At 71.0% G+C, this 55,663-nt stretch carries 54 protein-coding genes and 2 pseudogenes (2 of these 56 only partly in view); 39 read left to right on the top strand and 17 right to left on the bottom strand.

The genetic code is table 11. From position 1 onward, the window contains the following. The 7 genes from BST11_RS27590 to BST11_RS11075 all read left to right on the top strand — a co-directional run. Positions 1–556, top strand: partial view of a PGRS repeat-containing protein gene (locus BST11_RS27590; protein WP_483406803.1) — the 3' portion only. Its footprint begins 230 nt before the window's first position; 556 of the gene's 786 nt are visible here — the last part of the coding sequence; the start codon falls outside the window, past its left edge; the stop codon is at positions 554–556. 108 nt (positions 557–664) lie between these two features. After that, entirely contained in the window at positions 665–3,211 is a 2,547-nt protein-coding gene (clpB, locus tag BST11_RS11100; protein ID WP_083138034.1) for an ATP-dependent chaperone ClpB, read from the top strand. 163 nt (positions 3,212–3,374) lie between these two features. Continuing rightward, positions 3,375–4,262, top strand: a complete 888-nt coding sequence (gene ttfA, locus BST11_RS11095; RefSeq protein ID WP_083138033.1) for a trehalose monomycolate transport factor TtfA — start codon at positions 3,375–3,377, stop codon at positions 4,260–4,262. A 55-nt stretch (positions 4,263–4,317) separates the two neighbouring features. After that, positions 4,318–5,091, top strand: coding sequence for an SDR family NAD(P)-dependent oxidoreductase (locus BST11_RS11090; protein ID WP_083138032.1), 774 nt, complete (start codon positions 4,318–4,320; stop codon positions 5,089–5,091). Further along, complete coding sequence (gene pyrE / locus BST11_RS11085) at positions 5,078–5,620, top strand: orotate phosphoribosyltransferase (protein ID WP_083138031.1); 543 nt, start codon at positions 5,078–5,080, stop codon at positions 5,618–5,620. The genes BST11_RS11090 and pyrE overlap by 14 nt, the downstream gene beginning before the upstream one ends. A 146-nt stretch (positions 5,621–5,766) precedes the next feature. Beyond that, positions 5,767–6,696 carry a hypothetical protein gene (locus BST11_RS11080; RefSeq protein WP_083138030.1) on the top strand — a complete coding sequence of 310 codons (930 nt, stop codon included), beginning with the start codon at positions 5,767–5,769 and terminating at the stop codon, positions 6,694–6,696. Next, on the top strand, positions 6,693–7,337 hold the full coding sequence (locus tag BST11_RS11075) for a TrmH family RNA methyltransferase (protein WP_083138038.1): 645 nt from the start codon (positions 6,693–6,695) through the stop codon (positions 7,335–7,337). Before BST11_RS11080 ends, BST11_RS11075 begins: the two co-directional genes overlap by 4 nt. Before the next feature lie 92 nt (positions 7,338–7,429). Here BST11_RS11075 and BST11_RS11070 read toward each other — a convergent pair whose 3' ends face one another. Then, positions 7,430–8,395 carry a LysR family transcriptional regulator gene (locus tag BST11_RS11070; RefSeq protein ID WP_083138029.1) on the bottom strand — a complete coding sequence of 322 codons (966 nt, stop codon included), beginning with the start codon at positions 8,393–8,395 and terminating at the stop codon, positions 7,430–7,432. Between the two features lie 33 nt (positions 8,396–8,428). On the opposite strand from BST11_RS11070, the gene BST11_RS11065 reads away from it, so the two are divergent. From BST11_RS11065 to BST11_RS11030, 8 genes and pseudogenes are all read left to right on the top strand, one after another. Then, positions 8,429–9,604 (top strand): XdhC family protein, encoded by a 1,176-nt coding sequence (locus BST11_RS11065; RefSeq protein ID WP_083138028.1) that lies wholly within the window; start codon positions 8,429–8,431, stop codon positions 9,602–9,604. A gap of 31 nt (positions 9,605–9,635) precedes the next feature. Then, positions 9,636–10,517 (top strand): FAD binding domain-containing protein, encoded by an 882-nt coding sequence (locus BST11_RS11060; RefSeq protein ID WP_083138027.1) that lies wholly within the window; start codon positions 9,636–9,638, stop codon positions 10,515–10,517. Between the two features lie 2 nt (positions 10,518–10,519). Beyond that, positions 10,520–10,996, top strand: a complete 477-nt coding sequence (locus BST11_RS11055; RefSeq protein ID WP_083138026.1) for a (2Fe-2S)-binding protein — start codon at positions 10,520–10,522, stop codon at positions 10,994–10,996. Then, positions 10,993–13,392, top strand: coding sequence for an aerobic carbon-monoxide dehydrogenase large subunit (locus BST11_RS11050; RefSeq protein ID WP_083138025.1), 2,400 nt, complete (start codon positions 10,993–10,995; stop codon positions 13,390–13,392). The genes BST11_RS11055 and BST11_RS11050 overlap by 4 nt, the downstream gene beginning before the upstream one ends. A gap of 47 nt (positions 13,393–13,439) precedes the next feature. After that, positions 13,440–14,141, top strand: a pseudogene (locus BST11_RS11045) (XdhC family protein); the annotation flags it as partial. A gap of 179 nt (positions 14,142–14,320) precedes the next feature. Next, positions 14,321–15,199, top strand: coding sequence for an AAA family ATPase (locus tag BST11_RS11040; protein WP_083138023.1), 879 nt, complete (start codon positions 14,321–14,323; stop codon positions 15,197–15,199). Positions 15,200–15,211: 12 nt separating this feature from the next. Then, positions 15,212–15,853, top strand: a complete 642-nt coding sequence (locus BST11_RS11035; RefSeq protein WP_083138022.1) for an SRPBCC family protein — start codon at positions 15,212–15,214, stop codon at positions 15,851–15,853. Positions 15,854–15,859: 6 nt separating this feature from the next. Further along, positions 15,860–17,053, top strand: a complete 1,194-nt coding sequence (locus BST11_RS11030; RefSeq protein ID WP_083138021.1) for a vWA domain-containing protein — start codon at positions 15,860–15,862, stop codon at positions 17,051–17,053. On the opposite strand, the pseudogene eutC reads toward BST11_RS11030, so the two are convergent. Both eutC and BST11_RS11020 read right to left on the bottom strand, forming a co-directional pair. After that, positions 17,022–17,780 (bottom strand): annotated as a pseudogene (eutC, locus tag BST11_RS11025) (ethanolamine ammonia-lyase subunit EutC); the annotation flags it as partial. The gene BST11_RS11030 and the pseudogene eutC overlap by 32 nt on opposite strands. Continuing rightward, positions 17,780–19,186, bottom strand: coding sequence for an ethanolamine ammonia-lyase subunit EutB (locus tag BST11_RS11020; RefSeq protein ID WP_083138019.1), 1,407 nt, complete (start codon positions 19,184–19,186; stop codon positions 17,780–17,782). The gene BST11_RS11020 and the pseudogene eutC, both read right to left, overlap by 1 nt. Positions 19,187–19,214: 28 nt before the next feature. Here BST11_RS11020 and BST11_RS11015 point away from each other — a divergent pair, with 28 nt between their 5' ends. Continuing rightward, positions 19,215–20,363 carry a glycoside hydrolase family 76 protein gene (locus BST11_RS11015; RefSeq protein WP_083138018.1) on the top strand — a complete coding sequence of 383 codons (1,149 nt, stop codon included), beginning with the start codon at positions 19,215–19,217 and terminating at the stop codon, positions 20,361–20,363. Further along, positions 20,360–21,721 (top strand): 3-oxoacid CoA-transferase, encoded by a 1,362-nt coding sequence (locus BST11_RS28940; protein WP_083138017.1) that lies wholly within the window; start codon positions 20,360–20,362, stop codon positions 21,719–21,721. The genes BST11_RS11015 and BST11_RS28940 overlap by 4 nt, the downstream gene beginning before the upstream one ends. 34 nt (positions 21,722–21,755) lie before the next feature. On the opposite strand, the gene BST11_RS11005 is transcribed toward BST11_RS28940, so the two are convergent. Next, positions 21,756–22,439 carry a DedA family protein gene (locus tag BST11_RS11005; RefSeq protein WP_083138037.1) on the bottom strand — a complete coding sequence of 228 codons (684 nt, stop codon included), beginning with the start codon at positions 22,437–22,439 and terminating at the stop codon, positions 21,756–21,758. Between the two features lie 69 nt (positions 22,440–22,508). Between BST11_RS11005 and fbaA the strand changes: the two genes are divergently transcribed. Beyond that, positions 22,509–23,558 carry a class II fructose-bisphosphate aldolase gene (gene fbaA, locus BST11_RS11000; RefSeq protein ID WP_083138016.1) on the top strand — a complete coding sequence of 350 codons (1,050 nt, stop codon included), beginning with the start codon at positions 22,509–22,511 and terminating at the stop codon, positions 23,556–23,558. An 82-nt stretch (positions 23,559–23,640) separates the two neighbouring features. On the opposite strand, the gene BST11_RS10995 is transcribed toward fbaA, so the two are convergent. Continuing rightward, complete coding sequence (locus BST11_RS10995; protein WP_083138015.1) at positions 23,641–24,495, bottom strand: Rv0361 family membrane protein; 855 nt, start codon at positions 24,493–24,495, stop codon at positions 23,641–23,643. Positions 24,496–24,542: 47 nt separating this feature from the next. Between BST11_RS10995 and BST11_RS10990 the strand changes: the two genes are divergently transcribed. After that, positions 24,543–24,965 carry a DUF3151 domain-containing protein gene (locus BST11_RS10990; protein ID WP_083138014.1) on the top strand — a complete coding sequence of 141 codons (423 nt, stop codon included), beginning with the start codon at positions 24,543–24,545 and terminating at the stop codon, positions 24,963–24,965. Here BST11_RS10990 and BST11_RS10985 read toward each other — a convergent pair. The 3 genes from BST11_RS10985 to BST11_RS10975 are packed head-to-tail and all read right to left on the bottom strand — an operon-like array spanning position 24,962 to position 27,308. Continuing rightward, entirely contained in the window at positions 24,962–25,855 is an 894-nt protein-coding gene (locus BST11_RS10985) for a cation diffusion facilitator family transporter (RefSeq protein ID WP_083138013.1), read from the bottom strand. The two genes, BST11_RS10990 and BST11_RS10985, sit on opposite strands and share 4 nt — an antisense overlap. Before the next feature lie 40 nt (positions 25,856–25,895). After that, entirely contained in the window at positions 25,896–26,678 is a 783-nt protein-coding gene (locus BST11_RS10980; protein ID WP_083138012.1) for a site-2 protease family protein, read from the bottom strand. Between the two features lie 9 nt (positions 26,679–26,687). After that, positions 26,688–27,308 carry a peptidase M50 gene (locus tag BST11_RS10975; protein ID WP_083138011.1) on the bottom strand — a complete coding sequence of 207 codons (621 nt, stop codon included), beginning with the start codon at positions 27,306–27,308 and terminating at the stop codon, positions 26,688–26,690. Between the two features lie 90 nt (positions 27,309–27,398). Here BST11_RS10975 and BST11_RS10970 point away from each other — a divergent pair, with 90 nt between their 5' ends. Genes BST11_RS10970 through BST11_RS10950 form a run of 5 tightly spaced genes read left to right on the top strand, consistent with a single transcriptional unit; the run spans position 27,399 to position 32,186 of the window. Next, a complete protein-coding gene (locus BST11_RS10970; RefSeq protein WP_083138010.1) occupies positions 27,399–28,697 on the top strand; it encodes an adenylosuccinate synthase in 1,299 nt (432 codons plus the stop codon). Then, positions 28,694–29,332, top strand: coding sequence for a PaaI family thioesterase (locus BST11_RS10965; RefSeq protein ID WP_083138009.1), 639 nt, complete (start codon positions 28,694–28,696; stop codon positions 29,330–29,332). Before BST11_RS10970 ends, BST11_RS10965 begins: the two co-directional genes overlap by 4 nt. Before the next feature lie 39 nt (positions 29,333–29,371). After that, positions 29,372–30,556 carry a formate-dependent phosphoribosylglycinamide formyltransferase gene (gene purT / locus BST11_RS10960; protein ID WP_083138008.1) on the top strand — a complete coding sequence of 395 codons (1,185 nt, stop codon included), beginning with the start codon at positions 29,372–29,374 and terminating at the stop codon, positions 30,554–30,556. Continuing rightward, a complete protein-coding gene (locus BST11_RS10955) occupies positions 30,553–30,975 on the top strand; it encodes a rhodanese-like domain-containing protein (RefSeq protein WP_083138007.1) in 423 nt (140 codons plus the stop codon). The genes purT and BST11_RS10955 overlap by 4 nt, the downstream gene beginning before the upstream one ends. Continuing rightward, entirely contained in the window at positions 30,972–32,186 is a 1,215-nt protein-coding gene (locus tag BST11_RS10950) for an O-succinylhomoserine sulfhydrylase (protein ID WP_083138006.1), read from the top strand. Before BST11_RS10955 ends, BST11_RS10950 begins: the two co-directional genes overlap by 4 nt. On the opposite strand, the gene BST11_RS10945 is transcribed toward BST11_RS10950, so the two are convergent. Beyond that, on the bottom strand, positions 32,183–33,562 hold the full coding sequence (locus tag BST11_RS10945; protein WP_083138036.1) for an NAD(P)/FAD-dependent oxidoreductase: 1,380 nt from the start codon (positions 33,560–33,562) through the stop codon (positions 32,183–32,185). The two genes, BST11_RS10950 and BST11_RS10945, sit on opposite strands and share 4 nt — an antisense overlap. 111 nt (positions 33,563–33,673) lie before the next feature. Then, on the bottom strand, positions 33,674–33,922 hold the full coding sequence (locus BST11_RS10940) for a hypothetical protein (RefSeq protein ID WP_083138005.1): 249 nt from the start codon (positions 33,920–33,922) through the stop codon (positions 33,674–33,676). A 209-nt stretch (positions 33,923–34,131) separates the two neighbouring features. Between BST11_RS10940 and BST11_RS10935 the strand changes: the two genes are divergently transcribed. The 5 genes from BST11_RS10935 to BST11_RS10915 all read left to right on the top strand — a co-directional run bounded on the left by BST11_RS10935 (position 34,132) and on the right by BST11_RS10915 (position 38,707). Next, positions 34,132–35,655, top strand: coding sequence for a PucR family transcriptional regulator (locus tag BST11_RS10935; protein ID WP_083138004.1), 1,524 nt, complete (start codon positions 34,132–34,134; stop codon positions 35,653–35,655). A gap of 119 nt (positions 35,656–35,774) precedes the next feature. Then, a complete protein-coding gene (locus BST11_RS10930; protein WP_083138003.1) occupies positions 35,775–36,368 on the top strand; it encodes an Rv1733c family protein in 594 nt (197 codons plus the stop codon). Positions 36,369–36,498: 130 nt separating this feature from the next. Next, positions 36,499–37,740 (top strand): NAD(P)/FAD-dependent oxidoreductase, encoded by a 1,242-nt coding sequence (locus tag BST11_RS10925; RefSeq protein WP_083138002.1) that lies wholly within the window; start codon positions 36,499–36,501, stop codon positions 37,738–37,740. Beyond that, positions 37,737–38,207: a GreA/GreB family elongation factor gene (locus BST11_RS10920; protein WP_083138001.1), complete on the top strand. Its 471-nt coding sequence runs from the start codon at positions 37,737–37,739 to the stop codon at positions 38,205–38,207. Before BST11_RS10925 ends, BST11_RS10920 begins: the two co-directional genes overlap by 4 nt. A 35-nt stretch (positions 38,208–38,242) precedes the next feature. Continuing rightward, complete coding sequence (locus BST11_RS10915) at positions 38,243–38,707, top strand: GreA/GreB family elongation factor (protein ID WP_083138000.1); 465 nt, start codon at positions 38,243–38,245, stop codon at positions 38,705–38,707. Positions 38,708–38,794: 87 nt separating this feature from the next. Here BST11_RS10915 and BST11_RS10910 read toward each other — a convergent pair whose 3' ends face one another. Genes BST11_RS10910 through BST11_RS10890 form a run of 5 tightly spaced genes read right to left on the bottom strand, consistent with a single transcriptional unit; the run spans position 38,795 to position 43,191 of the window. Further along, positions 38,795–39,418 (bottom strand): hypothetical protein, encoded by a 624-nt coding sequence (locus BST11_RS10910; RefSeq protein ID WP_083137999.1) that lies wholly within the window; start codon positions 39,416–39,418, stop codon positions 38,795–38,797. Beyond that, entirely contained in the window at positions 39,415–40,086 is a 672-nt protein-coding gene (locus tag BST11_RS10905) for a TetR/AcrR family transcriptional regulator (protein WP_083137998.1), read from the bottom strand. Before BST11_RS10905 ends, BST11_RS10910 begins: the two co-directional genes overlap by 4 nt. Then, positions 40,087–41,232: an acyl-CoA dehydrogenase family protein gene (locus tag BST11_RS10900; protein WP_083137997.1), complete on the bottom strand. Its 1,146-nt coding sequence runs from the start codon at positions 41,230–41,232 to the stop codon at positions 40,087–40,089. Next, a complete protein-coding gene (locus tag BST11_RS10895) occupies positions 41,232–42,428 on the bottom strand; it encodes an acyl-CoA dehydrogenase (protein WP_083137996.1) in 1,197 nt (398 codons plus the stop codon). Before BST11_RS10895 ends, BST11_RS10900 begins: the two co-directional genes overlap by 1 nt. A 16-nt stretch (positions 42,429–42,444) precedes the next feature. Then, positions 42,445–43,191 carry an SDR family NAD(P)-dependent oxidoreductase gene (locus tag BST11_RS10890; RefSeq protein ID WP_083137995.1) on the bottom strand — a complete coding sequence of 249 codons (747 nt, stop codon included), beginning with the start codon at positions 43,189–43,191 and terminating at the stop codon, positions 42,445–42,447. Positions 43,192–43,261: 70 nt separating this feature from the next. Between BST11_RS10890 and BST11_RS10885 the strand changes: the two genes are divergently transcribed. From BST11_RS10885 to BST11_RS10860, 6 genes are read left to right on the top strand one after another with little or no spacing between them, the layout of a single operon-like run. Then, positions 43,262–43,642: a DUF3054 domain-containing protein gene (locus tag BST11_RS10885; protein WP_083137994.1), complete on the top strand. Its 381-nt coding sequence runs from the start codon at positions 43,262–43,264 to the stop codon at positions 43,640–43,642. A gap of 6 nt (positions 43,643–43,648) precedes the next feature. Then, entirely contained in the window at positions 43,649–44,554 is a 906-nt protein-coding gene (locus BST11_RS10880; protein WP_083137993.1) for a class I SAM-dependent methyltransferase, read from the top strand. 46 nt (positions 44,555–44,600) lie between these two features. Beyond that, complete coding sequence (locus tag BST11_RS10875; protein ID WP_083137992.1) at positions 44,601–45,092, top strand: GNAT family N-acetyltransferase; 492 nt, start codon at positions 44,601–44,603, stop codon at positions 45,090–45,092. Then, positions 45,089–46,207 (top strand): LLM class flavin-dependent oxidoreductase, encoded by a 1,119-nt coding sequence (locus BST11_RS10870; protein WP_083137991.1) that lies wholly within the window; start codon positions 45,089–45,091, stop codon positions 46,205–46,207. The genes BST11_RS10875 and BST11_RS10870 overlap by 4 nt, the downstream gene beginning before the upstream one ends. Next, positions 46,204–47,334: an LLM class flavin-dependent oxidoreductase gene (locus BST11_RS10865; RefSeq protein WP_083137990.1), complete on the top strand. Its 1,131-nt coding sequence runs from the start codon at positions 46,204–46,206 to the stop codon at positions 47,332–47,334. The genes BST11_RS10870 and BST11_RS10865 overlap by 4 nt, the downstream gene beginning before the upstream one ends. Then, positions 47,331–48,677, top strand: coding sequence for an NtaA/DmoA family FMN-dependent monooxygenase (locus BST11_RS10860; RefSeq protein WP_083137989.1), 1,347 nt, complete (start codon positions 47,331–47,333; stop codon positions 48,675–48,677). The genes BST11_RS10865 and BST11_RS10860 overlap by 4 nt, the downstream gene beginning before the upstream one ends. Here the strand turns inward: BST11_RS10860 and BST11_RS10855 are convergent. Next, entirely contained in the window at positions 48,658–49,398 is a 741-nt protein-coding gene (locus tag BST11_RS10855) for an MBL fold metallo-hydrolase (protein ID WP_083137988.1), read from the bottom strand. The genes BST11_RS10860 and BST11_RS10855 overlap by 20 nt on opposite strands. Before the next feature lie 44 nt (positions 49,399–49,442). On the opposite strand from BST11_RS10855, the gene fgd reads away from it, so the two are divergent. From fgd to BST11_RS10835, 4 genes are all read left to right on the top strand, one after another. Further along, the gene (fgd, locus tag BST11_RS10850; protein WP_083137987.1) at positions 49,443–50,453 is read left to right on the top strand and encodes a glucose-6-phosphate dehydrogenase (coenzyme-F420); all 1,011 of its coding nucleotides are present in this window, start codon (positions 49,443–49,445) and stop codon (positions 50,451–50,453) included. 4 nt (positions 50,454–50,457) lie between these two features. Then, positions 50,458–52,524 carry a phosphate acetyltransferase gene (gene pta / locus BST11_RS10845; protein WP_083137986.1) on the top strand — a complete coding sequence of 689 codons (2,067 nt, stop codon included), beginning with the start codon at positions 50,458–50,460 and terminating at the stop codon, positions 52,522–52,524. Further along, positions 52,521–53,666 carry an acetate kinase gene (locus BST11_RS10840; protein WP_083137985.1) on the top strand — a complete coding sequence of 382 codons (1,146 nt, stop codon included), beginning with the start codon at positions 52,521–52,523 and terminating at the stop codon, positions 53,664–53,666. The genes pta and BST11_RS10840 overlap by 4 nt, the downstream gene beginning before the upstream one ends. Positions 53,667–53,739: 73 nt before the next feature. Then, complete coding sequence (locus BST11_RS10835; RefSeq protein ID WP_083137984.1) at positions 53,740–54,621, top strand: hypothetical protein; 882 nt, start codon at positions 53,740–53,742, stop codon at positions 54,619–54,621. A 92-nt stretch (positions 54,622–54,713) separates the two neighbouring features. On the opposite strand, the gene BST11_RS10830 is transcribed toward BST11_RS10835, so the two are convergent. Then, positions 54,714–55,663, bottom strand: partial view of a serine/threonine-protein kinase PknG gene (locus BST11_RS10830; RefSeq protein WP_083137983.1) — the final stretch only. The gene runs 1,315 nt beyond the window's last position; 950 of the gene's 2,265 nt are visible here — the last part of the coding sequence; the start codon falls outside the window, past its right edge; its stop codon occupies positions 54,714–54,716.

The following is a 55,663-nucleotide window of genomic DNA, read 5'->3' as shown; positions in this document are numbered from 1 at the left end:
CGACGCCGGCTTCTTCTACGGCAGCCCGGGCAACGGAGGCAACGGGAGCAACAACAGCGCCGTGATCATCGCCGGCGGTCGCGGCGGCAATGCCGGGCTGTTCGGCAACGGCGGCGCCGGGGGCAGCGGCCTCGCGGCAGGGGCCGGCGGCGACGGCGGCACCGGCGGAATGCTGTTCGGCGATGGCGGGGCCGGTGGCACCGGCGGCACCAACAATGGCGTTGGCGTGCCCGGCTTCGCCGGCGGCAACGGCGGAGCGGCCATCGGGCTGTTCGGTAACGGCGGGGCCGGCGGGGCGGGTGGCTCGGGAGCCGGCGCCTTCGGAACCGCACCCGGCAACGGCGGGGCCGGCGGGGCCGGCGGCCTGATCGGCAACGGGGGACGCGGCGGCGACGCCGGCGCCGGCGGGACGCCCGCCACCGGCGGTAACGGCGGCAGCGCCACCGTGATCGGCAACGGGGGCAACGGCGGGAACGGCTCGGACGGGGGCGCCGGGGGCGCCGGCGGCACCGGCGGGCTGCTTTCCGGCGCCAACGGGGTGAGCGGCGCGCCCTAGATGTAATGCCCGCGTCGGCAAAATTGCTAGGGTTGAGCGGAACAGACTCAACCTTGACGGCGTTAGACAACGCGACGAGCATTTTTGTTGGACCCGAACGGAGGTGTCGTGGACTCTTTCAACCCGACAACCAAGACGCAGGCGGCGCTCACGTCGGCCCTGCAGGCGGCCTCGGCCGCCGGTAACCCTGAGATCAGGCCGGCCCACCTGCTGTTGGCGCTGCTAACGCAGAACGACGGGATCGCCGCGCCGCTGCTGGAGGCTGTCGGCGTCGAGCCCGCTACCATCCGCACCGAAACGCAGCGGATTCTCGACCGGCTGCCCCAGGCCAGCGGCGCCAGCTCACAACCGCAGCTGTCGCGCGAATCGCTGGCCGCCATCACCACCGCGCAGCAGCTGGCCACCGAGATGGACGACGAGTACGTCTCGACCGAGCACCTGATGGTGGGCCTGGCCACGGGCGACTCCGACGTCGCCAAGCTGCTGACCGGGCACGGCGCGTCGCCGCAGGCGCTGCGGGAGGCGTTCGTCAAGGTCCGCGGCAGCGCGCGCGTCACCAGCGCCGACCCGGAGGCGACCTATCAGGCGCTGGAGAAGTACTCCACCGACCTGACCGCCCGCGCGAGGGAGGGCAAGCTCGACCCGGTCATCGGGCGCGACAACGAGATTCGGCGCGTCGTGCAGGTGTTGAGCCGTCGCACCAAGAACAACCCCGTGCTCATCGGCGAGCCCGGCGTCGGCAAGACGGCGATCGTCGAGGGCCTGGCCCAGCGCATCGTGGCCGGCGATGTGCCGGAGAGCCTGCGCGACAAGACCGTGATCGCGCTCGACCTCGGTTCGATGGTGGCCGGCGCGAAGTACCGCGGCGAGTTCGAGGAGCGGCTGAAGGCCGTCCTCGACGACATCAAGAACTCGGCCGGGCAGATCATCACGTTCATCGACGAGCTGCACACCATCGTCGGCGCGGGCGCGACCGGTGAGGGCGCGATGGACGCCGGCAACATGATCAAGCCGATGCTGGCCCGCGGCGAGCTGCGGCTGGTCGGCGCCACCACGCTCGACGAGTACCGCAAGTACATCGAGAAGGACGCCGCGCTGGAGCGGCGCTTCCAGCAGGTGTTCGTCGGTGAGCCGTCGGTGGAGGACACCGTGGGCATCCTGCGCGGGCTGAAGGACCGCTACGAGGTGCACCACGGTGTGCGCATCACCGACTCGGCCCTGGTGGCCGCCGCCACGCTGTCCGACCGCTACATCACCGCACGCTTCCTGCCGGACAAGGCCATCGACCTGGTCGACGAGGCCGCCAGCCGGCTGAAGATGGAGATCGACTCCCGGCCCGTCGAGATCGACGAGGTCGAGCGGCTGGTGCGCCGCCTCGAAATCGAGGAGATGGCGCTGGCCAAGGAGGAGGACGAGGCGTCCAAGGAGCGGCTGGAGAAGTTGCGCAGCGAGCTGGCCGACCAGAAGGAGAAGCTGGCCGAGCTGACCACCAGGTGGCAGAACGAGAAGAACGCGATCGACGCCGTGCGCGAGCTCAAGGAGCAGCTCGAGGCGCTGCGCGGGGAGTCCGAGCGCGCCGAGCGCGACGGCGACCTGGCCAAGGCCGCCGAGCTGCGCTACGGCCGGATCCCGGAGGTGGAGAAGAAACTCGAGGCCGCGCTGCCCCAGGCCGAGGCCCGCGAAAACGTGATGCTCAAGGAGGAGGTGGGTCCCGACGACATCGCCGAAGTGGTGTCCGCGTGGACCGGCATCCCCGCCGGCCGGATGCTCGAGGGCGAAACCGCCAAGCTGCTGCGCATGGAGGACGAGCTGGGCAAGCGCGTCGTCGGCCAGAAGCGGGCGGTGCAGGCCGTCTCCGACGCGGTGCGGCGTTCCCGCGCCGGCGTCGCGGACCCCAACCGGCCCACCGGATCGTTCATGTTCCTGGGACCCACCGGCGTCGGCAAGACCGAGCTGGCCAAGGCGCTGGCGGAGTTCCTCTTCGACGACGAACGCGCGATGGTCCGCATCGACATGAGCGAGTACGGCGAGAAGCACTCGGTGGCCCGGCTCGTCGGCGCCCCGCCCGGCTACATCGGCTACGACCAGGGCGGTCAGCTGACCGAGGCGGTGCGGCGCAGGCCGTACACGGTGATCCTGTTCGACGAGATCGAAAAGGCGCACCCCGACGTGTTCGACGTGCTGCTGCAGGTGCTCGACGAGGGCCGGCTGACCGACGGGCAGGGCCGCACGGTCGACTTCCGCAACACCATCCTGATCCTGACGTCCAACCTCGGGTCGGGCGGCGACGAGGAGCAGGTGATGGCGGCGGTGCGCGCGGCGTTCAAGCCGGAGTTCATCAACCGGCTCGACGACGTGATCATCTTCGCCGGCCTCGAACCGGGCGAGTTGGTGCAGATCGTCGACATCCAGCTGGCCCAGTTGCAGAAGCGACTCGCGCAGCGCCGCCTCACGCTCGAGGTGTCGCTGCCCGCCAAGCAGTGGCTGGCCCAGCGGGGCTTCGACCCGATCTACGGCGCGCGTCCGCTGCGCCGGTTGGTGCAGCAGGCGATCGGCGACCAGCTGGCCAAGATGCTGCTGGCCGGTGAGGTGCACGACGGGGACGTGGTGCCCGTCAACGTGAGCGCGGACGGCGACTCACTGGTCCTCGGCTGAGTTTCCCCGTGACCAGACGCAGAATCGCACGAGCGACGCGTCGCGCGTGCGATTCTGCTGGGGGCACCTCCCGCTTGCGGGGGACTGCTCGGCGCTTCCCGTAACTGGGTTGTGACCTGGTCGGTTTCTTCATTCCGGCCCAACAGCAGATACCCTGTGTGGGATGGTCCCCCTCTGGTTCACGCTCTCCGCGCTGTGCTTTGTCGGCGCGGGGGTGCTCCTGTACGTCGACATCGATCGACGCCGCGGGCGCAGCAGGCGTCGCAAGTCGTGGGCGCGATCGCACGGGTTCGACTACGAGCGCGAGTCCACCGACGTCCTGAAGCGCTGGAAGCGCGGCGTGATCTCGACGGTGGGCGACGTCCCGGCCCACAACGTCGTGCTCGGCCAGATCCGCGGCGAGGCGGTCTACATCTTCGACGTCGAGGAAGTCGCCACCGTGATCGCGCTGCACCGCAAGGTGGGCACCAACGTCGTCGTCGACCTGCGGCTCAAGGGGCTGAAAGAGCCACGGGAGAGCGACATTTGGCTGCTGGGCGCGATCGGGCCGCGGATGGTGTACTCCACCAACCTCGACGCGGCCCGGCGCGCCTGCGACCGCCGCATGGTCACCTTCGCGCACACCGCCCCCGACTGCGCCGAGATCATGTGGAACGAGCAGAACTGGACGTTGGTGGCCATGCCGATCTCGAGCACGCGCGCCCAGTGGGACGAAGGCCTGCGCACGGTGCGCCAATTCAACGACCTGTTGCGGGTGCTGCCGCCGGTGCCCCAGGAGGCCGCCGAGGCCGGAGCGCCGGCCGCCATTCGCAGCGCGGCGCCCGGTCGCCCGCTGGCGCCCGCCGGCCGGGTGGAGTTGCCCTCGCGGCGCTCGCAGCCCGACGTGTCCGGGCTGCTGGGCTCCGACGTCCAGGCGCCCCGGCGCGCCCCGCAGCCCGCGCGCCGCGAGCAGGCCCGCGCCGAGGGTCCGTCGGCGGGGCGCACCGACAACCTGCGCCGCCCGCCGCCGCCCGGGCGCAACGGCAATCAGGGCCCCAACTACCAGCGCTGATAACGCGCGGGGTGGGTCCGGTGACGGCTAGCTCGCCGTCACTACACTGTCGCTCATGCCTCGCCCCGTAGCCCTGATCACCGGGCCTACGTCCGGGATCGGCGCCGGCTACGCGCGGCGCTACGCACGTGACGGGTACGACCTGGTGCTGGTCGCCCGCGACGCCGACCGGTTGACCCGGTTGGCCGGCGAGCTCGAGGGCGAGGCCGGCGGCGTCGAGGTCCTGCCCGCCGACCTGGCGGAGCCGACCGGGCGCGCCAAGGTCGCCGACCGGCTCGCCGCCGGCGTTCGGGTGCTGGTGAACAACGCCGGCTTCGGTACCTCCGGCGAGTTCTGGGCCACCGATCCCGCGCTCCTGCAGTCGCAGCTCGACGTCAACGTCACCGCCGTCATGCACCTCACCCGCGCGGCCCTGCCGGCCATGCTCGACGCGGGCGCAGGCACCGTCATCAACATCGCCAGCGTCGCCGGGCTGGTGCCGGGGCGCGGGTCGACCTACTCGGCGTCGAAGGCGTGGGTGATCGCCTTCAGCGAGGGGCTGGCCGTCGGGCTGCAGGGCACCGGCGTCGGCGTGCACGCCGTGTGCCCCGGCTACGTGCACACCGAATTCCATTCGCGCGCAGGCATCGACATGGCCAAGCTGCCGTCGTTTTTGTGGCTCGAGGTCGACGACGTGGTCACCAAGAGCCTCGCCGATATCGCCCGCGGCAAGGTGATCAGCGTCCCCGGGCCGCAGTACAAGGCGATCGTCGCCGCCGGTCGGATGATGCCGCGGCGGCTGGCCCGCGTCGCAACCCGACGAGTCGGAGGCGGTCGTGGGCGAACTTGATCCGCGCGAGGAGCTGGCCGAGCTGGTGCGGCGGCTGTCGGTGGTGCACGGGCGGGTGACCCTGTCGTCGGGCAAGGAGGCCGACTACTACGTCGACCTGCGCCGCGCCACCCTGCACCACCGGGCCTCGGCGCTGATCGGCAGGCTGATGCGCGAGCTCACCGCGGACTGGGACTACGCGCTGGTCGGCGGGCTGACGCTGGGCGCCGATCCGGTGGCGACGGCGATCATGCATGCGCCCGGGCGTCCCATCGACGCGTTCGTCGTGCGCAAGTCGGCGAAAACCCATGGGCTGCAACGCCTCATCGAGGGCTGTGAGGTGGCCGGCCGCCGGGCCCTGGTGGTGGAGGACACGAGCACCACCGGCGCCTCGGCGCTGACGGCGGTGCGCGCGGTCCAGGAGGCGGGCGGCGAGGTGATGGGGGTGGCCACCGTGGTGGACCGCGCCACCGGCGCCGCCGAAGCCATCGAGGCCGAGGGGCTGCCGTACCGCAGCGTGCTCGGCCTGGCCGATCTGGGGCTGGTCTAGGTGGCGAGCGGGGTCATCGCATGCGCCAGGCGCCACAGCCACCCCCGGTGCCGCGCCGGCGTCGCGTTGTCGCTATGAGGTGGGCAAGCGAAAGACCGGCCGTCCCAGCGACTCCCGCGGCGTAAGTGACGATGTTTCGGGCGGCAATGCACGCGGCGCGCACCGTTTCTGCGGCAGCGGCGTGCGTGGCGATCTGCCTGGCGGGCTGCACGGGATCGCACCGACCGCCAAGCCCCTACGGCGCGCAGGGCGCGCGGCTCGGCGAATCGCTTTCGCTGCTGGGCTGGAACGTCTCGGTGTCGAACCTGCGCTGGAGCGGCGACTACGTGCTGGTCGACGTCGACGCGTCGCCGACCGATCCGCGCGCGGGACACGAGAAACCCGAGGACATCCGCTTCGGGCTCTACGGCGCGCTGGCGCACCCGATGGAATCCAACGCCCTGGGCAGCTGTGACCAGGCCATCCAGGCGACGACCACCGCGCGCGACATTCAGCGCCCCCTGGCGGCGCCGCCCAACCGGCTCACCGGCACGGTTTGCCTTGGGCCGCTTAAGGATCGAAGCCAGGTCCGCGGGGTGTACGCCTACTCGCCCCGCGACCGGATCCCCAACACCTCGGCGGCCTACCCCGCGGCGTTCCCGGTGGGGCTGCTGCCCACCAACACCAACGACACCGGCCTGACGGTCAAGACCGTCAGCCTGTCGGCCTGGCGCGCCGACGGCGCCCCGGTGACCAAGGCCCAGCTCGGCGACCCGGCCGCGTTCAACGGCAACGGCTACATGCTGCTGGGGCTGCAGGCCGACGCCGTCGCCGCCCGCTACCGCGACGAATCCGCCGCGCGGGGCGGGCCGATGATGCTGCTGGCGTCGCCGACGCTGCCCGGCCGGGGGCTCAACCCGGCCTGCGCGACGTACGGGTCGTCGGTGCTGATCCTGCCCGACGCGTCGCTGAACTCGGTGCGCGTCAACGCCTCGCTGTGCACCCAGGGCGAGATCAACGAGGCGCTGCTGTACGCGACCGTGGCGATCGACGGCACCCACGCCGGCGTGTGGACGCAGCCCGCAGGCCGATCATGAGCGAACCGGGCCCCACCGAATGGGGGACGGGGGCCGGCGGCGTCGGGCCCTGGCCGGGCGATCCCCCCGCCGACCCACGATACGACCCGAACCTGTTGCGCGACGGGGATTCTCGCAACGTCGTCGACGCCTACCGGTACTGGACCCGGGAAGCGATCATCGCCGACATCGACCGGCGCCGTCACCCGCTGCATGTGGCGATCGAGAACTTCGGCCACGACGCCAACATCGGCTCGGTGGTGCGCACCGCCAACGCGTTCGCGGTCGACACGGTGCACATCGTGGGGCGGCGGCGCTGGAATCGCCGCGGCGCCATGGTGACCGACCGCTATCAGCGGCTGCGTCACCACGACAGCACCGCCGAGCTGCTGGACTTCGCGGCGGGCGCCGGGCTGACCGTGATCGCGGTGGACAACGTCCCGGGCGCGGCCCGGCTGGAGGAGACCGCGCTGCCGCGCGAGTGTCTGTTGGTGTTCGGTCAGGAAGGGCCGGGCATCACCGACGACATCCGGGCCGGCGCGGCACTGACGGTGTCGATCGCCCAGTTCGGCTCCACGCGCAGCATCAACGCCGGCGTCGCGGCCGGGATCGCGATGCACGCCTGGGTCCGCCAGCACGGGGACCTGTCGCGGGCCTGGTAGCGCACCGGCTTTGAATCCTCGGTGCCGAATGTGCACCGGCGGCGGGGTTTCGGCGATTTTTCCGCCCCGGGCTCACACCCAAGGCCCAGCGCTCAGCTCCACAGCGTGACGTGCACCTTCGGGCGGAACCGGGTCACGCCGACGCCGGAGCCGCGGATCATCGCCTGCGTGCACCGCGGCGTGGTGATGAAGCGGACGAGCTCGGACACCGCGGGCTGGCGCACCGACGGCGCCAGCGTCGCCGCGCACCATTCGCCCGACCGGTCCAGCCCGGGACCGCTCACGTGCGTCAACCGCCCGGCCGCGAGGTCCTTGGCGACGGCGAAGCCGATCGTCAGCGCAACACCGCCGACCCGCTGCACCTCCTCGAGCGCGGCGGCGTCGCTCTGAAAAATCCGCTGCTGCGACTCCGGAATCGCCAAGTCGCGCAACATCGTTGCGATCTCGCCGTCGACGCCGCCGGCCGCCGGGCCGAGCATCCACTGTTGCTGGCGCAGCAGCGCCGGGGTCGGAAACCCCGCGGCCAGTGGGCTGTTCGGCGCCACGACGGCGATGATCTGGTATTTCAGAAACGGCCGCACGAAGATCGTGGGGTCGTGGCCGGTCGAATGCTCGCTCGCCGGGCCGATCGCGATGTCCACGGCGCGCGAGGCGACCAGGTCGCGGAACCGGCTGGTGGGGTGCACGCTCAGTTCCACCGACAGGTCGTCGGCCCGCGACGAGAACAGCTCGATCAGCCCCGGCGCGGCGTGCTCGGCGAACGCGCTGGAGGCCGCGATGCGCAGCAGCCTTCGCCCGTGCGCGGCCTCGGTGACCTCGATCGCGGTTTGTTGTTGCAGGCCCAGGATTTCGACCGCGCGGCTGGCCAGCCGCAGCCCGCCGGGCGTGAACGCCAGCCCCGCGCCCGTCCGGGTGAACAGCGGGTCGTCGAGCTCCTTGCGCAGCGCGGCCACGAGCATCGACACCCCCGCATCGGAAACACCCAGTTCCGCGGCCGCGGCGCGCACCGAACCCAACCGAACCACCGCCGAATAGGCCCGAAGTTGAGCCGGAGTCACGGATAAAGCCTACTTGTGGCCTAATTTGAAGGGGTGCGCGACGTGCTAGCCGAGCTGATGGCGATCTGGCGTGCCGGCGACACCGCGGGGCTCGGGACGGTGGTTCGGACGTTTCGGTCCGCGCCGCGGCCGCCGGGCGCCTCGATGGTGGTGGCGCCGGACGGCTCGGTGACCGGGTCGGTGTCGGGCGGCTGCGTCGAGGGCGCGGTCTATGAGCTGGCCACCGAGGTGGCCGAGACCGGGGCGCCGCGGCTGGAGCGCTACGGCGTCAGCGACGACGACGCGTTCGCCGTCGGGCTGACGTGCGGCGGCGTCATCGACGTCTTCGTCGAGCCGGTGTCGCGGGCGACGTTTCCCGAACTCGGGGCGGTGGCCGACGACGTCGGCGAGCACCGCGCGGTGGCGGTCGCGACGGTCATCGCCCACCCGGACGCGGCGTGGGTCGGTCGCCGCCTCGTCATCCGCCCCGGCCAGCTGGCCGGGTCGTTGGGGTCGGCCCGCGCCGACGCCGCCGTCGCCGACGACGCGCGCGGCCTGCTGGCGGTGGGCCGCAGCGAGGTCCTCAAGTACGGGCCCGACGGGCAGCGGCTGGGCGAGGGCATGGAGGTCTTCGTGTCCAGCTACGCGCCGCGCCCGCGGATGCTGGTGTTCGGCGCCATCGACTTCGCCGCGGCGCTGGCGCAGCAGGGATCGCTTCTGGGCTACCGGGTCACCGTCTGCGACGCCCGCGCGCTGTTCGCCACGCCGGTCCGCTTCCCGACGGCCGACCGCGTCGTCGTCGACTGGCCGCACCGCTACCTCGCCGCGGAGGCGGAGGCGGGCGCCGTCGACGAGAGCACGGTGATCTGCGTGCTCACCCACGACCCCAAGTTCGACGTCCCGGTGCTCGAGGTGGCGCTGCGGCTGCCGCGGGTCGGCTACGTGGGCGCGATGGGGTCACGCCGCACCCACGACGACCGGATCAACCGGCTGCGGGCCGCGGGGCTGACCGACGCCGAGCTGGACCGGCTGCGCAGCCCCATCGGCCTGGATCTCGGCGCCCGCACCCCCGAGGAGACCGCGGTGTCCATCGCCGCCGACATCATCGCCAAGCGCTGGGGCGGCGGCGGCCGCCCGCTGGCCGAGACCGCCGGGCGGATCCACCACGACACGCAAGCGAAAGACCCGCAGGTGAAGGGCGACTTAAACGATTACTTAACTCGCTATTGACGGGTGTCTGGCCGGGGCCGACACTGCTGCAATGCAAGTACCGGGACCCTTCGAATACGAACGTGCAACCAGCGTCGACCACGCCGTCGGCCTGCTGGATCGGCTGGGCGAGGGCGCGCGGGTGATCGCCGGCGGGCACAGCCTGCTGCCGATGATGAAGCTGCGCATCGCCAACCCCGAGTACCTCGTCGACATCAACGACCTGGCCCCCGAGCTCGGCTACGTGATCACCGATCCGACGCTGGTGCGCATCGGCGCCATGACCCGCCACCGCGAGATCCTGGAGTCCGAGACCCTGGCCGCGGTGTGCCCGATCTTCCGCGACGCCGAACGGGTGATCGCCGACCCCGTGGTCCGCAACCGCGGCACCCTGGGCGGGTCGCTGTGCCAGGCGGATCCGGCCGAGGACCTGGTGACGGTCTGCACCGTGCTAGGAGCGGTCTGCCTGGCGCGGGGCCCCGACGGCGAACGCGAGATACCGATCGACGAGTTCGTCGCCGGACCCTACGAAACCACCCTGGCCTACAACGAGATCCTGGTCGAGACCCGGATCCCGGTGCGGCTCAACAGCTCCAGCGCCTACGCCAAGGTGGAACGCCGGGTCGGCGACTGGGCGGTGGCGGCGGCGGGCGCGAGCCTCACGCTCGACGGGGACGCGATCGCGGCCGCGCGCGTGGGCCTGACGGCGGTCAACCCCGACCCGGCCGCGCTGGCCGAACTCGCCGCGGGCCTGGTCGGCAGGCCGGCCACCGACGAGGTGTTCGCCGGGGCGGGCCGCCGCGCCGCCGAGGCCTGCGACCCGGCCACCGACATCCGCGGCAGCGCGGAATACAAGCGGCACCTGGCCTCCGAACTGACGATCCGCACGTTGCGCCGCGCCGCCGAGCGGGTCGGCGAACAAAGGAGCAACTGATCATGCAGGTGAACATGACCGTCAACGGCGAGCAGGTGAGCGCCGAGGTCGAACCGCGGATGCTGCTGGTGCACTTCCTGCGGGATCAGTTGCGGCTCACCGGAACCCATTGGGGCTGCGACACCAGCAACTGCGGCACGTGCGTGGTCGACGTGGACGGCGTGCCGGTGAAGTCGTGCACGATGCTGGCCGTGATGGCGTCCGGCCACAGCGTCCGGACCGTAGAAGGACTGGCCGCAGACGGCCGCCTCGACCCGGTCCAGGAGGGCTTCATGCGCTGCCACGGGCTGCAGTGCGGCTTTTGCACCCCGGGCATGATGATCACCGCCCGCGCCCTGCTGGACCGCGACCCCAACCCCGACGAGGAGACCATCCGCGAGGCGATCTCCGGGCAGATCTGCCGCTGCACCGGATACACCACGATCGTGCGCTCCATCCAGTGGGCGGCCCAGCACAGTTCCGCGGAGGTGACGTCGTGACCACCATCGAGTCCCGGCCGCCGTCGCCCGAAGATCTGGCCGACAACGACCAAAAGCCGTGCGGCCATGGGCGGATGCTGCGCAAGGAGGACCCGCGCTTCATCCGCGGCCGCGGCACCTACGTCGACGACGTCGCGTTGCCGGGCATGCTGCACCTGGCCATCCTGCGCTCGCCGTACGCCCACGCCCGCATCGCGGGCATCGACGTGACCGCGGCCCTTGCCCATCCGAAGGTCAAGGCCGTCGTGACGGGCGCGGACCTGGCCGACAAGGGCCTGGCGTGGATGCCGACGCTGTCCAACGACGTGCAGGCCGTGCTGGCCACCGACAAGGTGCGCTTCCAGGGCCAGGAGGTGGCGTTCGTCGTTGCCGAGGACCGCTATTCGGCCCGCGACGCACTCGAGCTGATCGACGTCGACTACGACCCGCTGGACCCCGTCGTCGACGTCCGCAGGGCGCTCGAGGAGTCGGCCCCGGTGATCCGGACCGACCTGGACGGCAAGACCGACAACCACATCTTCGACTGGGAAACCGGCGACGCCGCGGCCACCGAGGCGGCGTTCGCCAAGGCCGACGTCGTCGTCGAGCAGGAGATCGTCTACCCCCGGGTGCACCCGGCGCCGATGGAAACCTGTGGCGCGGTGGCCGATTTGGATCCGGTGACCGGCAAGCTGACGCTGTGGACCACCTCGCAGGCCCCGCACGCGCACCGCACCCTGTACGCCCTGGTCGCCGGGCTGCCCGAACACAAGATCCGGGTGATTTCGCCCGACATCGGCGGCGGCTTCGGCAACAAGGTGCCGATCTACCCCGGCTACGTGTGCGCGATCGTCGGCTCGCTTTTGCTGGGCAAGCCGGTGAAATGGATGGAGGACCGCAGCGAGAACCTGACCTCCACCAGCTTCGCGCGCGACTACATCATGCTCGGCGAGATCGCCGCGACCAAAGACGGGAAGATCCTGGCGATCCGGTCCAACGTGCTGGCCGACCACGGCGCGTTCAACGGCCAGGCGGCGCCCACGAAATACCCCGCCGGGTTCTTCGGGGTGTTCACCGGCAGCTACGACCTCGAGGCCGCCTACTGCCACATGACCGCCGTGTACACCAACAAGGCGCCGGGCGGGGTGGCCTACGCGTGCTCGTTCCGCATCACCGAGGCGGTGTACTTCGTCGAGCGGCTGGTGGACTGTCTGGCCTTCGAGCTCAAGTTGGACCCGGCGGAGCTGCGGCTGCGAAACCTGTTGCGGCCCGATCAGTTTCCGTACCAGAGCAAGACCGGCTGGACGTACGACTCCGGTGACTACGAGGCCACCATGCGCAAGGCCATGGACATGATCGGCTACGACGCGCTGCGCGCCGAGCAGAAGGAGCGGCGCGCGCGCGGCGAGCTGATGGGCATCGGCATGGCGTTCTTCACCGAGGCCGTCGGCGCGGGGCCGCGCAAGGACATGGACATCCTCGGCCTCGGCATGGCCGACGGATGCGAGCTGCGGGTGCACCCGACCGGCAAAGCCGTTGTGCGACTGTCGGTTCAGACGCAGGGGCAGGGGCACGAGACGACGTTCGCGCAGATCGTCGCCGAGGAGCTGGGCATCCCCCCCGACGACATCGAGGTCGTGCACGGCGACACCGACCAGACGCCGTTCGGGCTGGGCACCTACGGCAGCCGTTCCACCCCGGTGTCGGGCGGCGCGGCGGCGCTGGTCGCCCGCAAGGTCCGCGACAAGGCGAAGATCATCGCGTCGGGCATGCTCGAGGTCTCGGTCGCCGACCTGGAATGGGAGAAGGGCACGTTTCGGGTCAAGGGCGACCCGTCGGCGTCGGTGACCATCGCCGACATCGCGATGCGCGCGCACGGCGCCGGCGACCTGCCCGAGGGCATCGAGGGCGGTCTGGACGCCGAGGTCTGCTACAACCCGGAGAACCTGACCTACCCCTACGGCGCGTATTTCTGTGTGGTGGACGTGGATCCGGGCACCGCGGTGGTCAAGGTGCGGCGCTTCCTGGCCGTGGACGACTGCGGCACGCGGATCAACCCGATGATCATCGAGGGCCAGGTGCACGGGGGCATCGTCGACGGCATCGGGATGGCGCTGATGGAGATGATCGCGTTCGACGACGAGGGCAACTGCCTGGGCGGCTCGCTGATGGATTACCTGATCCCGACCGCGGTCGAGGTGCCGCACCTGGAGACCGGCCACACCGTGACCCCGTCGCCCCATCATCCGATCGGCGCGAAGGGCATCGGCGAGTCGGCCACCGTGGGTTCGCCCCCGGCCGTGGTGAACGCGGTGGTGGATGCGTTGGCGCCGTTCGGGGTTCGGCACGCCGACATGCCGCTGACCCCGTCGCGGGTGTGGGAGGCCATGCAGGGCAGGGCGAGGCCGCCGATCTAGCGCCGCGACGATGCAGAGCGATGAGGAGGAGCGGCGCAATCAAGCAGATGACGATCAGTGAGCGGGCTCAGCAGCTGTTGGCGGCACGGACACCGTTCGTGCGCGCGACCGTGGTGCGGGCCCAGCCGCCCACGTCGTCCTTCCCCGGCGACGAGGCCATCGTGCTCGCGGACGGCACGATCGAGGGTTTTGTCGGCGGTCAGTGCGCGCAGAACTCCGTCCGCAAGGCCGGGCTGGGGGCGCTGCAGGCCGGCGAAAGCGTGTTGCTGCGCGTGCTTCCCGACGGCGACGTGCACTTTCCGGAGGCGCCCGGAGCGTGCGTCGTCGTCAACCCCTGCCTGTCCGGCGGGTCGCTGGAGATCTTCTTGACACCGCAGCTGCCGGCGCCGCTGATCCGCATCCACGGGGCCACCCCGATCGCCGACGCGCTGGCCCAGCTGTGTGCGGTGCTCGGCTACGACGTCGAGCGCGACGACGACCCTGTCGACGCGGGCGCCACCGCCGTCGTCATCGCCAGCCATGGCGGCCCGGAAGCCGAAATCATCCGCGCCGCACTGGATCACGGCGTCGCCTACATCGGGCTGGTGGCCAGCAGGGTGCGCGGCGCATCGATCCTGGGCCAGCTCGAACTCTCCGATGCCGAACGAGCCCGCATCCACACCCCGGTCGGGCTGGACATCGGCGCCAAGACCCCGGCCGAGATCGCGGTGTCGATCGCCGCCGAGCTCGTCGCCGGCATCCGCGGCGGCGACCTGGGCCGTCCCGTCACGGCGGCCCCGACGGCGCCCGCCCCGCAACAGGCCGTCGACCCGGTGTGCGGCATGACGGTGACCATCGGGCCCGACACCGAGCACCTGCGGCGGGCCGGCGTGGACTACTGGTTCTGCGGCGCGGGGTGCCGCACGGCGTTCGCGGGGAAAGCCGGCGCATGACGCCGGCGGTGTTCGGCGACGTCGATGACGTCATCGCCCGGTTCGACGCGCGCGACTACCTGCTCGACACCGGAACCGCGTCCGCGATCTATCTGGCCGTTACGCTCGGCCGACCGCTGCTGCTCGAGGGGGAACCCGGGGTCGGCAAGACGACGGCGGCGAAAACCCTTGCCGCGGTGCTGGATACCGAGCTGGTACGGCTGCAGTGTTACGAGGGATTGACCGCCAACGAGGCGCTGTACGACTGGAACTACCAACGCCAGCTGCTGTCGATCCGGCTGGCCGAGGCCCGAGGGGCCGCGATTGACGAGGCGGACCTGTACACCGAGGCCTACCTGGTCGACCGGCCCATCCTGCGCTGCGTGCGCCACCGCGGTCCCGCCCCGCCCGTGCTGCTCATCGACGAAATCGACCGCGCCGACGACGAATTCGAGGCCCTGCTGCTCGAGTTCCTCGGCGAGTCCGCGGTCACCGTGCCCGAGCTGGGCACCTTCGTCGCCGAGCGGCCGCCGATCGCGGTGCTGACCTCCAACCGCAGCCGCGACCTGCACGACGCGCTGCGCCGCCGCTGCCTGTACCACTGGATCGACTACCCCGAGCCGGCCCGGGCCGCCGCGATCGTCCGCCGGACGGTGCCCGGGGCGACGGCGCCGCTGATCGAGCACGCCACCCAGTTCGTCGGCCGCGCGCGCGATCTCGACCTGGACAAGCCGCCCGGGGTCGCCGAGACCATCGACTGGGTCGCCGCGCTGGTATCGCTGGGCGTCGCCGACCTCGTCGACCAAAATGCCGTGACCAGCCTGGGGGCGCTGGCCAAGACACCCGACGACCGTACTCTGATTCGCGACGCGTACACCGAATACAGCCGCACCTGAGAGGACCACCGCATGAAGATCGCCAACCAGTTCACCGTCAGCGCGCCCATCGATCAGGCCTGGGACGTGCTGTGCGACCTGGAACAGGTGATCCCGCTGATGCCCGGGGCCCAGCTGACCGGCCACGAGGGCGACGACTACCTGGGCAAGGTCAAGGTCAAGGTCGGCCCGGTGACCAGCGAGTTCAGCGGCAAGGTGCACTTCGTCGAGCTGGACCGCGACCAGTACCGCGCGGTCATCGACGGCAAGGGCAAGGAAGCGCGCGGGACCGGCAACGCGGCCGCCACGGTCACCGCCCAATTGCAGGCGGACGGGGACCGCACCAGCGTCACCGTCGACACCGACCTGAAGATCGTCGGCAAGCTGGCCCAGTTCGGCAGCGGCATGCTGCAACAGGTTTCGGAGAAGCTGCTGGGCCAGTTCGTGGAATCGCTGGAGGCGGAGCTGGCGGCGAAGAACGCACCGACGCCGGCGAGCCCCGAGGGCCCGGCGGCGGCCGACTCTGCCCCCGGACCGCGCCACGCGGCCCCCGAGCCGGAGCCCATCGACCTGCTCGACCTCGCCGGCGGCGACCAGCTCAAGAAGTACGGCGCCGCCGCGGCGGCGCTGCTCGCCGTCCTGGTGCTGATCTGGCTGCTGCGCCGGCGGCGCTAGCGGCTCGTGAGCACCCCGCTGCTGTTACCGGGCGTCGACCTGGCGGCGTTCGCCGCCGCGATGGTGGCCCGGCTGCGCGGCGCGGGGGTGCTGGTGTCCGCCAACGGCCAGGCCGGCTTCGTGCGGGCGCTGCGGCAGCTGGTGCCCGACACCACGTCGGCGCTGTATTGGGCCGCCCGGCTGACCCTGGTCAACCGGATGGAGGACCTCGCCGCCTTCGACGCCGTCTTCGCGGCGGTGTTCGGCGCCGTGACGCCCGACGACGGGGCGGGCCCCGCGCCGGTCCTGCCCCTGCCGGGCCCCAAGACGCCCGCGGCCGGCGCGCTGCGGCGCGCGGGGGGCCCGCCGAATGCCGGCTCCCCACGCCTGCCCTGGGCCACCCGCGCCAGCGCCGACCCGGCCGGCGCCGCGGATGTGGGCGCCCTGTTGCCGGATCCGCTGCCCAGCCGCCTGGCCGCGCGCGCCGACGAACCCTTCGACCGCTTCGACGCGCAAGACCTTCGCCTGCTCGGGGCCTGGCTGGAGGCCACCGTCGCGCGCTGGCCGCGCCGGCGCAGCATGCGCTCCGAGCTCAGCGCGGCCGGCAAGCGCATCGACTTGCGGGCCACGATGGACGCGTCGCGTGCGACCGGCTGGGAATCGGTGATCCTGGCGCGCACGCGGCCCCGCCGCCGGCCCCGCCGGGTCGTGCTGGCCTGCGACGTGAGCCGCTCGATGCAGCCCTATGCCGCGATCTATCTGCACCTGATGCGGGCGGTGATGCGCCAGGGGGGCGTGCGCCCCGAGGTCTTCGCGTTCTCGACGTCGCTGACCCGGCTCACCGCGGTGCTGTCGCACCGCTCGGCGGAGGTGGCGGTGCAGAAAGCCAACGCGAAGGTCACCGACCGCTACGGCGGCACGTTCATCGGCCGCAGCGTTGGGGCGTTGTTGGCGCCGCCGCACGGCAACGCGCTGCGCGGCGCGGTGGTGATCATCGCCTCCGACGGCTGGGACAGCGAACCGCCCGACGTGCTCGCCCGGGCGATGGCCAGGCTGCGCCGCCGCGCCGCGATCGTGGTGTGGCTCAATCCCCGTGCGGCACAACGGGAATTCGAGCCGCTGGCAGGCTCGATGGCCGTGGCCCTGCCCTATTGCGACCTGTTTCTGCCGGCGCACTCGCTGACCGGGATGCGCCAATTGCTGCTCGCGTTGTGTCTTTGAGGGCGACACCCGAGCGGCCGATTTCGCGGGCCCCGCCCACCAGCGCCGCGGCGACCGACGCCGCCGTCGGGTAGTCGAGGCCGTCGGGCGGATGGATGTTGGAGATGCAGTTGCGGTCCGCGTCGGTGAGGCCCGGCGCCGGGCGATGCGTCAGGTAGATGCCCAGACTGTCGGCGACCGACAGCCCCGGGCGCTCGCCGATGAGGACGAGAACCGTTGTGACACCGAGGGCGTGACCGACGTGGTCCCCGAGCGCGACCCGCGCCTGGGTCGCGATGACCGGCGGGGCGATCCGGTAGCGGTTGTCGAATTCGCGGATCAGCGCGTCGACCATGCCCGCGGCGTGGTCGGTCAGGGCGCGCGGCGAGAGGCCGTCGGCGAGGACGAACCCGATGTCCGCCTTCGTCTTTGGCAGGCCCGAGAGGTCGGCCGGGCTGCGGCCGAGGTCGGGCCGGCGCAGGTACTCGCTCCGCGATCGCGCCCGGCTGCGCACCCGCAGCGGCGCGTCGATGCCCTCGATGTTCAAGTCGCGCAGCCGCCGCACGAGGCCGTCGACGTCGAGCGGGTCGTGCACGGCGTCGCGCGCCGCGGCGTGCGCGGCCTGAAACTCCAGCACCCGCCGGGTGGGCAGCGAGTTCCCCGCCCGCCCGAGCCCGATGCGCGCCCGCGTGGTCGCCCGCAGCGGCGCCCAGACGTCGTTGACCGCCGGCGGCTTTCGAGCGCTCATCAGCCGGCGGCCAGCGCCCGCAGCGGAGACGCCGCGAGGTCGACGGGCAGGATCCGGCCGTCGGCGTCGGCCATGCCCAGGCCGGCCAACCAGGCCTCGAATTCCGGCGCGGGACGCAGCCCCAAGGCTTTTCGTACGTACAGCGCATCGTGAAACGACAGGCTCTGGTAGCCGAGCATGATGTCGTCGGCACCGGGAACGGTGATGACGAACGCGGTGCCCGCCGCGCCCAGCAGGGTCAGCAGCGTGTCCATGTCGTCCTGGTCGGCTTCGGCGTGGTTGGTGTAGCAGACGTCGACACCCATCGGCAGGCCGAGCAGTTTCCCGCAGAAGTTGTCCTCCAGCCCGGCGCGGATGATCTGCTTGCCGTCGTAGAGGTACTCCGGCCCGATGAACCCGACCACGGTGTCAACCAGCAACGGCTGCAGCGCGCGGGCCACCGCGTAGGCGCGCGCCTCCAGCGTCTGCTGATCGACCGGCCGGTCACCCACGCCGAGGTGGGCCCCGGCCGACAGGGCCGCGCCCTGACCCGTCTCGAGGTACATGACGTTGTCGCCGACGGTGCCGCGGCGCAGCGACCGGGCGGCCTCGTTGGCTTCGGCCAACATCGCGATCGAGGTCCCGAACGAGGCGTTGGCGCCCTCGGTGCCGCCGATCGACTGGAAAACCAGGTCGACCGGCGCGCCCCGGTCGATCAGTTCCATCGTGGTGGTGACGTGGCACAGCACGCATGACTGAAAGGGAATCGCGAACCGCTGGCGAATGTCGTCGAGCAGGCCCAGCAGGTCGCTCGCCGCGTGCGGCGAGTCGGTCGCCGGGTTGATCCCGATCACCGCGTCGCCGCAGCCCAGCACCAGGCCGTCGAGCATCGCAGCGGCGATCCCGCGCGGGTCGTCGGTGGGGTGGTTGGGTTGCAATCGGGTGGCGAGCGTGCCGGGCAGCCCGATCGTGGTCCGGAAGGCCGCGGTCGTCGTCGCCGCGGCGGCCACCAGGATCAGGTCCTGGTTGCGCATGATCTTCGACACCGCGGCAACCATTTCCGGCGTCAGCCCCGGGGAAATCGCGGCGATCCGCGCGGTCGCGTCGTCGCGGGACGCCGCGTCCAGCAGCCAGTCGCGGAAGCCACCCACGGTCAGGTCCGCGACCGGGCCGAACGCTTCGGCGTCGTGGCCGTCGATGATCAGCCGGGTGACTTCGTCGGTCTCATACGGCACGACCGCCTCGCTGAGGAAAGTCGCCAGGGGTATGTCGGCCAGCACCCAGGCGGCCGCGGCCCGTTCCGCGTCGGAGCCCGCGGCACAACCCGCGAGCTGGTCACCGGAACGCAGCGGCGTCGCCTTCGCCATCACGTCGACCAGCCCGTCGAAGGAGTGGGAGGTCCCCGAAATGGTTTGCCGGTAGCGCATATTTCAGTATGAGGCAGGATCGGCAGGTATGGATCAGCTCTGGGCAAACCGCGCGGCCAGCTCCGAAGCGGCTGTCGCGCAACGACACCTGAAGAAGCTCTGGGCGCTGCCGGGAACCCAGCTCGGGGTGGTGGCGTGGCCGGCGACATCCCGGGACCGACGGTTCGCCACCTGGCACTACTGGTGGCAGGCGCACCTGCTGGACTGCCTGGTCGACGCGCAGCTGCGCGACCCGCGGCCCGAGCGGCGCACCATGATCAACCGTCAGGTGCGCACGCACCGGCTGCGCAACAACTTCTCGTGGCTCAACAGCTATTACGACGACATGGCGTGGCTCGCGCTGGCGCTGGAGCGTGCCGCGCGGATAGCCGGCGTCGAGCGCCACCGCGCGCTGCCCAAGCTCGCCGCCCAGTTCGTCAACGCCTGGGTGCCCCAGGACGGCGGCGGCATCCCGTGGCGCAAGCAGGACCAGTTCTTCAACGCCCCGGCCAACGGCCCGGCGGGAATCTTCCTCGCCCGCTACCCCTCCGGTGGGGAGCACCTGCAGCGGGCCGACCAGATGAGCGACTGGATCGACCGCACGCTGATCGACCCGGAGACGCACCTGGTGTTCGATGGGATCAAGGCGGGTTCGCTCGTCCGCGCGCAGTACACCTACTGCCAGGGGGTCGTGCTCGGCCTGGAAACCGAGCTCGCCGCGCGCACCGGCGCCGAGGCCAGGACCCGGCACGCGCGGCGGGTGCATCGGCTGGTGGCCGCGGTCGGCGAGCACATGGCCCCGTCGGGCGTGCTCAAGGGCTCCGGCGGCGGCGACGGCGGCCTGTTCGCCGGCATCACCGCCCGCTACCTCGCGCTGGTCGCCACCACGCTGCCGGGCGATTCCGCCGACGACGCCGTGGCCCGCGACACCGCCCGCACCATCGTGCTGTCGTCGGCGAGGTCGGCCTGGGATTACCGGCAAACGGTGGACGGGCTGCCGCTGTTCGGGGCGTTCTGGGACCGCGACGCGGAACTGCCGCCGGCCGGCGGCCGGGAGGCGCAGTTCGTCGAGGGCGCGGTGACGGCGTCGGAGGTCGCCGAGCGCGATCTGTCGGTTCAGCTTTCCGGTTGGATGCTGATGGAAGCCGCCTGTAACGTCACCGCCGTGACGGCAGGCCGAAGGATCAGTGAGCAATGAGCGAACACTCCAGCAGCAAAGTCCACCCCGACGCCGAGTCGGCTCTGCGTGGCCTGCTGAAGGACGGCATCACCATCGCCGCCGGGGGCTTCGGGTTGTGCGGCATCCCCGAGAATCTGATCCAGGCGCTGGCGGACAGCGGCATCAAGGAGTTGACGATCGTCGGAAACAACGCCGGCGTCGACGATTTCGGCATGGGCCTGTTGCTCAAGGGGCGTCAGGTCAAAAAGGTCATCGCCTCCTATGTCGGGGAGAACAAGGAATTCGAGCGCCAGGTGCTGGCCGGCGAGCTCGACCTCGTCCTCACCCCGCAGGGCACGCTCGCCGAGAAGCTGCGCGCCGGGGGCGCGGGCATCCCGGGCTTCTACACGCGCACCGCCTTCGGCACCCAGCTCGCCGAGGGCAAGGACATGCGCGTCTTCGACGGCACCGAATACGTGCTGGAGGAGGGCATCCGCGCCGACGTCGCGATCGTCAAGGCGTGGAAGGGCGACACGGCCGGCAACCTCGTCTACCGGAAGACGGCCCGCAACTTCAACCCGATGGTGGCCACCTGCGGCGACGTGACGGTGGCCGAGGTGGAGGAGCTCGTCGAGGTCGGCGAGCTCGATCCCGACGCCATCCACACCCCCGGCATCTACGTCGACCGCATCATCCGGGGGCCCCGCTACGAGAAGCGCATCGAATTCCGCACCACCCGCGGCGGCGCGGCGGTCAAGAAGGACAGCCCCATCCGCGAGCTCATGGCCAGGCGCGCCGCGCGGGAACTGCGCGACGGCTACTACGTGAACCTCGGGATCGGCATCCCGACGTTGGTCGCCAACTTCATCCCCGACGACATCAACGTGACCCTGCAATCGGAGAACGGGCTGCTCGGCATCGGGGCGTACCCGCTCGACGACGAGGTCGATCCCGATCTCGTCAACGCCGGCAAGCAGACCATCACCACGATCAGGGGGTCCAGCTTCTTCAGCAGCGCCGACTCCTTCGCGATGATTCGCGGCGGCCACATCGACCTGTCCATCCTCGGCGGCCTCGAGGTGGCCGAGAACGGCGACCTGGCCAATTGGATGGTCCCGGGCAGGATGGTCAAGGGCCCGGGCGGCGCGATGGACCTGGTGTCGGGCGTCAAGCGGGTGATCGTCGTGATGGACCACACCGCCAAGGACGGCAGCCCGAAAATCCTCAAGCAGTGCACGCTGCCCGTGACCGGAAAAGGCGTGGTGGACATGGTCATAACGGACCTGTGCGTCTTCGACGTCGACCCGGAGCGCGGGCTGGTGCTCACCGAACTGCATCCGGGGGTGACGGTCGACGACGTCCGCGCGAAGACCGGCTGCGATTTCGTCGTCGCGTGAAGCCGCGGCGCTGAAGCCAAGCCGTACGGTCCGCTCAGTCGCGGACGGGCATCCGCTCCTGGTCGTCGTCGGTGGCGCGGCGGCGCTTCTGATACCCGCGCCAGGCCGCGAGGAACGCCGGTATCAGCGACACGAACAGGATCGCCAGGATGATCTTTTCCAGGTTGTGGTGGACGAACGGCACGTTGCCCAGGAAGTAGCCCGCCAACGTCGCGCCGCCGCCCCAGGCGACGCCACCGACGATGTCGAAGCCGAGAAACACCGGGTAACGCATGTACGACACCCCGGCGACCACCGGGACGAACGTGCGCACGAACGGCGCGAACCGGGCCAGGATGATGGCCCACGGCCCGTACTTCTCGAAGAACGCGTGCGACTCCGTCACGTAGTGCTTCTTGAAGAACCGGGAGTCTTCCTTCTTGAACAGCGCCGGCCCGATCCGCCGCCCGATGAAGTACCCGGTCTGATCCCCGAGCACCGCGACCGTCGCGACGGCCGGTGCCAGCACCCAGATGCTCGCCGGCGGGTTCGGGTGGGCGGCCAGCAGCCCGCCGGTGAACAACAGCGATTCGCCGGGCAGCAGCGGGAACAGCAGCCCGGTCTCGATGAAGACGATGATCAGGATCCCGGGCAGCACCGCGGACCCGAAGACGCCGTCGGCGCCCAGCCAGTACATCGGGTCGAGGATGGCCGGCAGGGCCGTCACGGCGGTGCTCATCCCGCCCAAGATACCGGCGGGGGCCGCCGGATTGCTGCCGACCACGGCTTTCGTTGCGATACTCGAGTCATGCCCATCGCAACACCCGAGGTCTACACCGAGATGCTGCGGCGCGCCAAGGAGGGCTGCTACGCCTTCCCGGCGATCAACTGCACCTCGTCGGAGACGGTCAACGCCGCGATCAAAGGTTTCGCCGACGCCGGCAGCGACGGCATCATCCAATTCTCCACGGGCGGTGCGGAATTCGCCTCCGGCCTCGGGGTCAAGGACATGGTGGCCGGCGCCGTCGCCCTGGCCGAGTTCGCCCGCAGCATCGCCGCCCGATACCCGATCAACGTCGCGCTGCACACCGACCACTGCCCGAAGGACAAGCTGGACAGCTACGTGCGCCCGCTGCTGGCGATCTCGGCCGAGCGGGTCGCGTCCGGCAAGGACCCGCTGTTCGGGTCGCACATGTGGGACGGCTCCGCGGTGCCGATCGACGAGAACCTCAAAATCGCGCGCGAGCTGCTCGGGCGGGCCGCGGCCGTGAAGATCATCCTGGAGATCGAGATCGGGGTGGTGGGCGGCGAGGAGGACGGCGTCGCCAACGAGATCAACGACAAGCTGTACACCACCCCGGAGGACTTCGAGAAGACCATCGACGCGCTGGGCCACGGCGAGCACGGGAAGTACCTGCTGGCCGCGACGTTCGGCAACGTGCACGGCGTGTACAAGCCGGGCAACGTCAAGCTGCGCCCCGACATCCTCGCCCAGGGGCAGCGGGTGGCCGCGGCCAAGCTCGGATTGGCCGACCCCCCCGGTGGCCTGGCCAAGCCGTTCGACTTCGTCTTCCACGGCGGCTCGGGCTCACAGAAGTCGGAGATCGAAGAGGCGCTGCGCTACGGCGTGGTGAAGATGAACGTGGACACCGACACCCAGTACGCGTTCACCCGCCCGGTCGCCGGCCACATGTTCACCAACTACGACGGCGTGCTCAAGGTCGATGGCGAGGTGGGCGTCAAGAAGGCCTACGACCCGCGCAGCTACCTCAAGCTGGCCGAAGCCTCGATGGCCGCGCGGGTCGTGGAGGCCTGCGACGACCTGCATTGCGCCGGCAAGTCGCTCGGGCTCCGTTAGCCCGACACATAACCCACGCACACGACACGCCGTCCCGCGTCGCCGCGGCTTACGTTGCGGCGGGACCGGCGGGGCAAAACCCCTAACCGCTGGGGGACTGGCAGATCTTCCACTGGTCGTCGCGGAATTGCAGGTCGAGGCTGCGCGTGGAACGCGTCGACGGGTCGTACGCCATGAACGTGGTGATGTTCGCCTCGGCGTGTTGGCCGTTGACGACGACCTGGTCGATGCTGGCGATCACCGGATACTGCTTGGCCGCCGAGACCCGCTGATAGGTCTCCTGCCACGCGTGCTCGTCGTAGTCCACGTATCCGTCGCGGGAGTTCCCGCACGTGATGGTGCGCAGCGCGGTCAGGTCGCCCCGTTGCACCGCGGCGTCGTACTGCTGGATGGTGTGCCGAACGCGGTCTTCCTCGGAGACCTTCGAGTGCTTGCCGCGCGTCAGCAACACGGTGCCCAGGATCGCGATCGCCGCCAGCGCCAGCACGAGCACCACCAGCGCCAGCACCCAGCCCCAGTTGACCTGCCGGGTGGTCCGCAGCTTCGCCCCCAGTCGGGGCGGAATGGACTGCGGCACAGCGGCTTTGGCGGTTCCACCGGGCTGCGCCGACGGGCCCGCGGCGGGCACGCCCCCGGGGGGCGACGGGAAGGCCTCCGTCGCGGGTTCGGCGGACGTGGCGATGACGGTGGTCTCCTTGGCGTCGAACCCGGGTGCGGTGAAACGACGCTCGCGCTGCTGGCCGTCCGCGTTGGGCTCGGCGTCGTTGCCCGCGTCGGGTTTGTTGATCACCACGGTCTCGGTCTCGGCGTCGTCGGGAACCATCGGCTGGGCCGCGGCCTCCTCGCCTTCCCTGGTCTCGAAGCCGGCCCGGGGGGCCCGCTCGTCGCCCGGCCGCCTCGGCGCGCCCCCACGGTCGGGTTCGGCTGGATTGGGCATGAAAGGAGCTTAACTACCCGCGCCCGGGGAACTGCAAAATAGACGCCATGACGTCGATGGGAGATCTCCTCGGACCCGACCCGATCCTGCTGACCGGCGACAGCGACGCCGAGGCGCGACTGCTCGCCAACGAGAATTCGAGCGCGGTCGCCGCCGCGCACCCGTCGGCCTCGGTGGCGTGGGCGACGCTGGCCGAGGCGGCGCTCGCCAACGGGGAGGCCGTCACGGCCTACGCGTACGCGCGCACCGGCTACCACCGCGGGCTCGACCAACTGCGCCGACACGGCTGGAAGGGCTTCGGCCCGGTCCCCTATGCGCACCAGCCCAACCGGGGCTTTTTGCGCTGCGTGGCGGCGCTGGCCAGGGCGGCCGACGCCATCGGCGAGACCGAGGAACACCTGCGCTGCCTGGACCTGCTCGACGATTGCGACCCCGCCGCCCGCGCGGCGCTTGGCCTCGCAAGCGGCTAGAAGCCCTCCGAGCAGTCCCGCCCCGGGCACTCGATCTGCACCGTGGCGTGCTCGAGCCCCCGCTCCGACAGCACCGCCCGCGCGTCGGCCAGCACCCGCGCGGAGTCGCCGTCGCTGGTCAGGTGCGCGGTGCACATGTCCTTGCCCGGCGACAGCGTCCACACGTGCAGGTCGTGGACCTCCGTCACGCCGTCGACGGCGCCGAGCGCGCTGCGCAGCTCGTCGACGTCGATGTGCGCCGGCGACGACTCGGACAGGATGCGCAGCGCGTCGCGGGCCAGGGCGATGGCCCGCGGCAGCACCCACAGCGCGACCAGCACGGCGACCACGACGTCGGCGTAGGGCCAGCGCGTCGTGACGGTGACCACCCCGGCGATCAGCACGCCCAGGCTGCCGACGCTGTCGGCGACGACCTCCATGTAGGCGCCCCTGACCGCCAGGCTGGCCGCCGAGTGCGACCGCAGCATCAGGGCGACGACCAGGTTGGCCAGCAGGCCGGCCAGCGCGACCACGATCATCGGCACGCCGGGCACCGACGGCGTTTCCCGCAGCCGCTGGATCGCCTCCCACAGGATGAACAGCGCCACCCCTATCAGCAGCCCGGCGTTGGCCACCGCGGTGAACACCTCCGCCCGGTGCCAGCCGTAGGTGCGCGACGGCGACGCGCTGCCGCGGCGGGCCAGCGTCACCGCGGCCAGGCCCATGAACACGGCGACCACGTCGGTCAGCATGTGCCCGGCGTCGGCCAGCAGCGCGATCGAGTTGATCAGCAGCGAGGTGGCCAGCTCGACGACGAAGAAGGCCGCCAGGATCGCCGCGGCGACGACCATGCGCCGGATCATCCGCGACTCGCCGGTCCCGGCGGGGGTGTGGTTGTGGCCGGCGCCCATAGCCAGCAATATATGCGTAATAACGCATATATTGCAACCGTCAGAACCAGGCGCTCCAGAACCGGGTCAGCGAATCGCCCGCGCCCACCAGCCCGTGCGACACCCCGGAGAGGTCGAACAACCAGAGCACCAGCCCGAAGAACCAGCGGTTCGGGGTCGGCGCCAGGAGCAGCACCAGCACGGCGATGAAGCCCCACTGCTTGGCCGGTGCCACGGCGCGCTGCGTCTCCGGGCTCAGGTGCGCCTCCAGCGCGTCGTAGCCGTCCAGGCCGGGGATCGGCAGCAGGTTCAGCAACATCGCAGTGACCTGCAGGAACCCGAGAAACGCCACGCCCGCCCACAGCACCGCGTGGGCGGGGTCGTACAGCAGCCGCGCCACCGCCAGCAGCAGCACGGCCAGCACCAGGTTGGCCGCCGGGCCCGCCAGGCTGACCAGGGTGCGGCGGGCGGGGGTCATGAACCAGGTCCGCACGTACACCGCGGCGCCCGGCAGGCCGATCCCGCCCAGCGCGATGACCACCATCGGCAACAGCAGCGACAGCCCGGGGTGGCTGTAGCGCCTCGGGTCGAGGGTCAAATAGCCGCGGACGGCCACGTCGTGGTCGCCGAAGCGCCAGGCGGTCACCGCGTGCCCGAACTCGTGCAGGCACAGGGAGACCAGCCAGCCGGCGATCACGAAGACGAACACGCCGGCGTAGGACAGCGGCCGCACGCTCGACCCGGCCAGCCAGGCCAGCACGCCGCCGGCGGCCGTCAGCGCGACCAGGCCCAGGAAGATCGGGCTGGGCCGCACCGATTCGTGTTGGCGGGCGGGGAAGCTCACCGGTCGAAGCTACCGGACCAGCAGCCATCCCTCGACGTGGCGGTAGAACGTCGACCGGCGCGCGGTGCGCGGCGCCGCGACCCCGTCGCGCACGACGGTGACGCCGGTGCTGCCGAGCTGGGCCGCGCGGCCGGCGACCCAGCGGCGCCACCGGCCGCGAACCCGGGCCCGCAGGCCCGGCGCGGCCGGCGTGGGCTCGATCCACGCGCCGGCGACGTCCCCGTCGAACAGCGTGGTGTCGTCGACGACGGCCTCGCCGTGCAGCGGCCGCCCACCGTCCTCCGGCGGCAGCCAGCCGGCCCGGCCCACGATCACCGCTCCGGTCTCGTCGCGGATCAGGGGCACCCGCCGGGCCGACCCGCGCACCGCGCGCCGCGCCGCGCGTCGCCCGGAAGGGACGCGGTACACGCGGGTGGCCCGGGTGCGGCGCGGCGGCACATACGCCACCTCGACGTCGAGCCGGTCGGCCCGCAGCAGCCGGCTCAGCACCGCGGCCAGGTCGGTGTCGGCGCCGACGACCACGAGGCGGCGGTACGCGCCGATGGCGGCGTCCACGTCGAGCACCGGCAAGTCGGCCAGCGGGCCGGGAGCACGACGATCGCCGAACAGCAGCACCGCCGCGGTTTCCATGCGTTCGCTGCAACCTCCTGAGATAGGGTTGGTCACCGGCTGGACCACAATAAGCAGGCTCACTCAGGTGGGATTAGGCGGGAGCAAGTCATGCCGGCAATCGTCCTCATCGGCGCCCAATGGGGCGACGAGGGCAAAGGTAAGGCCACCGACCTGCTCGGGGGCCGCGTCCAATGGGTGGTCCGTTACCAGGGCGGCAACAACGCCGGCCACACCGTCGTGCTCCCCGGCGGTGAGAACTTCGCCCTGCACCTGATCCCGTCGGGGGTGCTGACGCCCGGCGTCACCAACGTCATCGGCAACGGCGTGGTGATCGATCCCGGCGTGCTGCTCGACGAGCTGCAGGGCCTCGAGGACCGCGGTGTCGACACCTCCCGGTTGCTCATCTCCGCCGACGCGCACCTGCTGTTGCCCTACCACGTCGCCATCGACAAGGTGACCGAGCGCTACATGGGCAGCAAGAAGATCGGCACCACCGGGCGCGGCATCGGGCCGTGCTACCAGGACAAGATCGCCCGGATGGGCATCCGGATGGCCGACGTGCTCGACCCCGGCCAGCTGACCCACAAGGTCGAGGCCGCGCTGGAACTGAAGAACCAGATCCTGGTCAAGATCTACAACCGCAAGGCGCTGGACCCCAACCAGGTGGTCGAGTCCCTGCTCGAGCAGGCCGAGGGGTTCCGCCACCGCATCGCCGACACGCGGCTGCTGCTCAACTCCGCGCTGGAATCCGGCGAAACGGTCTTGCTGGAGGGCTCGCAGGGCACGCTGCTCGACGTGGACCACGGCACCTATCCCTATGTGACGTCGTCGAATCCGACCGCGGGCGGTGCGGCCGTCGGCTCCGGGATCGGCCCGACCCGCATCACCGCGGTGCTGGGCATCCTCAAGGCCTACACCACCCGCGTCGGCTCCGGCCCGTTCCCCACCGAGCTGTTCGACGACCACGGCGAGTACCTGTCCAAGACGGGCGGCGAGTTCGGCGTCACCACCGGGCGGCGCCGCCGCTGCGGCTGGTTCGACGCCGTCGTCGCCCGCTACGCCACCCGGGTCAACGGGATCACCGACTTCTTCCTGACCAAGCTCGACGTGCTGTCGTCCCTGGAGACGGTGCCGGTGTGCGTCGGCTACACGGTGGACGGCAAGCGCACCCACGACATGCCGATGACGCAGAGCGACCTCGCCCGCGCCGAACCGATCTACGAGGAGCTGCCCGGCTGGTGGGAGGACATCTCGGACGCGCGGGAGTTCGACGACCTGCCCGCCAAGGCGCGCGACTACGTGTTGCGGGTGGAAGAGCTTGCCGGAGCCCATGTTTCGTGCATCGGCGTGGGCCCCGGACGCGACGAGACGATCGTGCGCCGCGACGTCCTGGCGGCCCGCCCGTGACGGATTTCGATCCCACACAACTCGACCCCGAATACGAGCATCACGGCGGCTTTCCCGAATACGGCCCGGCCAGCCCCGGCCCGGGGTTCGGCCGGTTCGTCGCGGCGATGCGCCGGCTGCAGGACCTCGCGGTGTCCGCCGACCCCGGTGACGACGTCTGGGACGACGCGGCCGACCGCGCCGCCGCCCTGGTGGAGATCCTCGGCCCGTTCCGGGCCGACGAGGGCAAGGCACCGGCCGGGCGGACACCCGACCTGCCCGGCATGGGCAGCCTGCTGCTGCCGCCCTGGACGCTGACGCGCTACAGCCCCGACGGCGTGGAAATGACGGGACATTTCAGCCGGTTTCACGTCGGGGGCAACCACGCCGTGCACGGCGGCGTGCTGCCGCTGCTGTTCGACCACATGTTCGGGATGATCTCCCACGCCGCGGGCCGGCCGATCAGCCGCACGGCCTTCCTGCACGTCGACTACCGCAAGGTCACGCCGATCGACGCGCCGCTGCTGGTCCGCGGCCGCCTCACCCGCGCCGAGGGCCGCAAGGCGTTCGTGTCCGCGGAATTGGTCGACGAGGACGAGAACGTGTTGGCCGAGGGCAACGGCCTGATGGTGCGGCTGCTGCCCGGCCAGCCGTAGCGCGGGCCTCATCCCCGGCGACCGACCTATCCTTGAGCGGTGACTGACGGCGTGACCGAGGGACCGGAAGACGAAACGACGGCGCTCGTCGTGTCCGAACCACCCGAGCAGGATGCCGACGACGGCCGGCCTAAGGTGCTGCTGCTCGGGGGCGGCGAGCTCGGCCGGGAGCTGGAGTTCGCGCTGCGCCACCTCGGCGCGAAGGTGATCGCCGTGGACGACGGCCCGGCCCTCGCCGACGAGCTGTCGGCGACGGCGCAACGGCTTACGCCGCAGTTCGTGGTCACCGCCACCGACGCCCTCGGCGAAAAGGCCGTCACCGCGCTCGAAGCGCTCGCCACCGACCGCACCGAACTGGTGCCCAACGCCCGCACCGTCCGGCTCACCACCGACCGCGAGGCCCTGCGCCGGCTGGCCGCCGACGAGCTGGGGCTGCCCACCGCGCCGTTCTGGTTCGTCGGGTCGGTCGGCGAGCTGCGGGCGGTGGCGGCCCACGCCGGGTACCCGTTGCTGGTGAAGCCGGTGTCGGGGCGGGGACACTCGGTGGTCTCGTCTGCCGACGACATCGAGCCGGCCTGGCAGCGCGCGCTCGGGGCCTCGTCGGGGCGGGTGATGGCCGAAACGGTGGTCGAGGTCGACTTCGACGTCACGTTGCTCGCGGTGCGCAGCGAGGACCCGGAGGGTCCGGTGATCGAATTCTGCTCACCCATCGGCCATCGCGACGCCGACGGCGCCGTGCTGGAATCCTGGCAACCCCAGCAGATGACCCCGGCGGCCGTGGACGCGGCCAAGTCGGTGGCCGCGCGGATCGTCAAGGCGCTCGGGGGGCGCGGCGTCTTCGCCGTCGAGTTGATGATCAAGGGCGACGAGGTGTACTTCGCCGACGTCACCGCGAGCCCCCACACCAGCGTCTGGGTGACCGTGCGCAGCCAGCGGCTCTCGGCGTTCGAACTGCACGCCCGGACCGTCCTGGGCCTGCCGGTGGACACCATGATGATGTCGCCGGCCGCCGCCCACGCGATCGGTCCCCGCGGTGACGGTGGGTCGCCGGGCGCCGGCGCGCTGGCCGGCGCGCTGCGGGTGCCGGAAAGCGATGTGCGGCTGTTCGGGGTGGCGTCCGCCGGCGTCGGCGTCGCGCTGGCCACGGCGCCGGAGGTGGCGACCGCGCGCGACCGTGCCCGACAGGTGGCGAACACGTTGAATGTGCGAGACTCACGCGGATGAGCTACGCAGGAGACATCACGCCGCTCGAGGCGTGGAAGCTACTCAGCGACAACCCGAACGCCGTGTTGGTCGACGTGCGCACCGACGCCGAATGGCGGTTCGTCGGCGTGCCCGACCTGTCGAGCCTGGGCCGCGACGTGGTGTATATCGAGTGGAACACCAGCGCCGGGGTGCCCAACCCCAGCTTCGCCGACGAGCTGAAGAACAATGTCCCGTCCGCGCCGGCGGACCAGCAGCGGCCCGTGATCTTCTTGTGTCGCTCGGGCAACCGCTCGATCGCCGCCGCCGAGGTCGCGACCGAACTGGGCATCACCCCGGCCTACAACGTGCTGGACGGTTTCGAAGGCCAACTCGACGCCAACGGCCACCGCGGTGAAAGTGGCTGGCGCGCAGTCGGACTGCCCTGGATACAGGGATGACCGACCCGGTCCGCACTCCCCGGGCGCTGCCCGACGGCGTCAGCCAGGCCACCATCGGCGTGCGCGGGGGAATCCTGCGATCCGGTTTCGACGAGACCGCCGAGGCGATGTTCTTGACGTCCGGTTACGTCTACGAGTCGGCGACCGTCGCCGAGCAGTCGTTCACCGGCGAGGTGGACCACTTCGTCTACTCGCGCTACGGCAACCCCACCGTGACGATGTTCGAGGAACGGTTGCGCCTGATCGAGGGCGCGCCGGCCGCGTTCGGCACCGCCAGCGGCATGGCCGCGGTCTTCGTCTCGCTGGGTGCGCTGCTGGGCGCCGGCGACCGCCTGGTGGCGGCGCGCAGCCTGTTCGGGTCGTGCTTCGTGGTGTGCAACGAGATCCTGCCGCGGTGGGGCGTCGAGACCGTCTTCGTCGACGGCGACGACCTCGCGCAGTGGGAAGAGGCGCTATCGGTACCCACGGCGGCGGTGTTCTTCGAGACGCCGTCCAATCCGATGCAGTCGCTGGTCGACATCGCCGCGGTGTGCGAACTGGCTCACGCCGCGGGCGCAAAGGTGGTGCTGGACAACGTCTTTGCCACACCATTGCTGCAGCAGGGTATCCCGCTCGGGGTGGACGTGGTGGTGTACTCGGCCACCAAGCACATCGACGGTCAGGGCCGGGTGCTCGGCGGCGCCATCCTCGGCGACAAGGAGTACATCGACGGTCCGGTGCAGAAGCTGATGCGCCACACCGGCCCGGCGATGAGCGCCTTCAACGCCTGGGTGCTGCTGAAAGGCCTTGAGACCATGGCGGTTCGGGTCGAACACAGCAACTCCTCGGCGCACCGGATCGCGGAGTTCCTGGAGGGCCATCCGGCGGTGAGCTGGGTGCGCTACCCGTATCTGGCGTCGCACCCGCAATACGACCTGGCCAAACGCCAGATGGCCGGCGGCGGAACGGTGATCACCTTCGCGCTCGACTGCCCCGAGAGCGCCGCAAAGAGCCGGGCCTTCGAGGTGCTGGACAAGCTTCGGCTGATCAACATCTCCAACAACCTGGGCGACGCGAAATCGCTTGTGACGCACCCGGCCACCACGACCCACCGCGCGATGGGTCCTGAGGGCCGCGCCGCGATCGGGTTGGGCGACAACGTGGTTCGCATCTCCGTCGGGCTGGAGGGCGCCGACGACCTGATCGCCGACATCGACCGGGCGCTGAGTTAACCGGCCTGCCGCTCGGCCGCCTCCGCGCGTTCGGTCGCGGCCAGCGCCCCCTCTTCGGCTTGCTGCTCCACCCAATTGGCCAGCGGGCGGGCATAGATCATCTGGCTGGTGATGGCCATCTGGCCGCGGGTGCGCCCAAGGAAGGAGAGTCCCCACGCGAACATCGCGGCGATGCGGTTGCGGTGGCCGATCAGGTAATACAGGTGCAAGAGCAGCCACGCGAGCCAGGCGACGAAGCCGCCGAACTCCAGCTTGCCGACCTTCGCGACGGCGCTGTACCGGGAGATGAGGGCCATGCTGCCCTTGTCGAAGTACTTGAACGGCTTGCGGTTGGCCGGATCGTCGTGGCCCTTGACCGCGCGCTTGATCACGGCGGTGGCGTAGTGCGCCCCCTGGATCGCGCCCTGGGCCATCCCCGGCACGCCCGGCACGGACATCAGGTCGCCGACGACGAAGACGTACGGATGGCCCTTGACGGTGAGGTCGGGCTCGACGATCACCCGCCCGGCGCGGTCGGTTTCGGTTCCGTCGGACTGGTCGGCGATCATCTTGCCCAGCGGGCTGGCCTGCACGCCCGCCGCCCAGACCTTGCACGCGCATTCGATGCGCCGCTCGCCGCCGTCCTTTTCCTTGACCGTGATGCCCATGTAGTCGACCGCGGTCACCATCGCGTTGAGCTGGATCTCGACGTCCATCTTCTGCAGCCGGCGTTGCGCCTTGAGGCCCAGCTTCTCACCCATCGGCGGCAGCACCGCGGGCGCGGCGTCGAGCAGGATCACCCGGCAGTCGCTGGGCGTGATGGTCCGGAACGCGCCGGCCAGGGTGCGCTCGGCGAGTTGGACGATTTCGCCGGCCAGCTCCACGCCGGTCGGTCCGGCGCCGACCACGACGAACGTCAGCCGGCGTTGCCGCTCGACCGGGTCGATGGCCACCTCGGCGGCCTCGAACGCGCCGAGGATGCGGCCCCGCAGCTCGAGGGCGTCGTCGACGCTCTTCATGCCGGGCGCGAAGGCGGCGTACTCGTCGTGGCCGAAGTAGGACTGCTGCGCGCCGGCGGCCAGGATGAGGCTGTCGTAGGGCGTCACCGTCTGCATGCCCATCAGGTGCGACGTGACCGTCTTCGCCGTCAGATCGATCGCGCTGACGTCGCCCCACAGCACCCGGACGTTTTTCTGCCTGCGCAGGATCAGCCGGGTGGTCGGCGCGATGTCGCCCTCGGACAGGATCCCGGTCGCCACCTGATAGAGCAGGGGCTGGAACAGGTGCGTGGTGGTTTTCGAGATCAGGGTGACGTCAACGTCGGCGCGCCGCAGCGCCTTGGCCGCGTTCAAGCCCCCGAACCCGCTTCCGATGATGACGACCCGGTGGCGCGACATGCGCATTCCCCTTCCGTTGGAAGTCTCTGCAGCGCATACCCACCCTATGACTCGGCCCGCCACGGCGTCAGTGGCTCTTCGGACGCCGCGGGGCCGGTACCCGTTCCCGCGCTACTCGGCGCTGCCGTCCTGTTGCTTTGCTGCCAGGTACTTGACCATTTGGCACAGGTTGACGACAGCTGCGCTCAGCTTGCGGATGGTGGCATCCCGTTCCGCGACGCACGACTGCCAGTCCGGAAACTCCTGCGGAAGTTTCTGGTTGTCCGCGTTGAGGTGGATTTTCTGCTCGATCTGGTCGCACAAATCCGCGAGGGTCAGCTGTCCTGGCGTGTCAATGTCGGAGAACCATTTATCGGTCATGTCAGATCGTCGCCTCTCCGAACGCCCCGCTCATTCCCCGAGGCTATCGGGTCGGCTGCGCGACGACCGTGCGGGTCCGTCCGGAGTGGGAGAATCCGCGCTTTCAGTGCCGCCCGTGCGGCTTGCGCGGTGCGTATCCTCAGCGCGACGGGCCGCCGGTCGGGCGCGTGTCCCTGATTACGCTGTGGTCAATCGGATTGGGAGCGCCAGTGATCACTTTGGACCGCTTGGTCAACGTGCTGGGTGGCTATGGGGTCCGCCTGCGCTGGTCCTCGCTGCCCAGGTCGACCGAACTGCGCAGCGTGGTGATCCACGAGCCCGGTGCCGAGGGACCCGTGATCGGGGATGTGCTGCTGGCCATCGGTGCCGATTCCGTGGGCGAAGCGGTGCGGTGGGGGGCCTCGGCGCGCGCGATCGTGGTCATGACGCGCGACCGCGACGAGCCGATCACCTTCGACGGCGACGCCGAGCCCGGTGCGGTGATGGTCATCGACCCGTCGGTGTCGTGGGGCGAGGTGGCCGCGGTGGTCTACGGGCTGGTGCTGGAGGGCCGCGAGACGGAATCCGGGCGGGGGCCCACCGACCTGTTCGCGCTGGCCGACAGCCTCGCGGAGTCGATGGGTGGCGCGGTGACGATCCAGGACCGCCTCCTGCGGGTGCTGGCGTATTCGCGGCTGCAGCAGCACGCCGACCCGGCACGGACGGCCACCATCTTGGACCGCCGGGCGCCGGAGCGGGTGCGGGCCCTGTTCGAGGCGCGCGGGGTGTTGGCGCACCTGGCGGAGTCCGACGATCCGCTGTTCGTCGCCGAGGACGCCGAATCCGGCCTGAGCGGGCGCATGACGGTGGCGGTGCGCTCGGGGCGGCGGCTCCTGGGCTCGGTGTGGGTGGCGTGTCCGGCGCCGCCGGACGAGGCCGCACGCACCGCGCTGGCCGACGGGGCGCGCACGGTCGCCCTGCATCTGCTGCGCTCCCAAGCGAGCGCGGACCTGGAGCGCCAGGTCGAATCCGACCTGGTGATCCGGTTGCTGGAGGGTGCGGCCGACGCCGCCACGCTGGCCAGCAGGCTGGGCCTGTCGCACGACCGCCTGCGGGTGATCGCGCTGCAAGCCTTCCTCGGCGCCGACCGCGACGCGGCCCTGCTGTTGGCCTTCGAGCGGGCGACCACCGGATTCGGCTGGTCGCGGCCGGGCCGCAGCGCGCTGGCGGGCAACACCGTCTACACCCTGCTGCCCGGCGAGCAACCCGGGGCGGCGCGGCGCTGGATCGCCGACCTGCGGGCGGCCCTCCCCGAACGGGTGGCGGTGTTGGCCGGCATCAGCGGGCCCGCCGACGTGGTCGACCTCGCCGCCGCGCGCCAGGAGGCCGACGAATGCCTGGCCCTCGACGAATCGTCGCCCAGCGCCGCGCCCCCGGCCTACGACGAGTCGTGGGACGACATCCTGCTGCAGCGGCTGCGCACCGCGGCGCGCTCCGGCCGGACCCCGGCCCGCGGGCCGGTGGCCGAGCTGCGCCGCCACGACCGCGCCAACGCGACCGAGTACGCGGCGACGCTGCGGGAGTGGCTGGCGGCCCAGGGTGACCCGGTCGCGGCCGGCGAGCGGCTGGGCGTGCACGAGAACACCGTGCGTTACCGGCTGCGCAAGATGGCCGAGATCACCAACCTGCCGCTGGACGACGCCCGCAAGCGGCTGGCCATGATGATCGAACTCGCCGCTCTCGACACCGATTAGCGAGCGCGCTGTCGAAACGCCACAAAGCGCCGCGGCGCCGTTGTCCGGAGCGGCCAACGGCCGTGGCGACCGTTCGCGCCACCATGGGGGTGACAACGTCGAGAGCACAGGAATGTCCGATGACCAGCCCACGCCCCGAGCACGCCGCGATGGAAACGTTCACAGTGCCCTTGCCGCGCAGGCTGTTTCGGCGGCTGTTCGGTCGCAGCCCGCTGATACGCGCCAGTGATCGGGTGGAGGCGCTGGTCCTGGTGTTGGCCGTCGCGGTGTCGCTGCTGACCGTGCCGATCGCCGCCGCCGTGGGAACGGCGACCTACGATGCGCGCAGCCGCCTCTACGCCGAGCAGGCGCAAAATCGCCACGCGGTGATCGCGACGGTCACCGGCAGTGCCGGCCGCGAAAACCCGGAGAGCTCAACGGTTATGGTGCCGGCGCAATGGTATGCCGCGGGGGCGGAACACACCGGCGATGTCCTCACGCAGCGGGGAGCCAGGGTCGGGGACGAGATCGAAATCTGGGTGGACAGCGAGGGCTCCCCGATCGGCCGCCCGGCGATGACCGCCCTCGACGAGGCGGTGTCGTCGGCGATGGCGATCTGGTGCGCGGTGACGCTGTCCGCGGTGGCGGTGTACGCCGGTGCCCGCGTCGCCCTCGACCGGCGCCGCGACGACCAATGGCAGCGGGACTTCGACCGGCTCATCGCGCGGCCCTGAGGGGCCCTGAGGGGTCTTGTCGGACCGTGACAACGGCCCGCGGCGGCGTTGTCCGGTTTGGGCAAGCGCCACGGTGCCCGGGCGACCACCATGGGAATTGCCAACAAAAGTCGAGTTGCGGAGGTGTCAGATGGGCGGCGTCGAGCGCATTGACGGCGGACCCAAGTCGGTCATCGTCGTCGGTGCCGGCATCGTCGGACTGTCGACGGCGTGGTTCCTGCAGGAGCGCGGTGTCGATGTCACGGTGGTGGATCGCAGCGGCATCGCCGCCGGCGCGTCGTGGGCCAACGCCGGATGGCTCGCCCCGGGACTGGCCTTTCCGGCCGCCAACTGCCGGCGTTCGTCGTGGGAGCGCGCGCTGCGGGCCAACGTGGCGCTCAGCGAGGAATGCCTGGAAGCGTCGGACGTGCTCGTCGCCAACGGGGTCGACGCGCCCGTGACCGACGCGCCCGTCACCGCCGCGTTTCGCAGCGGCAAGGACGCACAGCGCATGCTGGGAAAACTGCGTCAACTCGAAAACGCAGGGCAGACAATGTATGTCACCGCCCTCACGGGAGACGCGCTTCGCGAACAGGTGCCGCTGGCATCGGCCGCGGTCACCGTCGGGCTCAGCATCAACGCCCAGCGCTTCGTCGAACCGCGGCGATTCGTCGAGGCGCTGGGCCGCTCGGTGCTGCAACGCGGCGCGGCGATGCACAGGCTGGAGATCCGCGAGGTTCTCAATTCGGGTGGCGGCGTTGCGGTGTACCCGCACCGCGGTAGGCGATTGACCGCCGACGCGGTGGTGATCGCCACCGGCGCACGGCTTTCGGGCTTGATCCGCCGCTGGCTTCGCGTGCCGCTGCAGGTCGGTCGCGGCTACTCGTTCACCGTGCCCGTGGACCGCCCGATGCCGGGCCCGATCTACCTGCCGGACGTGCGCGTGGCGTGCACGCCCTACCGCGGGGCGTTGCGGGTATCGGGGGGCCTGGAATTCGGCCGCCCCAACGGGCCGCGGGCGCTGAAACGGGCGAACGACATTGCCGCCGCGGCAAGTCCGCTGCTGGACGGGGCGCGCTGGGACGTGCGCACCAACCTGTGGGTCGGCGCGTGCGCGGCCTCCCTCGATGGCCGTCCCCTGATCGGCGAGCTGGCATCCGGCATCTATGTGGCCGGCGCGCACGGCAGGTGGGGACTGGCGCACGGCCCGGTGACCGGCCGGCTGCTGGCCGAGCAGATCACCACCGGCAAGCAACCCCAAGCCTTGGCCGAGTTCGACCCGATGCGCAGAAAGCCTGCCCGCCAGGGGCCGCCGAGTCGTCAGGGACGGTTGCCGATCCGCCCGCCCCTGACGACACCCATTCTCACCGCGAAAGGACGGTCACGACGATGACGAACGACGAACCCGTCTGGATGACACCCCAGGCCTACGCCCGGCTGCGGCGCGAACTCGCCGCGCTGCGCGCGCGTCGACCCATGGAAGTCCCGGACGACTCAATGGATTACGCCGCGGACCTGGTCGCACACCCGGCCCGGCGCAGGAGGCGCATCCGCGAGATCGAGGACCTGTTGGGCGCCGCGGTCGTCACCGAGGAGCCCGGCGTGGGCATCGCCGGGCCGGGCATGGTGCTGACCATCCGCTACAACGCGACCGGCGACACGGAGACGTTTCTGCTCGGCCGGCGCGGCGCCGAAGGCGCCGAGGTCAAGGTGTACTCGATGGCGTCGCCGCTGGGCCGCGCGATCGCCGGGGCGCGTCCCGGCGAACAGCGCATCTACGCCGTACCGAACGACAGCGGTCGGCTCGTGACGCTGCTGACGGCGGTGCCCTACCGGCGTCGCGAACGCTTGGCGGCATGACCGCCCCAACCACCACCGATGCGAGAGGAACCGACATGAAAAGCAGGAAACGCACCTGGATTTCGCCTCAGGCCTATGTGCGGCTGCAACGGGAACTGGCCAGCCTGCGCGAGGCGCGCGACGCCCGGGACAAGGCCGCCGACGACAACCCGGCGGTCGCGCGCGCCTGGAAGACGCGCATGCGACGGATTCATGAGCTGTTGGAGCATGCCGACGTCGGCGTGGATCCGCCCGACGACGGGATCGCGGAACCCGGCATGGTCTTGACCATCCGCTACGACGACACCGGCGACGTCGAGACGTTCCTGCTCGGTGTGCGCGACGCGGAACACGGTGACATGGAGGTCTATTCGATCCACTCGCCGTTGGGGGCGGCCATTTCGGGCGCACGCCCCGGCGAACGGCGCAGCTATACCCTGCCCAGCGGCGCCACCCTGGACGTGACGCTGCTCAAGGCCGTCCCCTACGGCATTCACGCGTCGGAGGTGTCCCGTGTCTAGCGTCTTCGCCATTGTCGATCCGGTGGTGGTGATCCTGCTGCTGATGGCGCTGTTCTGCCTGGGCATGGCCATCGCGGACGGGCGAACCTAGAACGGCCACACGCTCGCGTTGGTCTTGTACTTCGCGGTCAACGGCGCGCAGAAGTCGTCGGCGGTGCCGGCGAGGAGGATGTAGTACGCCTCGCCGCCGCCGCGCCGGCTCTCAAACGAATTCGGCGTCGTCCACCCGCTGTTGCACATCGCGGTGTCCGAACCCGACGTGGGCCGGCGCCAGTTGGTCTTGGCGCAGGAGGCCAGCGCGTCGACGTCTCCGGTGGCGCTCTTGGCGGCGACCAGCATCGCGCCGCCCCACTGCCCGTCGTTGCGCCGGTAGGCGCGCGCGCCGAATCCCGCGTTGTCGGTCTGGCACGCCAACGCCCGGCGCAGCAGCGCGAACGGCGCCGCCAGCCGCGGGTCGCTCACCGAGGCTGCGGCCGTGATGAATTGGGCCGCGTCCGAGCCGTCGACCTCCTGGACGTTCGGGTTGGCGAGGCTGGTCAGCTGCTGCGAGATCCCGGCCCTGATCCCGCCGTTGCCGCCACCGATGATCGGCCCGCCGCCGCCGGATGTCATCGGGGGCAGCGTCACCGGGTCGGCGGTCGCCGCCGGGGCGCCCGAGCACAGGCCGCACACGACGGCGATGGCAGCGATTCGATGCGCGACGGATCTCATGGGGCACCTCCCAGCAGGTGTGCGTACTCCGCGCGGCGCCCCTCGGCAACCAGCGCGTTGAGCACGTGGCGCGTCTGCAACGCGATGTATTCGCCGACCGCGTAGTTGGGCCCGAAGTGCCAGTGCTTGAGCGCCCAACCGTGCGCGAGCAGCATGATGTCGTAGACGATCAGGTCGACGTCGACGGCACGGAACACCCCCGACCCGATGCCCGCCTCGATCACCGCCCGCAGCGGTGCGGCGGAGGCGATTTCGAGCTCCTTGATCTGCGCGCGGCCTTCGGCTCCCAGCGTCCGACTCTCGCGGTAGGTCAGCACCACGGCGTCGAGGTTCTCGTCGACGATCTCGATGTAGCGCCGGATCCCGGCGGCCAACCGGCAGACCGCGTCGTCCCCGGCGCCATCCATCACCGGGGCCAGTTGGTCGGAGAACACATCGAGGATCCGCACGATCGTCGCCAGCAGCAGGTCCTCCTTGCCGCCGAAGTACTTGTAGATCAAGCCGACGCTCACGCGCGCCTCGGACGCCAGCTCTTGCATCGACATCTGGTGAAACCCGGTCCTGCCCATGACCTTTACCGCGGCGTCGAGCACCTGCCGGCGCCGCGAGCTCGCCCGCGCCGCGCGCACCGCCTCCTCGACGGGCAGGGAACCGTAATCGACCGCCATCTAGAGCTCCAGGTCCTTGGCGATGATGGTCTTCATGATCTCGTTGGTCCCGCCGTAGATCGTCTGGATCCGGGCGTCGACGAACGCGCGGGACACGCTGTACTCCCGCATGTATCCGTACCCGCCGTGCAGCTGCAGGCAGCGGTCGGCGGTGCGCACCTGCAGATCGGTGGCCCACCACTTGAGCTTCGCGGCGCGCGCGGCGGTCAGCGAACCGGTGAGGTGCTCGGCGAGGCAGTCGTCGAGGTAGGTGCGCGCGATGTCGAGCTCGGTGGCCAGCTCGGCCAGCACGAACTGACTGTTCTGGAAGCTTGCGATCGCCGCGCCGAAAGCCTTGCGCTGCTTCACGTATTCGAGCGTCTCGGCGAAGATGCCCTCGGCGGCGGCCACCGCGCCCACGCCCAGCGCGAGCCGCTCCTGCGGCAGGTTGCGCACCAACTGATAGAACCCCATCCCCTCCCGCTCGAGCAGGTTGGCCACCGGAACCCGCATGTCGGTGAAGGTGAGCTCGCTGGTGTCCTGGGCGTGCAGGCCGATCTTGTCCAGGTTGCGGCCGCGGGCAAAACCCGGCGTGCTGGCGTCGGCCACCAGCAGCGACAGGCCCCGGTGCCGATCGGGTGAGGTGCGCACCGCGATCACGAACAGGTCGCCGGTCTGCCCGTTGGAGATGAACGTCTTGGCGCCGTTGACGACGTAGTGGTCGCCGTCTCGCACCGCGGTGGTGCGAATCCCGGCCAGGTCGCTGCCGGTTCCGGGCTCGGTCATCGCGATGCCCAGCACCGTCTCGCCGGTCACCACCCCGGGCAGCCACCGCTGCTGCTGCTCGGGTGTCGTCAGGTCGGTGAGATAGGGCAACACCACGTCGTTTTGCAGGGTGAACGCGATGGCCTCGGCCGCCGCGCCCGCGCGCTGCAGTTCGTCGATCACGATCGCGTTGTAGCGAAAGTCGTCGACCCCCGGGCCGCCGAGGTGCTCGGGCACCGAAATACCGAGCAGGCCAAGCTTTCCCGCCTCCAAAAACAGCGAGCGGTCCCACTGGCCGCGCCGCTCCCAGTCCTCGTGGGCGGGCACCACGGTGCGTTGCACGAAATCCCGGACCAGCTGCCGGAACTGGTGATGCTCGGGGGTGTAGGTCAGGCCGCCCATCAGCGGAAGGCGTCGCTACCGGTGAAGGCCTGGCCGAGGACGAGCTGGTGCATCTCGGGCGTGCCCTCGTAGGTCAGCACCGATTCCAGGTTGACCATGTGCCGGATTACCGGGTATTCGAGCGATATCCCGTTGCCGCCCAGGATCGTTCGCGCGGTCCGACAGATCTCCAGGGCCTCGCGGGTGTTGTTGAGCTTGCCGAAGCTGACCTGCTCGGGACGCAGCCCGGGGCCGTCCTTGAGGCGGCCGAGGTGCAGCGCGAGCAGCTGCCCCTTGTGCAGCTCGACGGCCATGTCGACGAGTTTGGCCTGCGTCAGCTGGAAGCCGGCGATCGGGCGGCCGAACTGGGTGCGCTGGGTGGCGTAGTCGAGCGCGGCCTGCCACGCCGACCGCGCCGCCCCCATCGACCCCCAGATGATCCCGTAGCGCGCCTCCGACAGGCACGACAGCGGCCCGCGCAGGCCCGTCGCCTCGGGCAGCATCGCGTCGGCCGGCAACCGCACGTCATCGAGCACGAGCTCGCTGGTGATCGACGCGCGCAGCGACAGCTTGTGATGGATGGTGTTGGCCGTGAACCCGGGGGTCCTGGCGGGCACGAGAAATCCCCGAATCCCTCGGGATTCGCCGTCGTCGGTGGCCGCCCACACGATCGCCACGTCGGCGACCGAGCCGTTGGTGATCCACAGCTTGCGCCCGTTGAGCACCCAATCCGAACCGTCCCGCCGCGCACGGGTTTTCATCGCGGCCGGATCGGAGCCGACGTCCGGTTCGGTCAACCCGAAGCAGCCGAGCAGCTCGCCGGCGGCCATGCCGGGCAGCCACTGCCGCTTCTGCTCCTCCGAGCCGAACTTCCAGATCGCGAACATCGCCAGCGACCCCTGCACCGAGACCATCGACCGGATGCCGGAGTCCGCGGCCTCCAGCTCGGTGCAGGCCAGGCCGTAGTGCACCGCGGAGGCGCCGCCGCAGCCGTAGCCGTGCAGGTGCATGCCCAGCAGGCCGAGCTCGCCGAACCCCTTCGCGAGCTCGCGCACCGGCAGGTCGCCGATCTCGAACCACTCGGCGACGTGCGGCAGCACGTGCTCCGCGCAGAACTTGCGCACGGTGTCGCGCACCGCGAGCTCGTCGCCGGACAGGGAGGCGTCCAGGCCCAGGGGGTCGTCCCGGTCGAAGGCGGGGGGTGCGTCGGTGCTCATACGAATCAGCCTGCCACTAACCGGCCATCGTGAGGCCGCCGCTGACGCTGATCACCTGCCCGGTGATGAACGACGCGGCCTCCGACGCGAAGAACAGCACCGGCGCGGCGACCTCCTCCGGGCGGGCCAGCCGGCGAAACGGGATCGCCTTGACCAGCGCCTCCTTGAGCTTCTCCGGTTGCGCGTGGAACAGGGGCGTGTCCGTCGGGCCCGGGCAGACGCAGTTCACCGTGATCTGGTGGCGCGCCATTTCCCGGGCCAGCGACTTGGTCAGCGCGATGACACCGCCCTTGGCGCCGGCGTAGATGGTTTCGCCCGCGCTGCCCACCCGGCCGGCGTCGCTGGCCAGGTTGACGATGCGTCCGCCCGAGTGCGCCTCGATCATGCCCGGCAGGAACGCGCCGCAGACGTGCACCGGTCCCAGGTAGTTGATCGCCACCACCTTCGTCGCGAATTCCGGTGTGGCATTGAGGAATTGGTCGGTGCGGTCCCAGCCGGCGGCGTTGACCACGATGTCGGGGACGCCGACGTCGGAGCGGACCCGATCGCGCAACGCCGCGACCTGGGCGGGGTCGGCGACGTCGACTGGCAGCGCGGTGATCAGTCCGGGATGTTCGGCGGCGGTGGCCGCGGCGGCGGCCTCGTCGAGGTCGGCGGCGACGACCCGGTCGCCCTGCGCGGCGAAGGCCAGCGCGATCGCCCTGCCGATGCCCGACCCGGCGCCGGTGACGACGGCCAGCCTGCCTTGTGAATGAGCATTCATTGCAGACGAATCTAGGTTCACTGCGGCCGCGGGGTCAAGGACCACCATCCGGCCCCGGTAGTCTCGCGGCATGCTGCTTCGGCTCCGGTGGCTGGGCGGGCTCGCCGCGGACGTCGTCGCCGTGCTGGTGTTCTGCTCCCTCGGGCGCCGCAGCCACGACGAGGGCGTCGACGTCGGCGGCGTGGCGACCACCGCGTGGCCGTTTCTGACCGGAACCATTGCCGGGTGGCTGGCCTCCCGCGGCTGGCGCCGGCCCACCGCGCTGGTCCCCACCGGCGTGACCGTGTGGCTGTGCACCGTGGTCGTCGGCATGGTGTTGCGCAAGGCCAGCTCGGCGGGTGTGGCCGCGAGCTTCGTGGTGGTCGCCGCCTCGGTCACGGCGGTCCTGTTGCTTGGTTGGCGGGGCATCATCGGGCTGGGCCTGGCCCGGCGGCGCCGCGCCGGCGGCTGACGCGCGATGGCACGGGCCGACGAGAACGGCTGGGATCCCGCCAGCAGCGAAGGGGTGAACGCGGCGTTCGGCGCGGTCGTCCGGGCGGTGGCCACCAACAAGGGACTGATCGACGACCCGTTCGCCGAGCCGCTGGTCCGCGCCGTGGGCGCGGAGTACTTCATCCGGGTGGTCGGCGACGACCTGTTCTCGGCCGACGACGGCGCCGACCCGGTCATGACCGGGCTCATCGACGTCCTCGCGGCGTACACGCGGTTCGTGGACGAGTTCCTCGCCGACGCGGGCAGGGCGGGCATCCGCCAGGTGGTGCTGTTGGGGTCCGGCCTGGACACGCGGCCGTACCGGCTGTGGTGGGCGCCCGGCACCACCGTGTACGAGATCGACCGCCCGCAATTGCTCGACTTCAAGTCCGAACTGCTGCGCGGGCTGGGCGCCGGGGTGGCCGCGAACCGGTGCGCGGTGGGCGCCGACCTTCGCCTGGACTGGCTGGCGGCGCTGCGGCGGGTCGGCTTCGACGCCGCGCAGCCCACGGTGTGGGTCGCCGAGCAACTGCTCGTCGGGTATTTACCTCCCGATGCGCAAAACCGGCTGCTCCAGGAAGCCACCTCGGTCAGCGCCCCCGGCAGCCGGTTCGCCGCCGACCACATGCCCACCTGGACGCCGATGCACGTCGAGGCGGGGCGGGCGTTCGTCGACCGGTGGCGCAGCCACGGCCTCGACATCGATCTGGCCAGCCTGACCTACCCGGGCGAATACCGCTATGTGCCCGAGGATCTGGCGTCTCAGGGCTGGCGGACGGTCGAGCGCAACGTCGCCGACGTGTGCGCCGGCATGGGCCTTCCCGAGCTGTGGCGCGGCGGTCCCGACGGCCTGGCGGTCGTCCCGGGATTCGTCACCGCGGCGAGGACGTAATGGATTGCCATGGAATGCCCCGTCGTCGGTGGCGTTAGATCGTTGCGTGGCCCCCACAACCGGGCTCGACTTCGTGTCGGCCACCCACGACGACCCGCTGGCGCAGCCGCTGCTCGCCGAGCTGGCCGTCGAGTATGCGCAGCGCTACGGCGGCAGCCCGGAGGCGCACCTGGCGTGGCTGCCCGTGCCCGCGGCCGAGCTGGCGCCGCCGGACGGGGGCCTGCTGATCGGGGTGGTGGACGGCGCGCCGGTCACCGGCGGGGCGTTTAGGCGTTTCGACGCCGACACCGCCGAGCTGAAACGGATCTGGACCGACAGCGCGCATCGGCGCCGTGGCTACGCGCGGGCGCTGCTGGTCGCGCTGGAGGCGGAGGCCGCCGCGCGCGGGTACCGGCGGCTGTACCTGATCACCGGTAATCGCCAACCCGAGGCCGAGGCCCTCTACGACGCGACGGGCTACGCCCGCATCCCCCCCGCCGAGCCGTTGCCGGACTGGGGGCCGTTTCGTCCGATCGCCTTCGAGAAGTGGCTCGCATGAGCGGCCAGTTCCATCTCGGCGTCGCGCTGGACGGATACGGGTGGCACCCCCAGGCGTGGCGCGCGACGCCGGCCCCGGAATCACGACGGCCTGCCGCGCCGTCGGCGCTCGGCGGCCGGCACTGGGCCGGGCTGGCGGCGCGCGCCGAACGCGGGCTGCTGGACTTCCTCACCATCGACGACACCCTGATGCCGCAGCCCGGGCGCCGCGAGCGGATCGATCCGCACCGGCTGGCCGGCCGGGCCGACGCGGTGCTGGTGGCCGCCCGCATCGCGCCCGCGACCCGGCACATCGGGCTGATCCCGGTGGCGACGGTCACCCACACCGAACCGTTCCACGTCTCCAAATCGATTGCGACCCTTGACCATGTCTCGCACGGCCGCGCGGGCTGGCAGCCGCGAGTGAGCACGACCGCGCACGAGGCCGCCCTGTTCGGCCGCCGGGACGTGTCGCGGATCGCGCGGTTCCCCTTCTTTGCAGAGGCCGTCGAGCACGTCGAGGTGGTGCGCCGGCTGTGGGACAGCTGGGAGGACGACGCGATCATCCGCGACGCATCCACCGGGCGCTACGTCGACGTGGACAGGCTGCACTACATCGACTTCACCGGCAAATACTTCTCCGTCAAGGGGCCCTCGATCACGCCGCGCCCGCCGCAGGGCCAGCCCGTGGTGGCCGCGCTGGCGCACGTGGGCCCCGCCTACGAGTTCGCCGCGGCCGCCGCCGACGTCGTCTTCATCACCCCCACCTTCGGCGGCGCCTCGGCGCACACCATCCTCGACGAGGTGCGCGCGGCCGGTGGTGAGCACCTGAAAGTCCTTGCCGACGTGTTGGTTTCCTTTCACGGCGAGGGCGACTTCCGGTCCGACACGCTCGTCTTCGCCGGCAGCGCAACCGAACTGGTGGACCTGCTGCTCGACTGGCGGCGCCTGGGCATCGAGGGTGCGCGGCTGCGGCCGGCCGTGAACGCCACCGACCTGCCCGTGATCGTCGACGAGGTGGTGCCGCTGCTGCGGCGGGCCGGGCTCTTCCGCGACGCCTACCGGCCGGGCGAAACCCTGCGCGAGCGCCTCGGCCTGCCCGTGGCGCCCAACCGCTACGCGGCGGTGAACCGATGACCCCGGTGCCGCTGTCGGTCCTCGACCTGTCCCCGATCAGCGCCGGCGGCGACGCGCCGACGGCGCTGCGCACCACCATCGAGCTGGCCCAGCACGCCGAGCGGTGGGGCTATCGCCGGTTCTGGGTCGCCGAACACCACTTCGTCGCCGTCGCCAGCGCGGCGCCGGCGGTGCTGATCGGCCAGATCGCGGCCGCCACCAACACGATTCGCGTCGGGTCGGCGGCCGTGCAGCTGAGCCACACCACCGCCGCCGCGGTGGTGGAGAGCTTCGGGATGCTCGACGCGTTCCACCCGGGCCGCATCGACCTCGGCGTGGGCCGCTCCGGGCAGCGGCGCATCACCAAGCCGCGCCCACGGTCCCCCGCGAAGCGCCGGCCCCCCGAGCCCCCGCGGGAATGGCGCGAAGTCGACGGCGTGGTGATTCCGCCGCCGTTCGACCTGCGCGCGCTGCTGGGCAGCGGGCGGGTGCGGGCGACCATGGCGATCCTGCAGCAGCCCGAGGCCGTCGCGCCCGACTTTTCCGAGCAGCTCGGCGACATCATGGCGATGCTGGCCGGAACCTACGAGGTCGACGGGTTCGACGTGCACGCGGTGCCCGGTGAGGGCGCCGCGCTGACGCCGTGGATCTTCGGCAGCAGCAGGGGGCGCAGCGCCCGGGAGGCCGGCGCGCGCGGACTGCCGTTCGTGGCCAGCTACCACCTCACTCCGGCGACCGCGCTGGAGGCCATCGACGCCTACCGGGACGCCTTCGTCCCGTCGCCGGCGCGGCCGCGGCCCTACGTCGTGGTGTCGGCCGACATCGTGGTCGCCGACGATTCCGCCACTGCCAAACATTTGGCGTCGAGCTACGGCCATTGGGTGTATTCGATCCGTGCCGGCGACGGCGCCGTCCCGTATCCCGACCCCGACGATTGCGCCCCGCTGACCGACGAGCAGCTCGCGGTCGTGATCGACAGGGTGGCAACCCAATTCGTCGGCGACGCGGACGAGGTGGCCGACCGGCTGGCGGCGCTGCAGCGCGTCACCGGCGCCGACGAGCTCGTCATCACCTCGGTCACCCACCGCCGCGAAGACCGGCTGCGCTCACACGAACTGATCGCCAAGCGGTGGGGGCTGGGCGAGTGAGCGTGCGGGAGGGCAAGCAGCGCAAGCCGATTCATCTGGCCGCTCACTTCCCGGGCGTGAACAACACCACCGTGTGGACCGACCCCGACGCGGGCAGCCAGATCGAGTTCGAGTCGTTCGTGCACCTGGCCCGCACCGCCGAACGCGGGCTCTTCGACTTCTTCTTTCTGGCCGAAGGGCTGCGCCTGCGCGAGCACCGCGGCCGCATCTACGACCTCGATGTGGTGGGCCGCCCGGACACGTTCACCGTGCTGGCGGCGCTGGCGGGCGTCACCGAGCGGATCGGGCTGACCGGCACCATCAACACCACCTTCAACGAACCCTTCGAGGTGGCAAGGCAATTCGCATCGCTCGACCACCTGTCCGGCGGCCGCGCCGGCTGGAACATCGTGACCTCGTCGGACGCCTTCACCGGCGCCAACTTTCGCCGCGGCGGGTTCCTCGACCACGCCGACCGGTACGCACGGGCCGAGGAGTTCCTCGCCGTGGCCCGCCAATTCTGGGACAGCTGGGCCCCCGGCGCCGTCCTGGCCGACGTCGAGTCCGGGGTGTACGTCGATCCCGACCGGATCCGCAGCGTCGCCCACCGCGGCCCGCAGTTCGACGTGCGCGGCTTCGCGACGCTGCCCGCGGGCCCGCAGGGCCACCCGATACTGCTGCAGGCCGGCGACTCCGCCGACGGCAGGGCGTTCGGCGCCCGCAACGCCGACGCCCTGTTCACCCTGCACTCCTCGCTGGAGGACGGCCAGCGCTACTACGCCGATGTCAAGGGCCGCGCCGCATCCTACGGCCGGGACCCCAACCGGCTCAAGGTCTTTCCGGCGGCGACGTTCGTCATCGGCGACACCGAGTCCGAGGCGCAGGACAGGGCTCGGCACATCCGCTACCAACAGGTCAGCGGCGCGACGGCGATCGCGATGCTCGAGCAGGTGTGGGGTCGCGACCTGTCGGGCTACGACCCCGACGGCCCGCTCCCCGAGGTCGAGCCCACCGGCGACAGCCTGACCCAGGGCCGGGTCCGGCACGTCGACCCGATGGAGGTCGCCCGCCGCTACCGCCAGCGTGCCGAAGCCGAGAACCTGTCGATCCGCGAGCTGGTCATCGCCGTCACCAGCCGCCAGCAGTTCGTCGGCACGCCGGCGCGGATCGCCGACGAGATCGACACCTACATCCAGGCCGACGCGTGCGACGGGTTCATCCTGGTGCCGCACCTGACGCCGCGCGGCCTGGACGAGTTCGTCGACCGGGTGGTGCCGGTGCTGCAGGAGCGCGGCGCGTTCCGCACCGGGTACTCCGGGGAGACGCTGCGCGAGCACCTGGGGCTCACCGGGCAAGCGCGGTAGCCGCCTCCGTCGCCTCGCGGATCGGCCCGCGCCACACGTCGCCGTGCCCCGGCAGCAGGATCTCGGTGTCCAGCAACCCCAGCGCGCTCAGGCTGCGCAGGCAATCCTCCTGGCTGTGGCTGAACACCGCCGGCAGCAGCTGGGGCCCGCGGTGGCGCAGCAGCGGGTGCCCGGTGATCAGCGCGTCGCCACTGGCCAGCACGCCGTCGACGACGTACGAGCAGTGCCCGCCGGTGTGCCCGGGGGAAAAGACGGGCGTCGGGTGGCCGGGCAGCCCGGCGGCCACCTCGGCGGTCAGCGCCCGCGCCGAGGGGATGCCGTCGCGGATCAGGCCGCCGCTGCGCACCACGTGCAGGCCCCACACCGCCCACCGCGGCCGCCAGATGCGCAGTGCCACATCGAAAACCGAGGCCTGCTGCAGGCACTCCCGCTTGGCGTGCCCCACCTCCTCGGCGTGGCAGTACACCGGGGTGCCGTGCTCGCGGGCGAACCAGATCGCCGAGCCCAGGTGGTCGACGTGCGCGTGCGTCAGCACGATGGCGCGCACGTCGCCCGCGTCGTAGCCCAGCTGCCGCAGCGAGGCCAGCACGTCCTCGCGGTCCCCGGGATAGCCGGCGTCGATCAGCATGACGCCGGTGCCGTCGACCACCAGGATCCAGTTGACGGCGCCGCCCTGCGCAAGGTAGACGGTGTCGGTGACCTGCACCAGGGTCGGTCCCATGCCCGCGAGTCTAGGAGCGTCGCTACCAGGAGTAGAAATAACTGGTGGCTGAACTGAAACTCGGATACAAGGCGTCCGCCGAACAATTCGCACCGCGCGAGCTCGTCGAGCTGGCCGTCGCCGCCGAAGGGCACGGCATGGATAGCGCGACCGTCAGCGACCACTTCCAGCCCTGGCGGCACGACGGCGGGCACGCCCCGTTCTCGCTGGCCTGGATGACGGCCGTCGGCGAACGCACCAAGCGGATCACGCTGGGCACCTCGGTGCTCACCCCCACCTTCCGCTACAACCCGGCCGTCATCGCGCAGGCGTTCGCCACCATGGCCTGCCTGTACCCGGACCGCATCTTCCTCGGCGTCGGCACGGGCGAGGCGCTGAACGAGATCGCCACGGGATACGAGGGCGACTGGCCGGAGTTCAAGGAGCGGTTCGCCCGGCTGCGCGAGTCGGTGCGCCTGATGCGGGAACTGTGGCGCGGCGACCGCGTCGATTTCGACGGCGAGTACTACCGGCTCAAGGGGGCCTCGATCTACGACGTGCCCGAGGGCGGCGTCCCCGTCTACGTCGCAGCGGGCGGCCCGGCGGTGGCCAAGTACGCCGGACGCGCCGGCGACGGGTTCATCTGCACCTCCGGCAAGGGGGAGGAGCTCTACACCGAAAAGCTGATGCCCGCCGTCCGCGAGGGCGCCGCGGCCGCCGACCGCAACGTCGACGACGTCGACAAGATGATCGAGATCAAGATCTCCTACGACCCCGACCCCGAGCTGGCGCTGGAGAACACCCGGTTCTGGGCGCCGCTGTCGCTGACCGCCGAGCAGAAGCACAGCATCGACGACCCGATCGAAATGGAAAAGGCCGCCGACGCGCTGCCGATCGAGCAGGTCGCCAAGCGCTGGATCGTCGCGTCGGATCCGGACGAGGCGGTCGAAAAGGTCGGGCAGTACGTCACGTGGGGCCTCAACCACCTGGTGTTCCACGCGCCCGGGCACGACCAGCGCCGGTTCCTGGACCTCTTCGAGAAGGACCTCGCGCCCCGGCTGCGCCGGCTCGGCTGATCCCGTGGCCTCCGCGATCTACATCGCCGCCCCCGAACCGGAGACCGGCAAGTCGACGATCGCGCTCGGCCTGCTGCACCGGCTGACCGCGACGGTCGCCAGGGTCGGCGTGTTCCGGCCCATCACGCGGAATTCCTCGGGCGACGAGCGCGACTACATCCTGGAACTGCTGCTGGAGCACACCAGCGCGGGCCTGCCCTACGAGCGTTGTGTCGGCGTGACCTACCAGCAGCTGCACGCCGACGCCGACGCCGCGATCGCCACCATCGTCGACGCGTATCACGAGGTGGCACGGGAGTGCGACGCGGTGGTGATCGTCGGCAGCGACTACACCGACGTCATCAGGCCCGTCGAGCTTTCCGCCAACGCGCGCATCGCGGTCAACCTCGGCGTCCCGGTGCTGCTGTCGGTGAGCGGCAAGGGCCGCACCGCCAAGGAGGTCGCCGACGTCGTCGAGGTCTGCCTCGCCGAGCTGACCGCCCACCGCGCCCACACCGCGGCGGTGGTGGCCAACCGGTGCGAACCCGCGGAGCTGCAGGACGTCGTCGGGGCGCTGCGCGCGTTCGCCCCGCCCGCCTATGTGCTGCCCGAAGAGCCGCTGCTGACCGCGCCGACGGTGGCCGAGCTGGAGCGCGCCGTCGACGGGACGCCGGTGAGCGGCGAGGCGCCCCTGCGCGAACGCGAGGTCACCGGCGTGATGGTCGCCGGGATGACCGCCGACCACTGCCTGGAGCGGCTGCGCGACGGCATGGCGGTCATCACCCCCGGCGACCGCTCCGACGTCGTGCTCGCCGTCGCCAGCGCCCATGCGGCCGAAGGGTTTCCGTCGCTGTCATGCCTAGTCCTCAACGGCGGGTTCGAGCTGCATCCGTCGATCGCGGCCCTGGTGTCCGGCCTGCGGCTGCGGTTGCCGATCATCGCCACCGCGCTGGGCACCTACGACACCGCCAGCGCGGCCGCCGCCGCCCGGGGCCGGGTCACCGCCGCCTCCCAGCGCAAGATCGACACCGCGCTTCAGCTGATGGACCGCCACGTGGATATCACGGATCTGCTGGCACAGCTTGCCATTTCGATCCCGACCGTCACCACACCGCAGATGTTCACCTACCAGCTGCAGCTGCGCGCCCGCTCGGACCGCAGGCACATCGTCCTGCCCGAGGGCGACGACGACCGCATCCTCCGCTCCGCCGGGCGGCTGCTGCAGCGCGGCGTCGCCAACCTGACGATCCTCGGCGACGAGGCCCAAATCCGCCTGCGGTCGGCGGAACTCGGCGTGAACCTGGACGACGCCACGGTGATCGACCCGCTCACCAGCGAGCTGCGCGGCAAGTTCGCCGAGCAGTACGCGGAGTTACGCAAGGCGAAGGGGGTCACCGTCGAACACGCCCGTGAGATCCTTCGCGACGCGACGTATTTCGGCACCATGATGGTCTACGACGGCACGGCCGACGGCATGGTCTCCGGTGCCGCCCACACCACCGCGCACACCGTACGGCCGGCATTCGAGGTCATCAAGACCGCCCCCGATGTGTCCACCGTCTCGAGCGTGTTCTTCATGTGCCTGCCCGACCGGGTGCTGGTGTACGGCGACTGCGCCATCGTCCCGAATCCGACCCCCGAGCAGCTCGCCGACATCGCGATCAGCTCCGCGCGCACCGCCGCGCAGTTCGGCATCGAGCCGCGGGTGGCGATGCTCTCGTATTCGACCGGTGCGTCCGGCGCCGGCGCCGACGTCGACAAGGTCAGGGCGGCAACGGATCTGGTGCGTCAGCGGGATCCGCAATTGCTGGTCGAGGGACCCATCCAGTACGACGCGGCCATCGAACCTTCGGTCGCGGCCACCAAGCTGCACGACTCACCGGTGGCCGGGCGCGCCACCGTGCTGATCTTTCCCGACCTCAACACCGGCAACAACACCTACAAGGCGGTGCAGCGCAGCGCCGGGGCGATCGCGATCGGCCCGGTGCTGCAGGGGCTGCGCAAGCCGGTGAACGACCTGTCCCGGGGCGCGCTGGTCGAGGACATCGTGAACACGGTTGCGATCACCGCGATCCAGGCGCAGGGCACATGACCGACCGGCTGGTGCTGGTGATCAACGCCGGCTCGTCGTCGCTGAAATACCAGCTCGTCGAGCCGGATTCGGGTGTCACGCGCACGGGCGGGGGCATCCAGCAGATCGGCGAGCCGTCGTCGCGGGTGGCCGACCACGAGGAGGCGCTGCGCCTGGCGTTCGCGCAGCTGGGCGAGGCCGGCGTGGACCTGGGGGCGCGCGACCTGGTGGCGGTCGGGCACCGGGTCGTGCACGGGGGCAATGACTTCTACCGCCCGACGGTGCTCGACGACGCGCGGATCGCCGAGCTCGAGAAGCTGTCGGAGCTTGCGCCGCTGCACAATCCGCCCGCGGTGCAGGGAATCAAGGTGGCGCGCCGGCTGTTGCCGGACGTGGCGCACGTCGCCGTGTTCGACACCGCGTTCTTCCACGACCTGCCGGCCGCGGCCGCGACGTACGCGATGAACCGGGAGCTGGCCGAGCGATGGCGGATACGCCGCTACGGATTCCACGGCACCTCGCACCGGTACGTCGGCGAGCGGGCCGCCGAATTCCTGGGCAGGCCACTGGGCGCCGTGAATCAAATTGTGCTGCACCTGGGCAACGGCGCGTCGGCGTCGGCGATCGCCGGCGGCAAGCCGGTCGAGACCTCGATGGGGTTGACTCCGCTGGAGGGCCTGGTGATGGGCACCCGCAGTGGTGACATCGACCCCGGCGTCATCAGCTACCTCTGGCGGAGGGCGAACATGGACGTCGACAAGATCGAATCCATGCTCAACAACCAGTCGGGCGTCTGGGGCCTGGCCGGCGAGCGCGACTTCCGCCGGCTGCGCGCGATGATCGAATCTGGGGATGACGCAGCGCAATTGGCCTACGACGTGTTCATTCACCGGCTCCGCAAGTACATCGGCGCCTACCTGGCCGTGCTGGGGCACACCGACGTCATCACCTTCACCGCCGGGATCGGCGAGAACGACGCCGCGGTGCGCCGCGACGCGCTGGCCGGGCTGGAGGAGTTGGGCATCGCGGTCGACCAGCGCCGCAACCTGGCCGCGGGCGCGGGCGCCCGGCGGATATCGGCGGATGGCTCGCGAATCGCCGTGCTGGTGGTCCCGACCAACGAAGAACTGGCCATCGCCCGCGACTGCGTGGCGGTGCTGTAGCGCCGGCCGCGGCCCGCTCGGCCTGTGGATGAACGAATACGCGGGGCGTGCTTGTCGTGCGACCCTTCGCGGCATGCGTGACTCGACGGGACCATTCATCGGCAGTGCGGCGCTGGGACGGGGCGCGCTCAGCCGCCACCGGCTGCGGACGCAATACTGTGCCGTCCTGCCCGGCGTCTACCTGTCCCGGCGGATCCGCCCGTCCCTCGAGCAGCGCATCGCCGCCGCGGGCCTGTGGTCGCGGGGGCGGGGGATCTTCACGGGCGCGGCCGCCGCGGCGCTGCACGGCGCCAAGTGGATTCCCGACGGCGTCCCAATCGAGCTGGTATACAACAACACCCGGCCGCCACGCGGGGTGCTGACCCGGCGCTACGCGCTGCGTGACGGCGAGACGCAGACCATCGACGGTCGCCCGGTCACCACCCCGGAACGCACCGCCTTCGACATCGGCCGGGGCGGAGCCATCCACTCGGCGGTCGCGCGGCTGGATGCGCTGGCGGCCGCGACGGGTTTCAAGGTCGACGACGTGCTGCGCGTTGCGCGGCGCCACCCCGGTTCGCCCGGGCTGCGGCGCCTGGAGGCCGCGCTCGAACTCGTCGACGCCGGCGCGCGGTCGCCCAGGGAAAGCTACCTGCGGCTGCTGCTCGTCGAGGCCGGATTCCCGCGCCCGCACACCCAGATACCGGTGCTGGGCGCCGGCGGTACCCCGGTCGCACACATCGACGTGGGCTGGGAGGAGTATCTCGTTGGCGTCGAATATGAACGTGACCAGCACCAAACCGACCGCCGGCGCTACGTCTACGACATCCGGCGGCTGGAGACCCTCGAGCGGATGGGCTGGCTCATCGTCCGGGTCGTCGCCGAGGACCACCGGGCCGACATCGTGCACCGAGTGCGCGGGGCGATGGTCGAACGCGGTTGGACCGGCGGCCTGACGGCAATCGACGCGGGCTGACCGCATTCGCGTGGGCGGGCAGGGCGGGATTCGGGGCGGAATATCGCGCAGGCTTCACACCCAAAGCCAACGATTCACAACCGAGCAAACGGTCAGAACGTACTCGTGGGCCGCACGGCGTTCGCCAGGTCCACCAACGTGTACCGGTGGCGCTGCGTGGGCGCGACGCGGGCCAGGCTGCGCAGCGACGCCTCCACGCCCAGCCGCAGGCCGTGCTCGGTGAACGGGAAACCCAGGATGTGGTTGGTGCTGGCTTTCTTGTCCCGGTTGTCCTCCAGCCAGTCCATCGCGCCGCCGAGCACCAGCGCGCGGATCTGTAGCACGCGGGGCTCGGTGGGCGGCAACGCCTCCACCCGGCGGGCCGCGTCGCGGATCTGCGTCTCGGTGATCTCGCCGGCCGAGCGGCCCGACATCAGCGTGACGGCGCTGGTCAGCCGGGCGGTGGTGAAATGCCTTGAGGTGGGCGGGACTTCGTCCAGCGTGCTGACGGCCTCCTCTCTATTGCCCTCGGCGGAAAGGGATCTGGCCAGGCCGAACGCCGCCGAGATCACGCCGTCGTTGGTCTTCCACACCGTCTGGTAGAACTTGTGCTCGTCGGTATTGCCGGCCAGCTCCGCGGTGGCCGCCAGCGCCAGCTTGGGCGCGAGCTCGCCGGGGAAGAGGTCCAGCACCTCGGTGAAATGCTTCGTGGCGGAATCGTAGTCGCCGGTGAGCAGCTCGGCGACGGCGCGGTACCACACCAGCCGCCATCGCCAGCCGACGCGCTCGGCCAGGTCGTCGAGCTTGCGGGTGGCCTTGGCCACGTCGCCCAGGTCCAGCAGGGCGCGGACCTCCATCAGCGGCAGCTCGACCGACTCGGCCACCTCGATGCCGTCGGCGTCCAGCGACCCGTGGCGGGCCGCACGCAACGAGTCCAGCGTCTGCACCGGCTGCGAGAGCACGGTCGCCTGCAGCACCGGCGCCGCGACGTCGGTCGGGTCGACCAGCGGCACCGGCAGCGCGGTCACGATCTCGCGGGCGGTCAGCTTCTCCGAGTGGACCT

The sequence above is a fragment of the Mycobacterium alsense genome (assembly GCF_002086635.1).
Lineage (GTDB): Bacteria > Actinomycetota > Actinomycetes > Mycobacteriales > Mycobacteriaceae > Mycobacterium > Mycobacterium alsense.
Note: the sequence above shows the minus strand (reverse complement) of the source record. Positions and strands in the feature narration are given on the sequence as shown.

What these genes read in the sequence shown, in the direction of transcription:
- BST11_RS10920 (WP_083138001.1), top strand. Translation starts at nt 37,737, where the DNA reads ATGACGAACGACGAACCCGTCTGGATGACACCCCAGGCCTACGCCCGG.
- BST11_RS10905 (WP_083137998.1), bottom strand. Translation starts at nt 40,086, where the DNA reads ATGGCGGTCGATTACGGTTCCCTGCCCGTCGAGGAGGCGGTGCGCGCG.
- BST11_RS10870 (WP_083137991.1), top strand. Translation starts at nt 45,089, where the DNA reads ATGAGCGGCCAGTTCCATCTCGGCGTCGCGCTGGACGGATACGGGTGG.
- BST11_RS10955 (WP_083138007.1), top strand. Translation starts at nt 30,553, where the DNA reads ATGAGCTACGCAGGAGACATCACGCCGCTCGAGGCGTGGAAGCTACTC.
- BST11_RS11020 (WP_083138019.1), bottom strand. Translation starts at nt 19,186, where the DNA reads ATGCGCTACCGGCAAACCATTTCGGGGACCTCCCACTCCTTCGACGGG.
- BST11_RS10895 (WP_083137996.1), bottom strand. Translation starts at nt 42,428, where the DNA reads ATGAGCACCGACGCACCCCCCGCCTTCGACCGGGACGACCCCCTGGGC.
- BST11_RS10890 (WP_083137995.1), bottom strand. Translation starts at nt 43,191, where the DNA reads ATGAATGCTCATTCACAAGGCAGGCTGGCCGTCGTCACCGGCGCCGGG.
- BST11_RS10900 (WP_083137997.1), bottom strand. Translation starts at nt 41,232, where the DNA reads ATGGGCGGCCTGACCTACACCCCCGAGCATCACCAGTTCCGGCAGCTG.
- BST11_RS10995 (WP_083138015.1), bottom strand. Translation starts at nt 24,495, where the DNA reads ATGCCCAATCCAGCCGAACCCGACCGTGGGGGCGCGCCGAGGCGGCCG.
- BST11_RS10880 (WP_083137993.1), top strand. Translation starts at nt 43,649, where the DNA reads ATGGCACGGGCCGACGAGAACGGCTGGGATCCCGCCAGCAGCGAAGGG.
- BST11_RS10970 (WP_083138010.1), top strand. Translation starts at nt 27,399, where the DNA reads ATGCCGGCAATCGTCCTCATCGGCGCCCAATGGGGCGACGAGGGCAAA.
- BST11_RS10840 (WP_083137985.1), top strand. Translation starts at nt 52,521, where the DNA reads ATGACCGACCGGCTGGTGCTGGTGATCAACGCCGGCTCGTCGTCGCTG.
- BST11_RS10990 (WP_083138014.1), top strand. Translation starts at nt 24,543, where the DNA reads ATGACGTCGATGGGAGATCTCCTCGGACCCGACCCGATCCTGCTGACC.
- BST11_RS10885 (WP_083137994.1), top strand. Translation starts at nt 43,262, where the DNA reads ATGCTGCTTCGGCTCCGGTGGCTGGGCGGGCTCGCCGCGGACGTCGTC.
- BST11_RS10855 (WP_083137988.1), bottom strand. Translation starts at nt 49,398, where the DNA reads ATGGGACCGACCCTGGTGCAGGTCACCGACACCGTCTACCTTGCGCAG.
- fbaA (WP_083138016.1), top strand. Translation starts at nt 22,509, where the DNA reads ATGCCCATCGCAACACCCGAGGTCTACACCGAGATGCTGCGGCGCGCC.
- BST11_RS10910 (WP_083137999.1), bottom strand. Translation starts at nt 39,418, where the DNA reads ATGAGATCCGTCGCGCATCGAATCGCTGCCATCGCCGTCGTGTGCGGC.
- BST11_RS11075 (WP_083138038.1), top strand. Translation starts at nt 6,693, where the DNA reads ATGAGCGAACCGGGCCCCACCGAATGGGGGACGGGGGCCGGCGGCGTC.
- BST11_RS11005 (WP_083138037.1), bottom strand. Translation starts at nt 22,439, where the DNA reads ATGAGCACCGCCGTGACGGCCCTGCCGGCCATCCTCGACCCGATGTAC.
- BST11_RS11080 (WP_083138030.1), top strand. Translation starts at nt 5,767, where the DNA reads ATGCACGCGGCGCGCACCGTTTCTGCGGCAGCGGCGTGCGTGGCGATC.
- BST11_RS11055 (WP_083138026.1), top strand. Translation starts at nt 10,520, where the DNA reads ATGCAGGTGAACATGACCGTCAACGGCGAGCAGGTGAGCGCCGAGGTC.
- BST11_RS10940 (WP_083138005.1), bottom strand. Translation starts at nt 33,922, where the DNA reads ATGACCGATAAATGGTTCTCCGACATTGACACGCCAGGACAGCTGACC.
- BST11_RS10950 (WP_083138006.1), top strand. Translation starts at nt 30,972, where the DNA reads ATGACCGACCCGGTCCGCACTCCCCGGGCGCTGCCCGACGGCGTCAGC.
- BST11_RS10930 (WP_083138003.1), top strand. Translation starts at nt 35,775, where the DNA reads ATGACCAGCCCACGCCCCGAGCACGCCGCGATGGAAACGTTCACAGTG.
- BST11_RS10925 (WP_083138002.1), top strand. Translation starts at nt 36,499, where the DNA reads ATGGGCGGCGTCGAGCGCATTGACGGCGGACCCAAGTCGGTCATCGTC.
- BST11_RS10915 (WP_083138000.1), top strand. Translation starts at nt 38,243, where the DNA reads ATGAAAAGCAGGAAACGCACCTGGATTTCGCCTCAGGCCTATGTGCGG.
- BST11_RS11090 (WP_083138032.1), top strand. Translation starts at nt 4,318, where the DNA reads ATGCCTCGCCCCGTAGCCCTGATCACCGGGCCTACGTCCGGGATCGGC.
- BST11_RS28940 (WP_083138017.1), top strand. Translation starts at nt 20,360, where the DNA reads ATGAGCGAACACTCCAGCAGCAAAGTCCACCCCGACGCCGAGTCGGCT.
- BST11_RS10975 (WP_083138011.1), bottom strand. Translation starts at nt 27,308, where the DNA reads ATGGAAACCGCGGCGGTGCTGCTGTTCGGCGATCGTCGTGCTCCCGGC.
- BST11_RS11040 (WP_083138023.1), top strand. Translation starts at nt 14,321, where the DNA reads ATGACGCCGGCGGTGTTCGGCGACGTCGATGACGTCATCGCCCGGTTC.
- BST11_RS11015 (WP_083138018.1), top strand. Translation starts at nt 19,215, where the DNA reads ATGGATCAGCTCTGGGCAAACCGCGCGGCCAGCTCCGAAGCGGCTGTC.
- BST11_RS10985 (WP_083138013.1), bottom strand. Translation starts at nt 25,855, where the DNA reads ATGGGCGCCGGCCACAACCACACCCCCGCCGGGACCGGCGAGTCGCGG.
- BST11_RS10945 (WP_083138036.1), bottom strand. Translation starts at nt 33,562, where the DNA reads ATGTCGCGCCACCGGGTCGTCATCATCGGAAGCGGGTTCGGGGGCTTG.
- ttfA (WP_083138033.1), top strand. Translation starts at nt 3,375, where the DNA reads ATGGTCCCCCTCTGGTTCACGCTCTCCGCGCTGTGCTTTGTCGGCGCG.
- BST11_RS10835 (WP_083137984.1), top strand. Translation starts at nt 53,740, where the DNA reads ATGCGTGACTCGACGGGACCATTCATCGGCAGTGCGGCGCTGGGACGG.
- BST11_RS10865 (WP_083137990.1), top strand. Translation starts at nt 46,204, where the DNA reads ATGACCCCGGTGCCGCTGTCGGTCCTCGACCTGTCCCCGATCAGCGCC.
- BST11_RS11035 (WP_083138022.1), top strand. Translation starts at nt 15,212, where the DNA reads ATGAAGATCGCCAACCAGTTCACCGTCAGCGCGCCCATCGATCAGGCC.
- BST11_RS11060 (WP_083138027.1), top strand. Translation starts at nt 9,636, where the DNA reads ATGCAAGTACCGGGACCCTTCGAATACGAACGTGCAACCAGCGTCGAC.